55 protein-coding genes and 3 pseudogenes (1 of these 58 cut by a window edge) are annotated in these 56,920 nt (G+C 55.5%); 30 read left to right on the forward strand and 28 right to left on the reverse strand.

Going from position 1 to position 56,920, the window contains the following annotated elements; translation table 11 throughout:
* Nucleotides 1-527, forward strand: a 527-nt coding sequence (locus ABLW18_RS10695) for a YeeE/YedE thiosulfate transporter family protein (protein WP_347824799.1), incomplete at its 5' end; no start/stop codon positions are given.
* A 48-nt stretch (nt 528-575) separates the two neighbouring features.
* Here the strand turns inward: ABLW18_RS10695 and ABLW18_RS10700 are convergent.
* From ABLW18_RS10700 to ABLW18_RS10720, 5 genes and pseudogenes are all read right to left on the reverse strand, one after another.
* Nucleotides 576-1,445: an NAD(P)-dependent oxidoreductase gene (locus ABLW18_RS10700; RefSeq protein WP_347824800.1), complete on the reverse strand. Its 870-nt coding sequence runs from the start codon at nt 1,443-1,445 to the stop codon at nt 576-578.
* A 17-nt stretch (nt 1,446-1,462) separates the two neighbouring features.
* Nucleotides 1,463-1,717: pseudogene (locus tag ABLW18_RS10705) on the reverse strand (NAD(P)-dependent oxidoreductase); the annotation flags it as partial.
* 62 nt (nt 1,718-1,779) lie between these two features.
* Nucleotides 1,780-3,255, reverse strand: a complete 1,476-nt coding sequence (glpK, locus tag ABLW18_RS10710; RefSeq protein WP_347824801.1) for a glycerol kinase GlpK — start codon at nt 3,253-3,255, stop codon at nt 1,780-1,782.
* A 72-nt stretch (nt 3,256-3,327) separates the two neighbouring features.
* Nucleotides 3,328-4,038 (reverse strand): RlmE family RNA methyltransferase, encoded by a 711-nt coding sequence (locus ABLW18_RS10715; RefSeq protein WP_347824802.1) that lies wholly within the window; start codon nt 4,036-4,038, stop codon nt 3,328-3,330.
* A gap of 6 nt (nt 4,039-4,044) precedes the next feature.
* Nucleotides 4,045-5,160 carry a Ppx/GppA phosphatase family protein gene (locus tag ABLW18_RS10720; protein WP_347824803.1) on the reverse strand — a complete coding sequence of 372 codons (1,116 nt, stop codon included), beginning with the start codon at nt 5,158-5,160 and terminating at the stop codon, nt 4,045-4,047.
* 228 nt (nt 5,161-5,388) lie between these two features.
* On the opposite strand from ABLW18_RS10720, the gene ABLW18_RS10725 reads away from it, so the two are divergent.
* From ABLW18_RS10725 to ABLW18_RS10735, 3 genes and pseudogenes are all read left to right on the forward strand, one after another.
* Complete coding sequence (locus ABLW18_RS10725) at nt 5,389-5,694, forward strand: virulence factor (protein ID WP_347824804.1); 306 nt, start codon at nt 5,389-5,391, stop codon at nt 5,692-5,694.
* A 36-nt stretch (nt 5,695-5,730) separates the two neighbouring features.
* A pseudogene (locus ABLW18_RS10730) lies at nt 5,731-6,658 on the forward strand (methylenetetrahydrofolate reductase).
* Nucleotides 6,659-6,670: 12 nt separating this feature from the next.
* Entirely contained in the window at nt 6,671-7,735 is a 1,065-nt protein-coding gene (locus ABLW18_RS10735) for a methyltetrahydrofolate cobalamin methyltransferase (protein ID WP_347824805.1), read from the forward strand.
* Nucleotides 7,736-7,777: 42 nt separating this feature from the next.
* On the opposite strand, the gene ABLW18_RS10740 is transcribed toward ABLW18_RS10735, so the two are convergent.
* Nucleotides 7,778-8,548: an HpcH/HpaI aldolase/citrate lyase family protein gene (locus ABLW18_RS10740; RefSeq protein ID WP_271539353.1), complete on the reverse strand. Its 771-nt coding sequence runs from the start codon at nt 8,546-8,548 to the stop codon at nt 7,778-7,780.
* 197 nt (nt 8,549-8,745) lie between these two features.
* Here ABLW18_RS10740 and ABLW18_RS10745 point away from each other — a divergent pair, with 197 nt between their 5' ends.
* Both ABLW18_RS10745 and ABLW18_RS10750 read left to right on the forward strand, forming a co-directional pair.
* A complete protein-coding gene (locus ABLW18_RS10745) occupies nt 8,746-9,705 on the forward strand; it encodes a glucokinase (protein ID WP_347824806.1) in 960 nt (319 codons plus the stop codon).
* Nucleotides 9,692-10,885 carry a crosslink repair DNA glycosylase YcaQ family protein gene (locus ABLW18_RS10750; protein ID WP_347824807.1) on the forward strand — a complete coding sequence of 398 codons (1,194 nt, stop codon included), beginning with the start codon at nt 9,692-9,694 and terminating at the stop codon, nt 10,883-10,885. The genes ABLW18_RS10745 and ABLW18_RS10750 overlap by 14 nt, the downstream gene beginning before the upstream one ends.
* Nucleotides 10,886-10,899: 14 nt before the next feature.
* On the opposite strand, the gene ABLW18_RS10755 is transcribed toward ABLW18_RS10750, so the two are convergent.
* From ABLW18_RS10755 to ABLW18_RS10765, 3 genes are all read right to left on the reverse strand, one after another.
* Nucleotides 10,900-14,100: a reductive dehalogenase domain-containing protein gene (locus tag ABLW18_RS10755; RefSeq protein WP_347824808.1), complete on the reverse strand. Its 3,201-nt coding sequence runs from the start codon at nt 14,098-14,100 to the stop codon at nt 10,900-10,902.
* Nucleotides 14,093-15,067, reverse strand: a complete 975-nt coding sequence (locus ABLW18_RS10760) for an XdhC family protein (RefSeq protein ID WP_347824809.1) — start codon at nt 15,065-15,067, stop codon at nt 14,093-14,095. The genes ABLW18_RS10755 and ABLW18_RS10760 overlap by 8 nt, the downstream gene beginning before the upstream one ends.
* 113 nt (nt 15,068-15,180) lie before the next feature.
* Entirely contained in the window at nt 15,181-16,071 is an 891-nt protein-coding gene (locus ABLW18_RS10765) for an NAD(P)-dependent oxidoreductase (RefSeq protein ID WP_347824810.1), read from the reverse strand.
* A 237-nt stretch (nt 16,072-16,308) separates the two neighbouring features.
* Between ABLW18_RS10765 and ABLW18_RS10770 the strand changes: the two genes are divergently transcribed.
* From ABLW18_RS10770 to ABLW18_RS10785, 4 genes and pseudogenes are all read left to right on the forward strand, one after another.
* A complete protein-coding gene (locus ABLW18_RS10770; protein ID WP_347824811.1) occupies nt 16,309-17,049 on the forward strand; it encodes an SDR family oxidoreductase in 741 nt (246 codons plus the stop codon).
* A 41-nt stretch (nt 17,050-17,090) separates the two neighbouring features.
* A complete protein-coding gene (locus ABLW18_RS10775; RefSeq protein WP_347824812.1) occupies nt 17,091-18,878 on the forward strand; it encodes an IlvD/Edd family dehydratase in 1,788 nt (595 codons plus the stop codon).
* A 10-nt stretch (nt 18,879-18,888) separates the two neighbouring features.
* Nucleotides 18,889-19,737: a fumarylacetoacetate hydrolase family protein gene (locus ABLW18_RS10780; protein ID WP_347824813.1), complete on the forward strand. Its 849-nt coding sequence runs from the start codon at nt 18,889-18,891 to the stop codon at nt 19,735-19,737.
* Nucleotides 19,738-19,802: 65 nt separating this feature from the next.
* A pseudogene (locus ABLW18_RS10785) lies at nt 19,803-20,128 on the forward strand (TfoX/Sxy family protein).
* Nucleotides 20,129-20,177: 49 nt separating this feature from the next.
* Here the strand turns inward: ABLW18_RS10785 and ndk are convergent.
* Nucleotides 20,178-20,600 (reverse strand): nucleoside-diphosphate kinase, encoded by a 423-nt coding sequence (ndk, locus tag ABLW18_RS10790; RefSeq protein ID WP_347824814.1) that lies wholly within the window; start codon nt 20,598-20,600, stop codon nt 20,178-20,180.
* 162 nt (nt 20,601-20,762) lie between these two features.
* Between ndk and ABLW18_RS10795 the strand changes: the two genes are divergently transcribed.
* The 5 genes from ABLW18_RS10795 (at nt 20,763) to ABLW18_RS10815 (ending at nt 25,685) form a co-directional block, all read left to right on the forward strand.
* Nucleotides 20,763-21,803 (forward strand): hypothetical protein, encoded by a 1,041-nt coding sequence (locus ABLW18_RS10795; RefSeq protein ID WP_347824815.1) that lies wholly within the window; start codon nt 20,763-20,765, stop codon nt 21,801-21,803.
* Nucleotides 21,800-22,423 (forward strand): hypothetical protein, encoded by a 624-nt coding sequence (locus ABLW18_RS10800; protein ID WP_347824816.1) that lies wholly within the window; start codon nt 21,800-21,802, stop codon nt 22,421-22,423. Before ABLW18_RS10795 ends, ABLW18_RS10800 begins: the two co-directional genes overlap by 4 nt.
* Nucleotides 22,424-22,595: 172 nt before the next feature.
* Nucleotides 22,596-24,437, forward strand: coding sequence for an ABC-F family ATP-binding cassette domain-containing protein (locus tag ABLW18_RS10805; RefSeq protein WP_347824817.1), 1,842 nt, complete (start codon nt 22,596-22,598; stop codon nt 24,435-24,437).
* A gap of 1 nt (nt 24,438) precedes the next feature.
* Nucleotides 24,439-25,071 carry a MarC family protein gene (locus ABLW18_RS10810; RefSeq protein ID WP_347824880.1) on the forward strand — a complete coding sequence of 211 codons (633 nt, stop codon included), beginning with the start codon at nt 24,439-24,441 and terminating at the stop codon, nt 25,069-25,071.
* A 29-nt stretch (nt 25,072-25,100) separates the two neighbouring features.
* Nucleotides 25,101-25,685 carry a TIGR02281 family clan AA aspartic protease gene (locus tag ABLW18_RS10815; RefSeq protein ID WP_347824818.1) on the forward strand — a complete coding sequence of 195 codons (585 nt, stop codon included), beginning with the start codon at nt 25,101-25,103 and terminating at the stop codon, nt 25,683-25,685.
* A 32-nt stretch (nt 25,686-25,717) separates the two neighbouring features.
* Here ABLW18_RS10815 and ABLW18_RS10820 read toward each other — a convergent pair whose 3' ends face one another.
* Together ABLW18_RS10820 and ABLW18_RS10825 are read right to left on the reverse strand one after the other, a co-directional pair.
* A complete protein-coding gene (locus ABLW18_RS10820; protein ID WP_347824819.1) occupies nt 25,718-26,188 on the reverse strand; it encodes a DNA polymerase III subunit chi in 471 nt (156 codons plus the stop codon).
* Entirely contained in the window at nt 26,181-27,671 is a 1,491-nt protein-coding gene (locus ABLW18_RS10825; RefSeq protein WP_347824820.1) for a leucyl aminopeptidase, read from the reverse strand. The genes ABLW18_RS10820 and ABLW18_RS10825 overlap by 8 nt, the downstream gene beginning before the upstream one ends.
* Nucleotides 27,672-27,793: 122 nt before the next feature.
* Here ABLW18_RS10825 and ABLW18_RS10830 point away from each other — a divergent pair, with 122 nt between their 5' ends.
* From ABLW18_RS10830 to rsmA, 7 genes are all read left to right on the forward strand, one after another.
* The gene (locus ABLW18_RS10830) at nt 27,794-28,912 is read left to right on the forward strand and encodes an LptF/LptG family permease (RefSeq protein WP_347824821.1); all 1,119 of its coding nucleotides are present in this window, start codon (nt 27,794-27,796) and stop codon (nt 28,910-28,912) included.
* Nucleotides 28,909-30,006: an LPS export ABC transporter permease LptG gene (lptG, locus tag ABLW18_RS10835; RefSeq protein WP_347824881.1), complete on the forward strand. Its 1,098-nt coding sequence runs from the start codon at nt 28,909-28,911 to the stop codon at nt 30,004-30,006. Before ABLW18_RS10830 ends, lptG begins: the two co-directional genes overlap by 4 nt.
* Nucleotides 30,007-32,142, forward strand: a complete 2,136-nt coding sequence (gene lptD / locus ABLW18_RS10840; RefSeq protein WP_347824822.1) for an LPS assembly protein LptD — start codon at nt 30,007-30,009, stop codon at nt 32,140-32,142.
* Nucleotides 32,143-32,154: 12 nt separating this feature from the next.
* Nucleotides 32,155-32,994, forward strand: coding sequence for a peptidylprolyl isomerase (locus ABLW18_RS10845; RefSeq protein ID WP_347824823.1), 840 nt, complete (start codon nt 32,155-32,157; stop codon nt 32,992-32,994).
* A gap of 17 nt (nt 32,995-33,011) precedes the next feature.
* On the forward strand, nt 33,012-33,353 hold the full coding sequence (locus tag ABLW18_RS10850; protein WP_347824824.1) for a hypothetical protein: 342 nt from the start codon (nt 33,012-33,014) through the stop codon (nt 33,351-33,353).
* 68 nt (nt 33,354-33,421) lie between these two features.
* Nucleotides 33,422-34,435: a 4-hydroxythreonine-4-phosphate dehydrogenase PdxA gene (gene pdxA, locus ABLW18_RS10855; RefSeq protein WP_347824825.1), complete on the forward strand. Its 1,014-nt coding sequence runs from the start codon at nt 33,422-33,424 to the stop codon at nt 34,433-34,435.
* On the forward strand, nt 34,425-35,261 hold the full coding sequence (gene rsmA / locus ABLW18_RS10860; RefSeq protein ID WP_347824826.1) for a 16S rRNA (adenine(1518)-N(6)/adenine(1519)-N(6))-dimethyltransferase RsmA: 837 nt from the start codon (nt 34,425-34,427) through the stop codon (nt 35,259-35,261). The genes pdxA and rsmA overlap by 11 nt, the downstream gene beginning before the upstream one ends.
* A gap of 140 nt (nt 35,262-35,401) precedes the next feature.
* On the opposite strand, the gene ABLW18_RS10865 is transcribed toward rsmA, so the two are convergent.
* The 7 genes from ABLW18_RS10865 to ABLW18_RS10895 all read right to left on the reverse strand — a co-directional run bounded on the left by ABLW18_RS10865 (nt 35,402) and on the right by ABLW18_RS10895 (nt 41,880).
* Complete coding sequence (locus ABLW18_RS10865; protein ID WP_347824827.1) at nt 35,402-36,061, reverse strand: DUF4167 domain-containing protein; 660 nt, start codon at nt 36,059-36,061, stop codon at nt 35,402-35,404.
* 100 nt (nt 36,062-36,161) lie between these two features.
* On the reverse strand, nt 36,162-37,013 hold the full coding sequence (gene prmC, locus ABLW18_RS10870) for a peptide chain release factor N(5)-glutamine methyltransferase (RefSeq protein ID WP_347824828.1): 852 nt from the start codon (nt 37,011-37,013) through the stop codon (nt 36,162-36,164).
* Nucleotides 37,010-38,059, reverse strand: coding sequence for a peptide chain release factor 1 (prfA, locus tag ABLW18_RS10875; RefSeq protein ID WP_347824829.1), 1,050 nt, complete (start codon nt 38,057-38,059; stop codon nt 37,010-37,012). Before prfA ends, prmC begins: the two co-directional genes overlap by 4 nt.
* A gap of 60 nt (nt 38,060-38,119) precedes the next feature.
* On the reverse strand, nt 38,120-38,506 hold the full coding sequence (locus tag ABLW18_RS10880; protein ID WP_347824830.1) for a DUF1499 domain-containing protein: 387 nt from the start codon (nt 38,504-38,506) through the stop codon (nt 38,120-38,122).
* Between the two features lie 11 nt (nt 38,507-38,517).
* Complete coding sequence (speB, locus tag ABLW18_RS10885) at nt 38,518-39,459, reverse strand: agmatinase (RefSeq protein WP_347824831.1); 942 nt, start codon at nt 39,457-39,459, stop codon at nt 38,518-38,520.
* A gap of 282 nt (nt 39,460-39,741) precedes the next feature.
* Nucleotides 39,742-40,713 (reverse strand): agmatinase, encoded by a 972-nt coding sequence (gene speB / locus ABLW18_RS10890; protein WP_347824832.1) that lies wholly within the window; start codon nt 40,711-40,713, stop codon nt 39,742-39,744.
* Nucleotides 40,714-41,880, reverse strand: a complete 1,167-nt coding sequence (locus tag ABLW18_RS10895; RefSeq protein ID WP_347824833.1) for a M20 aminoacylase family protein — start codon at nt 41,878-41,880, stop codon at nt 40,714-40,716.
* 49 nt (nt 41,881-41,929) lie between these two features.
* Here ABLW18_RS10895 and mazG point away from each other — a divergent pair, with 49 nt between their 5' ends.
* Nucleotides 41,930-42,742 carry a nucleoside triphosphate pyrophosphohydrolase gene (gene mazG / locus ABLW18_RS10900; protein WP_347824834.1) on the forward strand — a complete coding sequence of 271 codons (813 nt, stop codon included), beginning with the start codon at nt 41,930-41,932 and terminating at the stop codon, nt 42,740-42,742.
* Between the two features lie 66 nt (nt 42,743-42,808).
* Nucleotides 42,809-43,819, forward strand: coding sequence for a Fe(3+) ABC transporter substrate-binding protein (locus ABLW18_RS10905; protein WP_347824835.1), 1,011 nt, complete (start codon nt 42,809-42,811; stop codon nt 43,817-43,819).
* A 73-nt stretch (nt 43,820-43,892) separates the two neighbouring features.
* On the opposite strand, the gene ABLW18_RS10910 is transcribed toward ABLW18_RS10905, so the two are convergent.
* Nucleotides 43,893-44,441, reverse strand: coding sequence for a peptidylprolyl isomerase (locus tag ABLW18_RS10910; protein WP_347824836.1), 549 nt, complete (start codon nt 44,439-44,441; stop codon nt 43,893-43,895).
* Nucleotides 44,434-44,946, reverse strand: coding sequence for a peptidylprolyl isomerase (locus ABLW18_RS10915; protein ID WP_347824837.1), 513 nt, complete (start codon nt 44,944-44,946; stop codon nt 44,434-44,436). The genes ABLW18_RS10910 and ABLW18_RS10915 overlap by 8 nt, the downstream gene beginning before the upstream one ends.
* 120 nt (nt 44,947-45,066) lie before the next feature.
* Here ABLW18_RS10915 and ABLW18_RS10920 point away from each other — a divergent pair, with 120 nt between their 5' ends.
* From ABLW18_RS10920 to ABLW18_RS10945, 6 genes are all read left to right on the forward strand, one after another.
* Nucleotides 45,067-46,245: a phosphoglycerate kinase gene (locus tag ABLW18_RS10920; RefSeq protein WP_347824838.1), complete on the forward strand. Its 1,179-nt coding sequence runs from the start codon at nt 45,067-45,069 to the stop codon at nt 46,243-46,245.
* Nucleotides 46,246-46,354: 109 nt separating this feature from the next.
* Nucleotides 46,355-47,248: a fructose bisphosphate aldolase gene (locus ABLW18_RS10925; RefSeq protein ID WP_347824839.1), complete on the forward strand. Its 894-nt coding sequence runs from the start codon at nt 46,355-46,357 to the stop codon at nt 47,246-47,248.
* 88 nt (nt 47,249-47,336) lie between these two features.
* Nucleotides 47,337-47,636, forward strand: a complete 300-nt coding sequence (locus tag ABLW18_RS10930; protein WP_347824840.1) for a septum formation initiator family protein — start codon at nt 47,337-47,339, stop codon at nt 47,634-47,636.
* Nucleotides 47,637-47,741: 105 nt separating this feature from the next.
* The gene (pdhA, locus tag ABLW18_RS10935; protein WP_347824841.1) at nt 47,742-48,740 is read left to right on the forward strand and encodes a pyruvate dehydrogenase (acetyl-transferring) E1 component subunit alpha; all 999 of its coding nucleotides are present in this window, start codon (nt 47,742-47,744) and stop codon (nt 48,738-48,740) included.
* A 3-nt stretch (nt 48,741-48,743) separates the two neighbouring features.
* Nucleotides 48,744-50,117, forward strand: coding sequence for a pyruvate dehydrogenase complex E1 component subunit beta (locus tag ABLW18_RS10940; protein WP_347824842.1), 1,374 nt, complete (start codon nt 48,744-48,746; stop codon nt 50,115-50,117).
* A gap of 10 nt (nt 50,118-50,127) precedes the next feature.
* Nucleotides 50,128-51,444 (forward strand): pyruvate dehydrogenase complex dihydrolipoamide acetyltransferase, encoded by a 1,317-nt coding sequence (locus ABLW18_RS10945; protein WP_347824843.1) that lies wholly within the window; start codon nt 50,128-50,130, stop codon nt 51,442-51,444.
* Nucleotides 51,445-51,527: 83 nt separating this feature from the next.
* Here the strand turns inward: ABLW18_RS10945 and cysE are convergent, their stop codons facing one another.
* The 7 genes from cysE to fabD form a co-directional block, all read right to left on the reverse strand.
* Nucleotides 51,528-52,325, reverse strand: coding sequence for a serine O-acetyltransferase (gene cysE / locus ABLW18_RS10950; RefSeq protein WP_347824844.1), 798 nt, complete (start codon nt 52,323-52,325; stop codon nt 51,528-51,530).
* Nucleotides 52,326-52,530: 205 nt separating this feature from the next.
* Nucleotides 52,531-52,707 carry a hypothetical protein gene (locus ABLW18_RS10955; protein ID WP_347824845.1) on the reverse strand — a complete coding sequence of 59 codons (177 nt, stop codon included), beginning with the start codon at nt 52,705-52,707 and terminating at the stop codon, nt 52,531-52,533.
* 91 nt (nt 52,708-52,798) lie between these two features.
* Nucleotides 52,799-53,944: an endolytic transglycosylase MltG gene (gene mltG, locus ABLW18_RS10960; protein ID WP_347824846.1), complete on the reverse strand. Its 1,146-nt coding sequence runs from the start codon at nt 53,942-53,944 to the stop codon at nt 52,799-52,801.
* A 1-nt stretch (nt 53,945) separates the two neighbouring features.
* A complete protein-coding gene (fabF, locus tag ABLW18_RS10965; protein WP_347824847.1) occupies nt 53,946-55,205 on the reverse strand; it encodes a beta-ketoacyl-ACP synthase II in 1,260 nt (419 codons plus the stop codon).
* 142 nt (nt 55,206-55,347) lie between these two features.
* Nucleotides 55,348-55,581, reverse strand: a complete 234-nt coding sequence (locus ABLW18_RS10970; protein WP_347824848.1) for an acyl carrier protein — start codon at nt 55,579-55,581, stop codon at nt 55,348-55,350.
* A gap of 219 nt (nt 55,582-55,800) precedes the next feature.
* Entirely contained in the window at nt 55,801-56,538 is a 738-nt protein-coding gene (gene fabG, locus ABLW18_RS10975) for a 3-oxoacyl-[acyl-carrier-protein] reductase (protein ID WP_347824849.1), read from the reverse strand.
* 57 nt (nt 56,539-56,595) lie between these two features.
* On the reverse strand, nt 56,596-56,920 hold the end of the coding sequence (gene fabD / locus ABLW18_RS10980) for an ACP S-malonyltransferase (protein WP_347824850.1). Its footprint extends 614 nt past the window's final position; only the last 325 of its 939 coding nucleotides appear in the window; its start codon lies beyond the right edge, outside the window; its stop codon occupies nt 56,596-56,598.

Raw genomic sequence — 56,920 nt, forward strand, 5'->3', positions numbered from 1 at the left:
TTCTTCTAGCGGTGATCTGCTTTGCCTTCGCCGCCCGCTCCGGCGTATCTTGGAGCAAAGCGATCTGGGCCGGTTTTCTAGGCCTCCTGGTCCCCGCCGGATGGCTTGGCACAGGCTTTATATTGCAAGATGAGTTTGATCCCATTGTCATGCAATCTTTGTCATTCACGGCTCCGGCGGCAGATTTGCTCTTTTGGACCGTGGCCTCCTCTGCCATTCCAGCCGGATTTGGGGTTGGATTGATCCTTGGCGTCGTGCTCGGGGCTGCAGCCTCCGCCCTCGGCAAAAAAGAATTTAACTGGCAATCTTTCGAGACACCCAAACAAACCGGCCGTTATTTCTTGGGCGCGACACTCATGGGGGTGGGCGGCGTTTTGGCAGGTGGCTGTACGGTCGGAGCAGGTCTGGCGGGAATCGCAAGCCTCAGTATCGCAGCGATCATTGCGCTCGCCTCAATCGCCCTCGGTGGATGGGCAATGCAAGCGCTGCTGGCCGAAAAACAGAGCGCGGCTGTTGGCGTCCATTAGCACATAGAATTTCAAGGGCGGGCGATACCGCCCTTGAGCGCCGCGTGGTTACAACGCTTGCAAGCGTTTGAACAATGACGATGTGTCCCAACGACCGCCGCCCATTTTCTGCACGTCTTTATAGAATTGATCGACCAAAGCCGTCACGGGCAGACTCGCGCCATTCTCATCGGCCGTCGCCAAGCATATTCCCAGATCCTTGCGCATCCAATCGACAGCAAAGCCGTGCTCAAAATGATCGTCCAACATCGTCTCATAGCGGTTGGACATTTGCCAGCTGCCAGCGGCGCCTTGGCTAATGACTTCCACCACCGAGGCGCCATCCAGACCAGCTTTGGCGGCAAAATGTAACGCTTCCGACAGGCCTTGAACCAAACCGGCAATAGCGATCTGGTTGCACATCTTGGTCATTTGCCCCGCGCCACTCTCGCCGATCCGGCGGCAAAGCTTTGAATATACGGCCATCACCGGCTCCGCCCGATCAAAATCGGCCTGATCGCCACCGCACATGATCGACAGTTGACCATTTTCAGCGCCCGCCTGGCCACCAGAAACAGGCGCATCAACAAATGCGATGCCTTTGACACGCGCTGCCTCATAGAGCTCGCGGGTGACCGCGGCAGATACTGTGGTATGGTCTACGAAAATGCTGCCTTCTGCCATGGTCGCGAACGCGCCATCTGGTCCCAAACATACAGACCGCAAATCATCATCATTGCCCACGCAAGCCATGACCATTTCCGCACCCTGAGCGGCGGCCGCCGGGGTTGCGCCAGTTGCGCCGCCATGCTCCGACGTCCAAGCGGAGGCCTTTGCAGCAGTGCGGTTATATACAGTGACCTCATGCCCCGCGCCCGCCAAATGCCCCGCCATAGGGTAGCCCATGACACCCAAGCCCAAGAATGTAATTTTTGTCATTGTCTTTTCCATATCAGTTAAAGCCGATCGCCGGGCGTGTTACCGGCGAAAAAAGCATCCAAATTGTCCAAAGCGCGAAAGCCCATTGCATCGCGGGTCTGGCGCGTTGCGCTGCCAATATGAGGAAGCGTGAAAATGTTATCAAAGCGACTGAAGTCAGGGTTTCCACCCGGCTCAACTTGAAAACAATCCAAACCCGCAGCCAAAAGCTGGCCGCTCTCTAAAGCGGCCAGCAAAGCCGCCTCATCCACCAAGGCGCCGCGCGCTTTATCGGCCTCTTTGTCATCGGTGGCCTGATAACATCCGCTTCAGGGATAGATTGCCCCTGCAGCATTTAGACCAAGGTTCGGCGCACAGCATCTTGCCATCCTGCATATAGTCTCTCGCGATCCTGGCTGGTCATATGTGGCTCAAAGCGACAATCGCGGGCCCAGCTGTCCGCGAACCCCTGTTGGTCAGGATAAACGCCGGCGCGTGATCCGGCCAGCCATGCCGCTCCCAGAGCCGTGGTTTCCAAAACATTGGGTCGATCCACCGGCGCGCCGATAATATCGGCAAGAAACTGCATCGTCCAATCGGACGCCGTCATGCCCCCATCCACGCGCAAAACAGCCTCTCCAGGCGTGCCCATGTCATCCTGCATTGCCACCAGCAGATCACGGGTCTGATAGCCTACGCTTTGCAGCGCCGCTTTCGCAAACTCCTTGGGACCGGAATTGCGGGTTAATCCAAAAATCGCGCCGCGACTCTCAGCATTCCAATAGGGCGCGCCGAGCCCGGTGAACGCCGGCACCAAGTACAACGATTGATTGGGATCAGCGGCCGCGGCCATGTCTGCGGTTTCATGCGCTTCAGAAATAAGCCCCAGCCCGTCGCGTAGCCATTGCACCACCGCGCCTGCGATAAAAATCGAACCTTCCAACGCATAGGTTGGCTTGCCGTCAAATTGATAAGCGATCGTGCCAAGCAACCGGTTCTTCGATGCCACAAGAGTGTCACCGGTGTTGAGCAGCGCAAAACAGCCCGTGCCAAATGTCGATTTCAACATCCCCGGCGCGAAGCATGCCTGTCCAATGGTCGCGGCTTGTTGGTCGCCTGCCACGCCCAAAATAGGTATATCTGCGCCAAACATATCAGTGGTCCCGAACTCTGAAGCACAGTCACGCACCTCAGGCAGCATCGCCTGCGGCACCTGCAACAGCGCGCAGATCTGCGCATCCCAGCAACCGCGGCGAATGTCGTAGAGCATGGTTCGGGCCGCATTGGTCGCATCGGTGACATGGGCGCGGCCTTCGGTCAGCTTCCAAATCAAATAGCTGTCCATGGTCCCAAAGAGCAATTCACCCCGCGCCGCACGCGCGGCCGCCCCCTCCACATTGCTCAGCAGCCAATGCAGCTTAGTGGCAGAAAAATAGGGATCCAGCAAAAGGCCGGTCTTTTGCGTGATCTCCGTCTCATGCCCTTCCGCACGCAGACGATCACAAAACGCAGACGTGCGCCGATCCTGCCAAACAATCGCCTTATGAATAGGCGCGCCGGTTTTGCGATCCCAGATCAAGGTCGTTTCGCGCTGATTGGTGATGCCGATGGCGGCGATCTCTTTGGCTGTGCAGCCCGCTTGCGCCATCACACCGCCAACAACCGCTTGCACCGAGGCCCAAATCTCCTCTGCATCATGTTCAACCCATCCCGATTGTGGGAAATATTGTTGAAATTCTTGCTGGCACGACTGGACCGGATGCATGTCTTGATCGAAGAGAATAGCACGGCTTGAAGTGGTGCCTTGATCAATAGCCAGAATATAGGTCATGAAAACTCCCGCCAGTTAAGGATATTTCGAATTCAAAATGTGCCGCGACTGCTGGGGCGATGTAAAGAGGATTTAACCGCGAAATCCAGTCGCCACGACGAATTTTTCTGACGAACTCGAACGTGAGGCCGGTGGTTTCATATTGATGACTTTGGTGAATTTTTGTTTCAGCAACGCTTGCAGCTCGCCTTCTGCGCCGCCGGCCAAGACCTTGGCCACGAAAGTGCCACCGGGTGTCAGCACGTCAAAGGCAAAATAGGCCGCCGCTTCGCATAATGCGATGATGCGCAGGTGGTCCGTCTGTTTGTGACCAGAGGAGGCCGCCGCCATATCCGACATAACGACATCCGCGGGCCCATTGAGCCAGACTTTCACCTTGGCATCCGCATCATCCTCCATAAAATCCAACACGTGAATTTCCGCGCCGGGAATGCTTTCCACCTCTTGCAGATCCACGCCCAAAATCGTCCCGACCTTTTTGCCCTGCCGCGTGCCCAATGCATTGATACGCTTAACCGCCACTTGACACCATCCGCCCGGTGCGCAGCCTAGATCGACAACCCGCGCCCCAGGCACCAAAAACCGAAACTTATCATCAAGTTCTAGTATTTTATAGGCCGCGCGCCCACGATACCCATCCGCCTGGGCCCGCTTGACATAGGGGTCATTCAGCTGCCGCTCCAGCCAAAGCGTTGAGGACAGTTTCCGCCCCCGCGCCGTTTTCACTTTGACGCGCAGATCCCGCTGGCCGCGACCACTGTTACTACCTGGATTTTTCGCCATATCGCCTCAGCTCTTTTGTTCACGCAAAACACCATCTGCGCTCATTTGCGCATAGAGTAAACCCTCACGCAGGCCTCTATCGGCCACCGACAGTTTATGGGTGGGCCAGCAGCGCAGCAATGCTTGTAAAATTGCGGCTCCAGACATGATAAGCGCCTGGCGATCCTTGCCAATGCGCGGATCATTTTGGCGCCCGACCGGACCCAAACGCAGGTAATCATGGATCACCTTGTCAATTTCGATCGAAGACATTGCCAGCCCATCGACTTTGTTACGATCATAGCGACGCAATCCCAGGTGGCTGGCCGCAACGGTTGTCACCGTACCGCTCGTTCCGATGATTTGGAAATGCTCTATTTCATAAGCCCGGTCATAGGGGATGAATTTTTCTAACTTTTCTTCGAATAGGAGGCTCATCAAAGCAAAACGGCCCGCGTCATTTTCCACGTCGGTGAATAAATCGCGCAGGGTCGCAACACCGAGCGGCACAGAAATCCAATCCACCACCTTGGCCCCGTATTTATTCGGACGCTCGCCCGAACGAAACCCACGGTGCATATGCATAATCGCGCGGCTGCGCGAATTGGGTTGCACATCCGCCAGATCGATCCAAACCAACTCGGTAGATCCCCCGCCGATATCGACGACCAATAGCTGATCTGTGTCGTGAGTGACCAAAGGCGCACAGGACAGAACCGCCAGCTGCGCTTCCTCCTCCGCCTTGATAATTTCCAAAGTCAGCCCCGTTGTCTTGCGGATTTGCTGCATGAGCTTGGGGCCATTGGCCGCGCGCCGACAGGCCTCCGTGGCCACCAGACGCATCTTTTTCACGCGATATTGCCGCAATTTTTGGCTGCATACCCGCAAAGCCTGCAAGGTACGATCCATGGAGACGCGGCTTAGTCGCCCAGTTTCTTCCAAACCGTGCCCAAGCTGGACGGATTTGGAAAAGCTGTCCACAATTTTGAATTGCGCACCATCGGGTTGCGCAATCAGCATGCGGCACGAATTTGTACCGAGATCCAAAGCCGCATAGAGCTGAGGAATCTGGGCCTGGAGGCCTGCGGCTGGCTCAACCGCATTGGTAATCGCATCCGCAGACCGAGGACGCTGTGGCGCCATACTTACACGCCTTTCGAGTTTCGAGTTGCCCCCAACCTAAGCTCTTCGATGGCACCTTGCAATCGCTCATAAAGTTATTGCCAATTTTTCCGAATAATACGCCTTTTCAATGTCCAGAGGTTTTGGCAGGACAGGAAAGTCGCTCCTACCGGTTCAATTGTCGAAATTCGACCCTGTTTTTAGATCAGTTGCACCTAGTTATCCGTGACACAGATGTGAGGAATCATTATGGCAGATGTAATTGTGGTGTATTGGCGTGATATCCCGGCCCAAGTCATTGTCGGCAAAGGGCGCAAAGCGTCAAAAGTGCAATTGCCAGAGCGTTTTGAACAGGCCATTGACCGCGCCGCCATGAAGGTCGGTGCCGAAGACACTGATGCCTATCTCGCTGAATGGCGCAAGGCCGAGCCCTATGTGGTTGATGGCGATCAGGCCGAAATGGCGCAAGCAGAAGCCGCACGCCTCGACGCCGAATATGATCAAGAAAAAATCAAGCAGCTCATCGCCAATGATGGCTGGGCCATACAGGCCTAGTCCCCCAAGTTGCCAGTTGAAAAGAAGGAGCGGCCCATGGCCCTACTCAATTTTGGATCGAAAGACACTGCAGGTGTTGAGATCAACCCGCAAGTAGAAAGCTTTTTGAAGGATTACTCTATTGAGGTAATGCCACGCACGGCGGAGAAAATTGAAGATTTCCGCGAGCTTCTCCCGGCCGCAACGCGCGTGTACATCGCGCAGATTGAAGGCACGCCCATTGAAGACATGGTGGCCACCGCGAAGCGTATCGCATGCGAGGGTTTTACCGTCATGCCGCATTTTCCCCGCGCGGATCATCAAAGACGAAGCCACGCTGCGCAATTGGATCGCCATGTACCAGGGCGAAGCTGGCGTCGAACAGGCCTTGCTTCTCGCGGGCGGTGTGACGCAGCCCCACGGAGATTACGAAAGCTCCATGCAATTGCTCGAAAGCGGAGCGTTTGGCGAAGCGGGTTTCAAGCGCCTGCATGTGGCCGGGCATCCTGAAGGCAATAAGGACATTGATCCCGATGGATCCATGACAAATGTCGATTCGGCTCTGCGCTGGAAGCAGGCATTTTCCGACACATCCGACGCAGATATGGCCATTGCGACACAGTTTTGTTTTGAGGCTGCCCCCGTGATTGACTGGGCCGATGCTCTGGCGGAACGGGGCATCACTCTGCCGATACATATCGGCGTGGCCGGCCCGGCAAAACTGCAAACCTTGATCAAATTTTCAATCGCCTGTGGTGTCGGCGCCTCCCTGCGGGTGCTGCAGCGGCGGGCCAAAGATTTGACCAAATTGCTTTTGCCCTTCACCCCCGATGAGTTCTTGAGCGATCTTGCGGCCTATAAAGTCGCAAATCCGGATTTTGGCATTTCACATGTCCATTTCTTCCCACTTGGCGGGATTAAAACCAATGCCAATTGGGCCATCGAAAACGGCGGCACCTCCGCCACTCCAGCTTCTCAATCCTAAGGATTTCCAAATATGACACGCACTGTTGTAGAGTCAAAAACCAAGACAGCCATCATCGGCTTTGATGAGCCCTTCTGCGTGATTGGTGAGCGCATCAATCCAACAGGCCGCAAGATCTTAAATGCAGAGCTGGAAGCGGGAGATTATTCTCGTGTGGAAGCCGATGCCATTGCCCAAACGGCTGCCGGTGCCACGATCTTGGACATCAACTCCGGTGCCGTCTTCTCAAACAAAATGGCCGAAGATCCACGCTATGCGGATAATAACTTTGTCGAGCCAACCTTGATGCGCGCCTTGATCGAACGAGTGCAAGCTGTGGTTGACACACCCCTGTGCATCGACAGCTCGGTGCCAGGCGCTTTGGAAAATGGCCTGGCCGCCGCCGAAGGCCGCCCACTTCTCAACTCGGTTACAGGAGAAGAAGAGCGGATGGAAATGGTGCTGCCATTGGTGAAAAAATACAATGTGCCTGTGGTCGCCATTTCCAATGATGACACCGGCATCTCCGAAGACCCTGACGTACGCTTTGCCGTTGCAAAAAAAATCGTTGAGCGCGCCGCTGACTTTGGCATTCCGGCCCATGACATCGTTGTTGATCCGCTGGTGATGCCCGTAGGCGCAATGGGATCTGCTGGCTTGCAAGTCTTCACTCTGGTCCGGCGTTTGCGTGAGGAATTGGGTGTGAACACCACCTGCGGAGCATCGAATATCTCCTTCGGCCTGCCCAATCGTCACGGCATCAACAATGCCTTCCTGCCGATGGCCATGGCCGCGGGCATGACCTCAGCCATCATGAATCCGGTCGCCTTGCCGGTCAATCAAACCAAGATTGCCGAAAAGAAAGCCGAGATTGCCGCGGCGGGCATCATCTTGCCAGAGGGTATAGATGATGAAACTTTCGTCACCCTCTTTGGCATGGGATCCATGTCGAGCAAACCCGGCAAAGAAATGGAAGCCATCCGGGCCGCCAATTTCTTGATGGATTGCGACCCAAGCGGGGCCGCTTGGATCAATTTCAACAAAATTCCTGGCAGTCATGCGGGTGGTCGCGGTGGCCGCAAGCGCCGTCGGGGTTAAGGCTGCAACATCCCTGCCCGGCCTTTGGCCGGGCAGCGCCCCTTAAAGCTGGCGCGCTTGGGCGACATTTTGCGCCAGCGCCGATTGCAACGTCACCACATCAGCGGCAACCCCAAGAAAACACCCGCCCTGTGCGATAAAGCGCTGCTGATCTTCTGGATCGAAACAAATCGTGCCGGCGCAGAGCCCCGCCGCTTTGATATCCTTCATCCCCTGCGCGATAACCTCCAAGACCTCCGGGTGGTTCAAGTCACCCAAATGCCCCATATCCGCGCTTAAATCCGCCGGGCCTATAAAGATGCAGTCAATGCCTGGCACTTGGGCGATTTGCGCAATATTGGCCATAGCGGCGCGCGTTTCGACCTGCACCATGACGCAAATCTGATCATTGGCTGTTTTGGCGTAATCTGGAATGGCATTGTAGCCACTGGCCCGCGCCAGGGCATAGCCCACCCCGCGCCGCCCCTCGGGTGCATATTTACAGGCCTCCACCACTTGCTGCGCTTGCTCTGCGGTTTCCACCATAGGCACCAATACGCTTTGCGCCCCTATATCCAAAACCTGTTTTAAAATCCAATCTTCGCCCTGCGGCACACGCACCACAGCACTGGCCCCGCGCCCTTCCAATGCGCGCAGTTGCGCCGCCATCAAAGGCAAGTCATTCGGCCCATGTTCCCCATCAATCAAACACCAATCATAGCCGGCCGCCCCAGCCATCTCCGCCACCGCCGGATTGCACAGGCCCAGCCAAATGCCAATTTGCAACTCTCGGCGCGCGAGGGCGGCTTTCAATTTGTTTTTGGGTGCAGGCATGATCTGATCCTTTAATTACAGAACTAAAAGCATCTCTACGATTGCCGAAAAAGGCAAGCGCTGAGTTGTTATGCGGGCAAAATCCGCTCCTCCTGATTTTGGCTCGCTTTACCAACTATCGGGCCTAACGCCCTTGCACGGATTGGGCGAAATAAAGTATGCAGCTGCCTGAGTGGTATGGAAGTTGGAAAAAGAACATGGGACAGCATTATTTGGTCGCAGACGTGGGCGGCACCAATACCCGCGTAGCTCTGGCCAATGATGGAAAGCTGCAAACCCAAACAATTCACCGCTACCGCAACACGGACCAATCCGGCGTTGTCGAAATTTTGCAAAAATATCTTGCTGAGCAGGCCCCAGAGGCGCGGCCTGACGCCGTCTGTATTGATGTAGCCGGGCCTGTCGGCACTGACGAGGGTCAATTGACCAATCTCGATTGGACGGTCACCAGTGCTGAGCTCTGCGCTGCCACAGGCGCGACATTTGGCGCCATCCTGAACGATATGCAGGCCCAAGGCATGGCCTTGTCGCATCTACCCAGCACCGCCTTTCACAGCATTTTGAAAGGCACAGCCCAGAGTGGCAACCGCATGGTTGTCAATATTGGCACCGGGTTCAATTCGGCGGTGGTCTTGGGCGAAGGGCCAAAACTCACCGTGCCGGGAAGTGAAACAGGTCATGTCAATTTACCCGTGCCGAGCCCTAAGATCTATGAGCTGCATCAATTCCTAACCGAACGCTTCGGGTTCGCCTCGGCCGAAGAAGTGCTCTCCGGCCGCGGGCTTGGGCATATTTACGGCTTTCTTGCCGGGCTTGATCCGCGCCAGCCCTTCCCCAGCTCCCACCATATCATGTCTAATTTGCAAAGCGATCCACATGCGCGCAAATCGGTTGATATCATGCTGGAGGTTTTGGGCTGCGTCTGTGGCAACCTCGCCCTGACACATTTGCCCTTTGGTGGCATTTACCTTGTCGGCGGCATGGCGCAGGTCTTAGCAGACTATTATCACGACAGCGCATTTCACCGCGCCTTTGTCGCCAAAGGAAGATTTGCGGAATTTATGGACCAATTCTCCGTACATTTGGTGCAAGACGATCACGCGCCCCTTGTCGGATGCATTGCACATCTGCAACATCACGGGCATGACAAGCTCTGACATTCTTCCAAACGCCCAGGTCCGCCAGCACTTCTTAGACCGTCACCAGCTGCGAAAACCACCGCTCGGCACGCGGCTGGATCAGACCTTGCGTGCGCTGAATTTTGTGCAGGTCGACAGCATCAACACCCTTGCCCGGGCACATGATTTGATTCTTTGGTCGCGGCAACAAAGCTATCGCCCGCCCGCATTGCGCAAGATGGTAGATCATAGCCGAGAGGCGTTTGAAGCTTGGACTCATGATGCCTCGATCTTGCCGATTGCAGCCTTTCCCCATTGGCGCCACAAATTCATCCGCGACGCAGAGCAGGTTCAAAAGCGATGGAAAGCCTGGCACCGTGGGGATTTTTTGGCGCAGACCGAAACAGTCTTAGAACAGATCGCCCGGCATGGACCCTTAGGATCGGGGGAAGTCGGCGCGAATGAACAGCGCGGGACCGGTGGTTGGTGGGATTGGCACCCCTCGAAAACTGCCCTCGAATATCTGTGGCGCACGGGCCGCATCACCGTGAGCCGGCGCGAGGGGGTTCGCAAGCTCTATGATTTGACGGAAAATGTCATTCCACAAGACATACGCAACGCCCATCCCTCGCTTGATGAAAGTCGAGATTGGGCCTGCCAAGGGGCACTGCGCGCCCTGGGATTTGCCACTGCGAAAGAAGTGAGTGATTTTTATGACTTTGTGACCGTTGCCGAGGCCCGGGCCTGGATCACGCGCGGGCTTAAATCGGGCGCACTGCGCGAAATCAAGACCGAAGCCGCCAACGGCCAACTGCGCGACCGGGTAGTGTTCACGCAAGACTGGCCCAGCCTACAAGAGCCTTTGGCCACCTCCAACCGCCTGCGCATTCTCAGCCCGTTCGATCCAGCGCTGCGCAATCGTGCACGCGCGGAAGAGATTTTTAGCTTTTCCTATCGCATCGAGGTTTTCGTTCGAGCTGCGCAACGCCAATATGGGTATTATGTCTTTCCAATATTAGAAGGCAGCGCCCTTATTTCCCGCATAGAGATCAAGGCCAATAGAAAGAAAAATGCAATTGAAATTATAGGTTTTTGGCCTGAAGCTGATGTGAAATTCAGTCCCGCGCGCATAGAAAGGCTCATGGCAGAGCTCAAACGCATCTGCCTGCTGGCTGACTGCCGCGACATCTCTGGCCTGGAGGTTTTGCGGAGTATTTAAGGCAAAAATTTCGGTCAAATATCCAGCTTCAGCACCCCGCCCGCCTCGGCTGCTCGGCTTTGGCACAGGATGACAGTGGTTTCGCGCTGCGCCGCCGAGAGCACAAAGTCACGGTGCTCCACCTCACCGGATAGCACCGTGCATTTGCACACACCGCAGAGCCCGTCCGCACATTTCACATCCACCGGTATCCCTGCGGCGATCAGCGCATCACTGGCCGATTGCGTGGCAGTGACTGGAATTTTTTGCCCATTCGCCCGCTCAATCTCAAAGGGATGGTTTTCCCACTCCGGCAGCTCCGGCACGGTAAAGAACTCAGCATGCAGCGCCGCATCCGGGTAACCAATAGAGCGGGCATGGTTTAAAATGGCGCTCATATAAGCATCTGGCCCACATACATAAATATGCGTCCCGGCTTCATAGGTCGGCACTTCTCTGGCAATATCAAGGCGCGTGCCCTGATCGGAGTAATGCCGGCTGACCCGATCGGCCCAAGCCAAACCGTCAAATGCGCCATCAAAGGCAGCCTTTGGCTTTTGACTGGCTGAATACATCAGACGAAACCGTCCCCCTTTGCGATGAAGCTCATGGGCAAAGGCCAGCATCGGCGTCACACCGATACCGCCGCCAAAGAGTAAGGACAGCTTGGCCGAAGGTTCCAATTCAAAATGATTGATAGGTTTGGAAACAAAAACACGCCGGCCGGGCTCAAAAATTCGGTGCATCAATTGCGAGCCACCCCGCCCCTCGGGCTCCTGCAGCACTGCGATTTCATAACAGCTGCGATCGGCAGGATCGCCGCACATGGAATATTGCCGCAAAAATTCGGGCGCGACAACAATGTCCAAATGCGCCCCCGCCGTCCATCGGGGCAAATCCGCGCCATCCATCGCCACAAGCCTATATTTCTTAACCGCACCCGGCCAATCTTCCACCTCAGCGACAGACATTTGAATGACCGGCGCTTCGTTATCGTTTTGGTAAAGATGCAAGTGATCTCGCGCACCTGTGGCAGATTTTTCTTGATAGACCTCTGCTGTGATCATGGCTTGATAGGCCTCAATTCCAGCTTCGCGGTCCATCAGGGCCGGATATGGGAACGGATGGGGTGCCAAGGGCGCGGGATACACCGCCAAAGTCTGGTCTTCGTACTTCAAATCCAAATCTTTTTGCAAAGATCGAGCATTGATCGGATGGGCTGTGGGGCGATATCCCCCCTCCTCGGTCAATTCCAAATCCCACCACCATTTTTTGACCGGGTTCAGCTCGCCATGACCGGCCATATCATCCATTTTTGCCAAAACTGGCGCCATCTGTGGCACGTTCATTGCCGCCCAGCGGAAAGGCGCTTCGGCAAACAACCCCTCAAGGTTCCAAGGGCAGGTTTTCATGCAGCGTCCACACATAGCGCCGCCCGGGGTGCTGATGCGATAGCTGGCACATTTTTGACTGTCAGATTTCCAAATTTCATAGCCGTTGAACATTAATTTTGGCCCAGCCGTGATTGCCCCTGAGGGACATTCACGCGCGCATTTATTGCAGCTTTGGCAAAAGCGCTGCAGGCCAAAATCTATCGGCTTGTCATGGGACAGCGGCAGGCTCGTGGTCACCACACCCGATTTCAAACGTGGACCCAGAAAGGGGTTAAGGATCACCTCGCCGATACGGCTGACCTCCCCCAAACCAGAGAGCAAAAGCAAGGGCGGTTGCAACACCTCACCATCCAACACCGTATGCGCCTTCGCCATATAGCCCAAGTTTCGGATATGTTGCGCAATGATGCCGCCCAAAAGGGAAAACCGCAGATAGGCCCGCATGGATTGCGCCACGGAGATCCAATCGTCACCCGAAGCGCCTTCCATCGTTTCAAACCCTTGATCAACAATCATGCTGATGGCCTGATCATGGGGCGGCAGGATGGGCGCGCCGCGGGCGTCATGGGAATACCACGACCATTCGGGGCAGCGCGACAGGCCGGTGGCATCAATGCCCAGAAAATAACTGGCCCCTTTGATGTTATCGGCTGCCACCTCGGGCGCAATCTGTTGCGCATGGGCGGCCGGCTCCCCGTCCTGCAAAAGCACAAAGGCACCGAGCAACCGGCGTTGCGCAGAGCTGGGCGCAGCCTTGCGCGCGTAGTGACCCGCCGTGGCGCCCTTTTGCAGCGCCGGTCCCATATCGCCAAATTGCGCGCGGGCGAACATATCCGTGCGTTTGGGCACCCGTGCCACATTCGGCTCATCAATATAGGTCGTGGGGGTCTCAACGCGCTTTAGGGTTTCAAACGGATGGGCACCCTGGGCGTATTCTCGCCGCGCATAGGGATCATGAGAGCGGCGGCTCGCGCCGCCATGGCGGCCCAAAGTCCAATCCAGCCCCATAAGGGCGGATTGGGGTTGATCAGCGGCCAAAGGCAAATCCGTTGCCAGCGCCATATCGGTGGTGACGGCAGCCAAACCAAATCTTTGACCCAACCAAGGATGGGTGATTTCATCACCCGCCACCTGCGCCAAGCCAGCCTTCACCGCCAAGCGGGCCAAGTCCACATCACAGGTGGTGGCCGAATGCGCCCGCGCACTGTACCCCAAAATTCGAATATAATTGGCCAAAACCGTGGCGGTTTCTGTCCCCAGAACGGCCGCGCGTTCGGCCTGCGCGTCTTGCACCCAATCGCAGCCGATCTCCCCACGTCTCGGATCCCGCCGATAGGCCACCAAAAAGACCAAAGCATATGTATGGTGATCCATTGGCTGGGGCTTGGCCGTCATGCTTTCTCTCAAATCCGCCATGATCATATCAATGCCAGCGGCCAAAGTCTTGGTTTGGCGGGTTTGCAGAGCATGGGACAGGCGATCAATTTGCGGATTGCGCCGCGCAGCTGCCAACCTGTCCATCTGGCCCAAAGGCGCTATGCCAACCATGGAGATATCATTAAAATAAGCGAAGGATTTGAGGTGACGGGAGCGCTCTTGCAGGTCCTCGGGAATTTCCGAGGGCGCTTGATTTTGCGGGCCATCGCGCACCGCATCCATCATGGCTTGAAATTCCGCCATCGCGGGCACCAAGCTGGCACTGCCTGCGGGCCGCTGAAAGGACAGATCCGGCGATGGGGCAAGCCCATCAAGATCGGGCATATGCGCGCTACGTTTCAAAATTTCCGTAGGAAAGCGCCCCATATGCACTGGGCGATTGCGATCTGAAAACAGCTTAGCCATGGGCGCGTCCTCTAAGTTTTGCTGTCATTGCCGCCAAAATGGACAGGGCAATCTCTGCCGGTGTGCGGCTGCCGATGTCGAGCCCCACCGGCCCTTGAATTCGGGCAAACTGCGCCGCGCTCACCCCCAGCTCCAGCATGGACTGGCGACGCTTGGCATGGGTCCGGGTGGATCCCAATGCCCCGATATAGAATGCATCGCTTGCAACCGCGTGTTGCAACGCGGGCGTGTCCATTTTGGGATCATGCGTCAGAGTCACAAACGCTGTGCGCCCATCGAGCACCAGTCTGGCCAAAGCCTCCTCTGGCCAGTCGACAATCACCTCATGCCCATCAAAACGGGCCGGGCTTGCGAAACTGTCGCGTGGATCAATGATGGTCACGAGATAGCCCGCCATCTGCGCCATTGGGGCCAAATATTGCGCAATATGCACCGCGCCAATGATCACCAAGCGCAGGGGCACGGTTTGGACATAGGTGAAGACATCCCCCGCAAGCCCGCCACCTGACTCAAAAACGGTAAGGTCGGTTTGCGCCAAAATCAATTCGCGCTGCCAGCTGGACAAGTCCAACCTCACTGCAATGGGCTGTCGGGCAGATTGCGCTTCAACAAGACGCTCCAGCATGGCCGTATCCACACCCTGACCCTGCCCCACGGGCTCGACCACCAGTTCAATCTCACCGCCACAGGCCAGCCCGATCGCGAAAGCATCCGCATCCGCAACCCCGTAGCGCAGGCGTCGACACTGCCCCGCCTCCAATGCCTCCAGCGCCTCCAAGACCACCGCGCCTTCAACGCAGCCGCCTGAAACAGACCCGTGAAAGCTGCCATCTGCGCAAATCAACATCTGAGCGCCAACGGGCCGAGGCGCAGATCCCCATGTGGCCATAACCGTCGCCAGCGCCACAGGCTGTCCCTGCCGGTGCAGCCGCAAGGCCATTGCTGTCATCTCTTCTGCGACTGCCATTTCAACGGCCCCATTGTTTTCCAAATAGCACATAAGTTGCCAAGGCAGACTACGGGCAATCGCAGCGGCCTGTCCAGCTGCGCCTCACATCTTCTGCGGTCTTGCCCAGCGCATCACTCTGCAGCTAAGCCATTGCGGGCCAAGAGCTCAAGATAGAGCGCCGCATGATCCAGTCCTGCACCATCCATCTCGTAAACTAAGTGATCAAAACGGTCGCGGGTATTTTGCAAAGTGGGCAAGCTAAGCCCAAAATTTTCTGCCTCGGCCAAAGCATTGTTGAGGTCTTTAAGCTGCAAGGCGCAGAGGCCACCGGGGGTGAAATCCATTGTCGTCATACGTGCACCGTGCAATTGCAAAATCGTGCTGTCAGCAAATCCGCCTTTTAAAGCCGCGCGCACAGCTGCAGGATCAGCGCCGCCTTTTTGCAGCATCAACATCGCTTCCGCCACAGCCCCAATGGTGATTCCAACGATGGCTTGATTGGCCAATTTTGCCAATTGCCCCGCGCCAATCGGCCCAACATGCACCGGTCGCCCCATGGCGCTCAGCGCGGGCGCAACAGTCTCGAAGTTCTCTGGCGCGCCACCGGCCATAATCGCCAGACTGGCCTCCTCGGCGCCCTTGGTCCCCCCGGACACCGGCGCATCCACATAAGACACACCGAGCTGCGCCAAATCGTCAGCTGCGGCCCGGGCCTCTTCAGGTTTGATTGATCCCATCTCTACCCAGACAGTGCCAGGCCGGACGGCTTCGCGCAGCGCCGGGTCAGATTGCACCAACACCCCGGTCGGCCCATCTGACAGCATGGAGATGATGATATCTGCCTCAGCGACCGCAGCGGCCGCATGGTCCGCCACAACAGCTCCAAAGGCGCTCAACGCCATGGCCTTCGCAGCCGTACGGTTCCAGATCCGTGTCGAAAACCCTGCTTGGCACAGGTTCCGCGCCATAGGCGCACCCATAAGCCCTGTTCCCAAGACTGCGATCTTCTGATGGTTTGACATAACTTGACCCTTTGTAAGCAATGCGGGCCAGCCGCCCTTGGCGCATTTGTGCGGCTGGTTTTGGCAAATTGCAACAGCATAAGTCACCTCAGAGGTTCAGGCAGCCCCCCATGCCGCCCAGCCTATGGCAACAAAGCGCCATGGCTATAAAATTACAGATTTGTTCCAAAACCTTATTGCCTAATGGCGGAGAGCCATGCACATTCACCATCTCAAAATACAAGACAGGAGGTCCAAATGGGACGACTTTCAGGAAAACGCGCTTTGGTAACCGCCGCAGGACAAGGCATTGGCAGAGCCACCGCTTTGGCCATGGCCGCTGAAGGCGCCAAAGTCTTTGCCACAGACATAAATCCTGAGACTTTGGCTGAGGTGCAAAGTGCCAGCACCGGGCAAATGGAAACCTATGTGCTCGACGTGCTTGACGCGACCTCAACCCGTGAGGGCATCGACCGCGCGCAGCCAGATATTTTGTTTAATGGCGCGGGGTTTGTGCATCACGGGACCATAAGCAATGCCACGGAAGATGAATGGGAGTTTGCATTCAACCTCAATGTCCGCTCGATGATGCGCACCATCCAAGCTGCGCTACCGGGCATGCTGGAACGTGGTGGCGGCTCGATTATCAATATGTCCTCTGCCTGTTCCTCTATTATTGGCGCTCCCAATCGCTTTATCTACGGCACAACCAAAGCGGCCGTGATCGGCCTGACCAAATCCGTGGCCATTGATTACATCAAACAGGGGATTCGCTGTAATGCAATTTGTCCCGGCACAGTTGAAAGCCCCTCTCTACATGACCGCCTGCGGTCCACTGGAGATGAGGTGCAAGCCATGCAAGACTTTGTCGCCCGCCAACCCATGGGCCGCATTGGCACAGCCGAAGAAATAGCAGCCCTTGCAGTTTACCTAGGATCGGATGAAAGTGCCTTCACGACCGCCACAACACAGGTCATTGATGGCGGCTGGTCAAACTAATCACTGGCGACCAAAACTTTAACTTAACGAGGACGATCCGCGTGTCAGATATCAAACCGAAATTGCGATCCCAACAGTGGTTCAACAATCCCGACAATCAAGAGATGACAGCGCTCTATCTCGAACGCTATCTCAACTACGGTCTGACACGCCACGAGCTGCAATCGGGCAAGCCTATCATTGGCATTGCCCAGACCGGCAGCGACCTTAGCCCCTGCAATCGCCACCATATTGAACTGTCCAAACGGGTGCGTGATGGGGTCATTGCCGCCGGCGGCACGGTGATTGAAATTCCAGTGCATCCCATTCAGGAAACCGGCAAACGCCCAACGGCCATGTTGGACAGAAACCTGGCCTATCTGTCTTTGGTGGAAACCCTATTTGGTTATCCGATTGATGGGGTTGTGCTGAATATCGGCTGTGACAAAACCACCCCGGCTTTGTTGATGGCGGCCGCGACCGTCAATATTCCTGCCATTGCCCTATCCGTTGGCCCAATGCTCAACGGGTGGTTCGGCGGCAAGCGCACTGGCTCCGGCACGATCGTCTGGAAGGCCCGCGAGATGCAGGCCGCAGGTGAAATCGATGATGACGGCTTTATGGATATGGTGGCCTCCTCAACGCCTTCTGTTGGCTATTGCAACTCCATGGGCACCGCCACGACGATGAACTCCCTGGCCGAGGGGCTTGGTATGCAATTGCCCGGCTCTGCCGCCATCCCAGCGCCCTATCGAGAGCGCGGGCAGATCAGCTATGAAACCGGGCTGCGGATTGTCGATATGGTGCATGAAGATCTGCGACCTGACCGCATCATGACCCGCGAAGCCTTTGAGAACGCCATCGTGATCAATTCAGCCATCGGCGGCTCTACCAATGCGCCAATTCACCTAAACGGCATTGCCAAACATCTTGGTGTGGCCTTGAACAATGATGATTGGCAAAAGCTCGGCCATAAGGTGCCGCTTTTGGTCAACCTGCAACCAGCGGGCGAATATCTTGGCGAAGATTACCACCGGGCCGGTGGCGTGCCGGCGGTGGTCGGCGAATTGCTCGCCGCAGGGCTGCTGCCGCACCCGAATATCCTAACTGCCAATGGCAAAACCATTGCTGAGAATTGCCAAGATTGCCGCAGCACCAATACCAATGTGATCAAGCAGGTCACAGCGCCACTGGTTGATGCTGCCGGCTTTATCAATCTGAAAGGCAATCTGTTCGACAGCGCGATCATGAAAACTTCAGTGATCTCACAAGAGTTTCGCAGACGCTACCTGTCTGATCCGGCCAACCCAAATTGCTTTGACGGGCGTGCCATCGTCTTCGACGGGCCGGAAGACTTCCACCGTGGCATTGATGATCCAAGCCTTAACATCGATGAGACCTGCGTCTTAATCATGCGCGGCGCCGGACCAATTGGCTATCCCGGCGGGGCGGAGGTCGTAAATATGCGCCCGCCGTCCTATCTTTTGACCAAGGGCATCACCTCTCTGCCCTGTTTGGGCGATGGGCGGCAATCGGGCACCTCTGGATCACCTTCAATCCTAAACGCCTCACCGGAAGCGGCGGATGGTGGCGGCTTGGGTCTGGTGCAAACTGGCGATATGATCCGTATTAATCTGAATGCATGCACCGCCGATATGCTGGTTGAACCGGCCGAGCTTGAGCGCCGCAGGGCCGCTCTTGGCACGCGTCCCTTCACCCCTGACAGCCAAACCCCTTGGCAAGAATTGTTCCGCGAAAAAGTCAGACCCTTCTCAGAAGGCATGACTCTAGACGGGGCGCATGAATATCAAGACATCGCGCGCAAACATATGCCGCGTGACAACCACTAGGAGTTTTTTTATGAAATTAGTCCGCTATGGCGACATTGGCGCAGAGCGCCCCGGTTTGATCGATCGCGAAGGCATGCTGCGCGACCTTTCAGATCATGTGACAGATATCAACGGAAGCGTGCTCGGCGATGCGGCCTTGGCCCGCCTACGGGCGCTGGATCCAAGCGCCTTGCCTGCGGTTACCGGGTCACCGCGCCTAGGCCCAGTTGTGGGCGATATCGGCAAGTTTCTCTGCATCGGTTTGAATTATTCCGACCACGCGGCAGAAACCGGAGCCGCCATCCCTGAACATCCCATTTTGTTTTTCAAAGCCAATTCCGCCATCGTCGGCGCCAATGATGATGTGGTAATGCCCCGCGGCTCGACCCATACCGATTGGGAAGTAGAACTTGGCGTGGTAATTGGCACAGCGGCAAAATATGTCAGCGAAGACGAGGCTTTGAACCATGTGGCCGGCTATTGCATCGTGAACGATGTGTCAGAGCGGCACTTTCAAACGCAGCTGACCGGGCAATGGACCAAGGGCAAAAGCTGTGACACCTTCGGCCCCACCGGCCCCTATCTCGTCACGCGCGATGAAATTGCCAATCCGCAGGCTCTCAACATGTCACTGGATGTGAACGGCAAACGCATGCAAACCGGCAATACGGCGACCATGATCTTCACGGTCGCGCAAATTATCAGCCACCTGTCTCACCTCATGACGCTCCACCCCGGAGATGTCATCACCACCGGAACCCCTCCGGGCGTGGGGATGGGCATGAAACCGGAGCCGGTCTACCTCAAGCCCGGCGATGTGATGGAGCTTGAAATCTCTGGCCTGGGCAAGCAGCGCCAAACCGTGCGCCAAGACGCATAAAACACGCCCCACCTGTGAGGCCGCTCATGGGTGGGGAGATCCAAATGTGACCCCTCTGCCCTCCCATGACTGCCATTTCCACCATACGCAATCTTGGACCGGCCATGGAAGCCCAGTTAAATGCGGCCAGTATCCCGACCGCGGAGGCCTTACAGGCCTGCGGCGCAGATGAGGCCTACCGCCGATTGCTCCGCTCCGGCGCGCGGCCGCATTTCATCGCCTATTATGTGCTGCATATGCCGCTTCAAAGCCGCCCATGGAACGATTGCAAAGGTGCGGAAAAGCTTCCCTGCGCGGAAATTTCGACGCGCTGGTCGCCGAGCACCGGGGCCTCAACGAACACGGCATTGAAAAAATCCTAGATCGCATCGGCACAGGCCCGCGGCGATAAAAAAGGCCACACCCCGAAGGATGCAGCCCTGAAACCCGAGGGGTTTTAGTTAGCCAACCAGTTCAAGACCCGAAAAGAAATAGGCAATCTCTTGTGCGGCAGTCTCGGGCGCATCTGAACCATGCACGGAGTTTTCACCAACGGATTCAGCAAATTCTGCGCGGATGGTGCCGGGGGCGGCATCTGCGGGATTGGTTGCGCCCATGACTTCACGGTTCTTGGCAATGGCGGCTTCGCCTTCCAAAACCTGCGCTACGATCGGAGCGGAGGCCATAAATTCGCACAGCTCACCGTAAAACGGGCGCTCTTTATGCACCGCATAGAATTCACCGGCCTGAGCCATGGTCAAGTGAATACGTTTTTGCGCCACAATGCGCAGGCCAGCCTCTTCAAATTTGGCATTGATCTTGCCAGTAAGGTTACGGCGGGTTGCATCGGGTTTGATGATTGAGAATGTGCGTTCCAGAGCCATGTTCAAGGGCCTTTCTGTTGCGGATTGATATTGACCGGCGCGTTAGCATGCGGCGGAGAGATTGGAAAGCCTTGATTGCGCCGCAGGCAGCCGCGGCGGGGCAAGATTGCGCAGGCCGCCGCTCTGGGCTATCAAGGGGCATATTTAGACAAGTTTATTTAAATGCCGTTAAAAGATTACGACAAACCCGCTGAAAAAGCATTGATCGCATTCTGCCGCGCGGGGCTAGGTCTGCAAATCAGTAACGTACGACCAACAAAGGGCAATGACGAAAACACCATCCGCGCCGGGTTGATCCGGGAGCTGTTGCTGGGCACCGAAGATTGCAAACTCCCGGCCCAAGGGCTGCACATTTGGGGCGCATGGATCGATGAACATCTGTCCCTTACAGGCGAGGCCGTGCCGGTGCCGCTGGGGCTGCTCAACTGCACCCTGAAAAAAGATGTAATTCTGCAGGATTGCACCCTGTCCGGGCTCTATCTGACCGGCACGCGGCTGCCGGCAATGCTTGCCCAACGACTGCGGTGCAGCAGCAGCCTGCATCTGAGGGATGGATTTGAAGCAAGTGGCCCAGTCGATCTGGGCGGCGCGAAGATTGCCGGGGATCTGGACTGTAACGGCGATAAGTTTTTGGCAAAAGATGTGGCGCTGCGCTTTGACACCATAACAGTCGGGGCCAGTATGCTTTTGCGTAACGATTTTGAGGCCAAAGGAAAGGTTGATCGCAGCGGCGCGAATATCACCGGGCAGCTGGATTGTGCGCGCAGCAAATTTACAACAAAACCTGTGGCGCTGCACTGTGACACCATAACCGTCGGGGCCAATGTGTGTTTGTCAGACGGATTTGCGGTCCAAGGAGAAGTTAATCTGGCCGGCGCGAAGATTGGCGGGCAGCTGGCCTGTAGGGATGGCAAGTTTTGGGCCGAACCTGAGGCGCTGACATGTTATGCTACCACAGTCGGGGTCGATGCGGTTTTGTCAGGCGGATTTGAGGCCCGAGGCAAGGTCAAATTAACCCGAGCAGAGATTGCTGGGAATTTGGATATGTCCGGCGCCAAACTCGCCAAAGGGTTAATTGCCTCTGGGATGCGGGTGCGGGACGGGTTTTTCTGGCGGGGTGTACAGGGGGACGGGATCACAGTTGAATTGATCGACGTCCAGGTTGGCACCCTCATGATCCGTCGGGGTCGTGGGATCCTGTGAAGAAACTGTGCCTGTCCTCTTTTCGCTATGACCGCATTGACAGCGACATGGATGTGCAAGAGCGCCTGGACTGGCTGGCCAAACATGGCGATACTGTCAGCCGCTTAACCCCGGCGCCCTATGTACAGCTGGCCAATGTCTTGCGCCAGCAGGGGTTTGCTAGGGAAGCCGCTCAGGTATTGATCCTGCGCGAAGACAAGCAGCGCGCGGTCGAATGGGACGCAGCGATCACCGGCATGGACGGCACGTTGCGGCGAGAATGGGCGGGCTATGCTCACGTGTTTCTGCATTTCTTAAGCTGGGTTTTCAAATGGATATTCGGATATGGTCACCAGCCCACGCGGGTCTTGCCCTGGATCGCCATAATCTTTGCGGTCACCTTCTGCTTTGCCGAGCAAACCCACCGCCGCGGGCAATTCGCACCGACCTCCGCTGTCGTGCTCAAGTCGCCAGAATGGCTGCGCAGCTTCCCAAACACGCCCCTCCCAGCCGACTCGCCGCTCTGGCGTGCGCAATTGGATGCTTGGGTCAAGACCGAACCCGGGCGCGACTATGAAAGCTTTAGCGCATGGCTCTATGCGCTGGATCTGTTTATCCCGCTGGATGCTTTGGGGCAGTAGAAAAATTGGGCCCCCTCGGCATCCCGCAGCGCATGGGGGAAATGGGGTCACTGGCTGCGCTGGCTGGTGCAAATGGCCGGCTGGGTGATTACGGCCATGGGCGCGGCGGTGGTTGCCGGGTTGATCGGTCGGCGGGATTGACCTTTGCTGCGCTTCGCGTCATGGGAGGGCCATGCTGAAAATCCAAGACATCACCTATGCCGTCGATGGCCGCCGCTTGTTTGAGGGCGCCAGTGCGACCATTCCCACCGGCCATAAAGTGGGCTTTGTCGGCCCCAATGGCACCGGAAAAACCACGCTTTTTCGCATTATCCGCGGGGAATTGGCACTGGAAAGCGGCTCTATTGAACTACCGCGTCGGGCCAAGATTGGCGGCGTGGCGCAAGAGGCCCCGGCCAATGACCTGTCGCTGCTCGATACGGTCTTGGCCGCAGATGTCGAGCGGGCGGCGCTTTTGGCCGATACCAGCGAAGATCCCAACAGAATAGCCGAGGTGCAAACCCGTCTGACCGATATTGATGCCTGGTCCGCCGAAGGGCGCGCCTCTGCCATTCTCAAAGGATTGGGCTTTGATGAAGCCGCGCAAAAACGCCCCTGCGCTGATTTTTCGGGCGGTTGGCGCATGCGGGTGGCCCTGGCGGCGGTTTTGTTTTCCGCGCCAGATCTTTTGCTGCTGGATGAGCCGACCAACTATCTCGATCTTGAGGGCACCATCTGGCTCGAGGCCTTTCTGGCGCGCTATCCGCATACTGTGGTGGTGATCAGCCACGACCGCGACCTGCTCAATCGCGCGGTGGGCGGGATCTTGCATCTCGAGAACAAGCAATTGACCTTCTACCAAGGCAATTACGACACATTTGCCAAAACCCGCGCCGCGAAACGCGCCGTGCAAGCGGCTGCCGCGAAAAAGCAATCGGCGCAGCGCGAACATTTGCAAAGTTTTGTCGATCGCTTCAAAGCCAAGGCCTCCAAAGCCAAACAAGCGCAATCGCGCGTGAAAGCGCTCGAGCGGATGGAGCTTATCACGCCGCCTGAGGAAGTGGCAAAGCGGGTCTTCACCTTCCCGCAGCCCGAAGAGCTTTCACCGCCAATTGTTGCCATTGAGAATGGGGCCGTGGGCTATGGCGGCCCAGATATTCTGTCTCAGCTGGAGCTACGGATTGATCAAGACGATCGTATCGCGCTTCTGGGCAAGAATGGTGAGGGGAAATCCACCCTTTCGAAATTGATCTCCGGTCGGCTCAAGACCTCTGCTGGGCGGTTAGTAACCCACAATAAATTGCGCATTGGCTATTTCGCACAGCATCAGGTCGATGAGCTGAAACTGGACGAAACACCGCTGCAACATCTGCAATCGGAACGCCCCGATCACAGCCCGGCCCGCCTGCGCGCCATGCTCTCAGGCTTTGGCCTGGGGCCCGATCAGGTCGATACCGTGGTTGCGCGCTTGTCAGGTGGGCAAAAGGCGCGCCTGTCGCTCTTACTGGCCACATTGGATGCGCCGCATATGCTGATTTTGGATGAGCCAACAAACCATCTGGATATCGAAAGCCGCGAGGCATTGGTGCAAGCGCTGACAACATATTCTGGCGCGGTGATCTTGGTCAGCCATGACATGCATCTTCTATCGCTCGTCGCCGACCGATTGTGGTTGGTCTCAAGCGGGCGGGTCACACCTTTTGACCAAGATCTTTCGGCCTATCGCGATTTTCTTCTCGGCGGCGCGGCGCCTAAGAAATCCTCTGAAAAGCCGAAAGTCAAAAAGCCTGGACGCGAGCATCGGATTGCGGCGCGCAGCGAGCTAAAGCGCGCCGAGGAGCGTATCGAGAAAATCACTGTGATGCATGAAAAGTTACAAGAAAAGCTCGCAGATCCAAAGCTCTATGAAGATCACAATGCCACCGACCTTGCGGTTTGGCAAAAAAAGTTTCATGAAGTTGAAACGGCCCTATTGCGGGCCGAAAAGCTATGGCTGAGCGCCAGTGAAACTTTAGAGAAATTAGACAATGGTTAATATGATTGAGACCCTGCCGCTGATTTGGGCCTTTGCGACGTTATTCGTCGTGATGGATCCCATCGGTTTGGCACCGATATTCGTGGCCCTGACTCAAGGTATCGAGCCAACAAAGCGCAAGGCGATTGGGCTGCGAGCCTGTGTGATCGCCTTTGTTATTCTGGCGCTCTTTGGCTTTTTTGGCGATGCGGTATTGGGCTTTGCAGGCATCTCTATGCCAGCCTTTCAAATTGCCGGGGGAGCCCTATTGTTCTTAACCGCAATGGAAATGCTATTTGAGCTGCGCGCCAAGCGGCGCAGCACCAAAGGAGATGAGCTGGACGATGATGACCGCGATCCATCAGTCTTTCCCCTGGCCACGCCCTTGATTGCCGGGCCCGGGGCGATTGCGTCGATCATTTTGTTGATCAATGAGGCACAGGGCAATCTTTTGCAGCAAATAAGCGTGATCGTTGTGATGGGCGCGGTGGTCCTCGCGACCTTTGTCCTCTTCATGCTCGCAGGATTTATGGAGCGCGCTTTGGGGCAAACAGGAATTTTGGTGGTCAGCCGGGTCTTGGGCATGCTATTGGCGGCGCTGGCGGTGCAATTTATCTTAAACGGATTGCTGGGCTTTAGCGCGACCTTTGGCTAAGGGCTCGCGCGCGCGATCTGGAGGCGGACATGAGCGGCGAGTCACTTGCAAGTCTTGGATATTTAGCCCTGCTGCTGGTGGCTTTGGGCGGCGCCTATTTGGCGAGCCACCGCCAATCGGTCGGCAAATCGCTGCAAATGGCTCTTGTCTGGGGGATGATTTTCCTGGGCTGCATGGCCGTTTACGGGCTCTGGGGCGATATCAGTCGTGATTATGGCCGCAACAGCTTGCCCATCACCCAGCAGGACGGCACCATTGCCCTGCCCCGTGCGCCCGATGGGCATTACTATGTGACAGCTGAGGTGAACGGTGCTGCAATTGATTTTCTGGTCGATACCGGGGCCAGTGATATCGTCTTATCGCGCGCAGATGCCGCCCGCATTGGGTTTGATTTGGAGAAACTGGCGTTTTTGGGCAGTGCGCGCACGGCAAATGGCATTGTGCCCATCGCCTATAGCCGCCTCAAAACCATTCAGCTTGGTCCCTATTTGGACCAAGGAGTCTCGGTCGCAATCAATGGCGGAGAGATGGAAAAGAGCCTGTTGGGTATGAGCTACCTGGGGCTTTTCGGGCGCATTGAAATTGCCCAGGATCAACTGATCCTGCGCCGCTGAACCAGCTTACTTAGAGATGTTTTGGCCGGCCGCTAGGCCGTGCTGGCGGCTTTTTCCGCCTGAAGTTCCCAATTGCCTTGGGCTTGGCTCCAATATTTCGCCGCGAGCCCTGCCTCTGTTAGGGACCTCCATTGCGACCGCGCCGTTTGCATGTGCAGCCCATTGTCATCTTGAAACAGGATACACACGCGCTTGCTGGCTAAGACCTCATCGGCGGTAACGGCGCTGCCACCGACACAAATCAAACAGTCGTGCTGTGCCTTATGCCCCTCCAGCGCAAGCAGTACAGGTTGATCGGCCTCCTGGGCTGCGCCGGCGAGCCCATGGGTCAGGAACTCTTCAGCGGGGCCTTGCCACAGTGCATCGTCGAGCTGACGAATCTCTGCCTCCTCGCGGCCACGGATCAACACCCGCCAGCCATTGGCGAGACATTTGCCCAAAAGTGGGCGCAGGGCCTGATCGACCCTCTGGCGCGTGAGATGGTAAAAGTAGACCTCACTCACCCAGCGCGCCCTCGCCCTTATTCTCGTAATGATCCGCAATCAAACGGTTTAGGGCCCGCACACCCCATCCGGTCGCGCCTTTGGGCGCATAGGCACTTTCTGAGGCAATAGAGGCGACGCCAGCGATATCCAGATGCGCCCAAGGCATGTCGTCTTTCACAAACCGCTGCAAAAACTGCGCGGCTGTGATCGAGCCGGCTGCCCGGGTGCCCACATTTTTCATATCAGCAATGCGCGACTTGAGCATTTTGTCATAGGCCGGCGCCAAAGGCATACGCCAAGCGCCTTCGCCTTCGGCCTTCGCCGCAGTAATAAAATCCTGAGACAATTTGTCATTATTGGAAAATACACCGGCCATTTCATGGCCCAAACCGATGATGATCGCGCCGGTCAAAGTTGCCAGGTTGATCATGCCACTGGGCGCAAAACGTTCTTGCGTGTACCAAAGAATATCGGCCAGAACCAAACGCCCTTCAGCATCCGTATTGATGACTTCGACCGTGTCGCCTTTCATGGATGTGATAACATCGCCGGGGCGCACAGCATTGCCAGAGGGCATATTCTCCACCAGCCCTACAACGCCGACCACATTGGCCTTAGCCCCGCGCTGCGCCAAGGCTTTCATCACCCCCGCAACAACGCCTGCGCCGCCCATATCCATAGTCATATCTTCCATGCCGCCCGCCGGCTTCAAGGAGATGCCGCCGGTGTCAAAGACAACCCCCTTGCCGACCAGGGCAAATGGTACCTCGCCGCCGCCGCCGTTCCAGTGCATGACCACAACCTTGGAGGGGCTGTCAGATCCCTGGCCCACACACAAAAGAGTGCGCATACCAAGTTTTTCCAGCTCCGCTTCCTCCAACACGTCCACCTTGATCCCCAAATCGCTTAAAGCCGCAAGCTGCTCGGCAAAATGGCTCGTTGTCAGCACATTGGCCGGCGCATTGGTCAGGTCACGGGTGAAAAACACCCCTTCCAACACCGCCAATTTTGCCTCAATCTCAGCCTTCTGTTCCAGCGCATCTGCCCCCATCACCTCCACATCAAAGGGAGTTGGTGTCGCATCGCTTTTTTGATCCAAATAGTCATAATTGCGCAGCGCCATGCCTTCGATTAAATCGCTGATCCGCTTGAACTTGCTGAACGCGATGACGAAGCGCTCCGTGACGCTGGCCTTGGCGAGCGCCACGCCGCAGCTGCGGGCCTCAGCTTGGGTGGAATTGCGGTTGATTTTAGCCACGCTCACCGCACAGGCCATCAAGCCAGCCGGATAAGAAAGCGTCATAACTTTACCGCCCCCCAAGTCTTGAAACGCTTTGGAGTCTAAAAATCGTGCCAACGCGCCCTTGGTTGCCTTATTGATCCGCCGCCCCACCACATCCATGCGGCCGTCTTCTTGAACCAAAAGCACGATTTGCCCCTCATAGTCCTGCAAGCGATCTAATTCCAACTCAGAGATGGTAAACTTTGGCAGCGGTGTCATGGGCGTTCCTTTAAAAAAATTATGGGCGAAGCCTAGCTTGTCGCATTGATTTTGACCAGATTCATGTTTCTGTTCTGTGCAATTTCCTTTAGCAGTAAACACAAGATCACTGCGGAGGCCATATGGGGCGGATCAACACATATATTCTAAAGCAATTGCTCACAATGTTTGGGTTTTTTGCATTGGTATTGGTGTTGATTTATTGGATCAACCGCGCAGTGCGCTTATTTGATCGGCTGATTGCCGATGGTCAATCAGCATTGGTCTTTTTGGAGTTCACCTCCCTCACCCTGCCTTGGATGATATTTGCAATCGCCCCAATCGCCGGATTTGCTGCGGTGATCTATGTGGTCCATCGCCTGGTGACAGACCGCGAGTTGGTGGTTATGCAGACCGCGGGTCTGTCGGTGGCGCAGATTGCCAAACCCGTCTGGGGCTTTGCGGTGAGCCTTGCGGTCTTAACCCTCGTGCTCAGCAGCATCCTGGTGCCGATTAGCCAAGCGCAACTGCATCTAAGGCAGATGGAAGTTGCTGAAAACCTCACCGCAAGGCTGTTGACCGAGGGCAAGTTCCTAACACCGAGTGCCACCATTACCTTTTACCTACGCCATATCACCGCGGAAGGTCAGCTCGAAGGCGTTTTCCTCAATGATGCCTCCAGCCCCGGCAAAAATATCACATACTCAGCGGCCAAAGCCTTTTTGGTGCGTTCAGAGGTTGGGCCGCGCTTGGTGTTGATTGACGGTGTGATCCAGAACCTCGATCTGAGCAGCGAAAAACTCGCGGTCACCCAGTTTAATGATTTCGTCATAAATATTGGTCAAATCGTCAGCCCAGGCGGCACAGCCCCCAAGGGCGCAGAGCATTTCACCAGCCTGGAGCTGATCCAAAAACTCGTGAGCGCGCCGGATATGACGCAAAGCGCCCGCTTTGACATGCTCTATACGCTGCATCAGCGATTGGCAGGACCGTTATTGTCAATATGCCTGGTGCTGATTGGTTTTGCGGTGATGGTCACGGCCCGTTACAGCCGCTTTGGCCACTGGCGTCCAATCTTGATGGCGGTTATATATCTGATTTTGATTAAATTTATTGAAGGTCTTTGTTTAGACTACAGCCGCCAAAATCACGCGGCGCTTTGGGTTTTATACCTGCCCTCTCTCTTTGGCGCGGTGCTGTCTTACAGCATCATCTTCAAGGCCGATCAAATATGGGTCTCGCAAAAGGTGCCGGGCGTATGATTTTGCATTTGTATTTCGCCCGCCGCTTTGCCGTAGCATTTGCCTATGTTTTGGGTGGGTTCTTGGTATTGGTCGTCTTATTGGATTTCATCGAACAATTGCGCCGATTTCGCGGAATGGAGATCACGCTCAGCCAAAAAACGCATTTGGTGGTGCTCAATGTGCCGGCCACGCTCTACCAAATGCTCCCATTAGTCACAGTGCTCTGCTCGATCATGTTGTTTTTGAACCTGGCGCGCAGCAGTGAATTGGTGGTGACGCGGGCCGCTGGGCGTTCTGCCTTGCGCGCCCTATATGGTCCGATCCTCACATCACTGCTTATCGGGCTTATTGCGGTCGCCATTATCAACCCAATCGTCGCCGGTACACAAAAAAAATATGAGCAGCTTTTGTCGAGTTTTTTTTCATCAAGGGTAAGCGCCGTCTCCGTTTCAAGCACCGGGCTTTGGTTGCGCCAAGGCGACGACCAGGCGCAAACGGTCATCCATGCCAAGCGCAGCAATTTGGATGGCACACGCTTGTTTGACGTGGCGCTTTACGAATTCGACCTGAGCGGCCAGGCCACACGTCGTATTGCAGCCACAACGGCGACTTTAGGAGACGGGTTTTGGAACCTTATTAATGCGAAAGAATGGCAACTGGAACTTAGGGGCAATCCAGAGGCTGAGGCAGATACAAAAAGACAGTATAAAATTCCAACCGAATTGACCAAAGATCATATTCAGGACAGCTTTGGCAGCCCATCTTCAATACCGATCTGGCAATTGCCCGCCTTCATCAACCAGCTCGAAAAAGCTGGCTTTTCCGCCAGGCGCCATCGGGTTTGGTTTCATATGGAGATGGCACTGCCGTTATTTCTCGCCTCGGTCGTCATGATCGGTGCTGGGTTTACGATGCGACACGGCCGGCAAAGTCGGACGGGCATACGCGTGCTTATGACCCTGCTGTTTGGCTTTGGTCTGTATTTTCTGCGCAATTTCGCCCAAATTCTCGGTGAAAATGGCCAATTGCCAGAAATTTGGGCGGCATGGATACCGCCCATTGCCGCCATTGGCTTGTCCCTGGCGTTTCTTTTGCACACAGAGGACGGTTAGATGAGATGGCTTCTTCTTACAGTCCTATGGTTGACTGGAGCGCCGGCACTTTGGGCACAGGACGCGGCCCATTTGATTGCCGACCGCATTGAAATTTCACCCGAAGGCACCCTGCGTGCCAGCGGGTCCGTGACTGTGTGGCATGGCGGCGTTCAGATCACCGCCCGGACCATCACCTATAATAGCCGCGAGGGACGCTTGTCGCTGTCAGGTCCCATCAAGCTGCAAGACGGCAGCGGAACAGTCATATTGGCCGATCAAGCCGATCTGTCCTCCGATCTCTCGGCGGGGATCATCACCAGTGCCCGGATCATCCTAAGCCAGCAAGTGCAAATTGCAGCGGCGCAGATTTCCCGCGTGACTGCAACCTATAGTCAAGCCTCGCATGTCTCTGCGACCTCTTGTTTTGTCTGCGCCGGTCAGACGCCACTTTGGCAAATCCGTGCCAAGCGTATCGTACATGACAGCGCAGAAAAGCAAATTTATTTTGATCAGGCACAATTGCGGATAATGGACGTGCCCGTGTTTTTCTTTCCCTATTTGCGGCTGCCCGACCCCAGCTTGAAGCGCGCCACCGGGTTTTTGGTTCCAGAACTGACCACCTCTACGACTTTAGGGACCGCAATTCGCGTGCCATATTTCATTGAAATCGGCGATCATCGCGACCTCACTCTTTCGCCAATGGTGTCTTCGCGCACCAAGACCCTGGGCCTGAGATATCGCCAAGCCTTTCACACAGGGACCATCGCGCTTGAGGGCGCTTATTCGCGCGACACGCTTCTTGCGGGCCAGGATCGCGGTTATATCTTCGGCACGGCCAATTTTGCCTTAGACACTGGCTATGCATTCAGCGGACAGCTGCAAAGCACCAATGATCCGGCCTATTTATTTGAATATGACGTCAAAGAAATTGATAGGTTGGAAAACAAAGTCACGCTTGTGCGCACCCAAAAAAGCCGCAACATAGAGCTGCGGTTTTCCAACTATCATTCCTTGCGTGACAGCGAGAGCAATGCCACCCAACCAACTTTAGTCACCGAAGCCATCACACAATATCGAAATTATCCCAATGATTTAGGAGGTGTTTTTGATCTGAAAGCCAGCCTATTGACCAGCTACCGCTCCTCCACATCCCCGGTTGACGGACCAGACAGGGGCGATGAGGTTGACGGCTATGACACGCTGCGCCTGTCATCGCTGGCCAAATATCACCGCGATTGGGTGCTGCCCAAGGGGTTAGTTGTAGATGTCGCCACTGAGCTGGAAGCATCCCATTACCTTGTGCGCCAGCACCAAGATATCGCACCTGTCGTCACCCGGATCAGCAGCGGCGGCGCACTTGGCCTGCGCTGGCCCCTCGCCCGGAGGTTTGCCGGTGGTGCCGTGCAGCGGCTCGAACAGCGCATCCAATTGGCCGGGGTGATCGCGGATTCGGATACTATTCCCAATCAGGACAGCACTCAGGTCGAGTTTGACGAGGGTAATCTGTTCCGCTTCAATCGCGCGCCAGGATTCGATCTGATTGAAACTGGCCTTCGCCTAAATATCGGGCTGGCGGGCGGCATTGAGTATCCAAATCAAACCAAGATTGGCTGGGAGATTGGCCGAATCTATCGAACAGACAGCACCAACAGTTTTACCAAGACCTCGGGCCTAAGCGGCCACGTGAGCGATTGGCTGCTCGCCGCCCAAGTCCAAACCTCCCATGGCATGGAATTGGTTGCGCGCAGCTTGCTAGAAGATTTCGGTCGGCTCAAAAAATCTGAAATCCGTGCCAGTTGGCACACGGGCAATCATCGGCTGGACACAACCTATGTTGGATTAACCGCCGATGAGGCGGAAAATCGCCAGGTGGCGTTAAGCTCGCTTGCATTGAAATGGAACTACCAATTTTTGCCCGATTGGCTCTCGACCTCGGAATTTCAATTTGACACCTCAGTCGGTGAGGCGTCCAAATTCGAATTCGGGTTAGAATATGAAAATGAATGCGTTATCTTGGATTTTTCGGCCTCGCGTCGGTTTGCAACATCCACCACGTTGACAGATAAAACTGAATTTGGTCTGAGTGTAGAACTGGCTGGATTTTCTACTGGCGTCAGAAACATAAAGAAAAGCCGTCAATGCGGCGAATCGTAAATGAGGTTTGAAATGATCAAGATCACCCGGCGCATCGGTCTAGCAGCTCTTGTTTTGATCGGCTCGCTCCAAAGCGCCTCTCAGGCGCAAGGGCTGTTTGATCCGGTGATTTCCGTAAACAGGGCCGCTATCACAGCCTATGAGTTAGAGCAACGCGAGCTGTTTTTGGAAATTTTACAGCGCTCCTCTGGTATGGCGCAGCGCGCGCGCGACAGTTTGATTGAAGATCGTTTGAAAATGGCCGCCGCTGATCGGGCTGGAATTAAGCTCAGCGGTGCACAGCTGCTTAGTGCCATGGAAGATTTTGCCGCCAATGCCAATCTCGACCTCGATCAATTGCTCGAAACCCTGGCGCAAAGCGGCGTTGATGAGCAAACTTACCGCGATTTCATCATGGTTGGTGTGACCTGGCGCGAACTTATTCGCGCCCGCTTTGCGGCCCGCAGCGCACCAAGTGAAACAGAAATTGACCGGGCACTTGCCTCTGCTGGGGCTCAGGGCGGGGTCAAAGTGCTCTTGACTGAAATTGTTTTACCAGCCGGCTCTGCGGAAGATCTGAACATCGCACGTCAAACTGTGGAACGCTTAGGGCGCATCAGTTCAACCGCTGAATTCTCTGAACAAGCCCGCCTACTCTCGGTTGCGCAATCGCGCGTGAATGGTGGTCGGCTGGAATGGGCCAATCTGAGCGACCTGCCCGATGGTCTGCGTCCTATTATTTCCGGTTTGCGCCCAGGTCAGATCACCAACCCGCTTGAGGTGCCAAATGCCGTCGTATTGTTTCAACTGCGTGATGTGGCAGAGACCACATCGCAATCGCCAAAGATTTCCACCATTGAATACGCGCATTAAAGGGACCGGCGGATGCTGTGAAAGCCGCCACGCAGATGGCCGATACCTGTGATGATTTTTACGGCGCGGCCAAAGACGATCCATCGCTCACCTTGACAATTCGATCTGAAAGCCCCAATCGAATGTCCCAAGCCTTATCTCTGCGGCTGATGGGGCTGGATAAGAATGAATTTGATGACATGCCGGCAGCGGCAGGGGATCATCCTGAAATTGTCATGCTCTGCGCGCGGGTCTATGCAGCGCTAGAAGATGTTTCGATGGGACAAGTTGCAGATAACCTGCGCTCTGCTCGTATCTCAAGCCTGGCCGACGGCTTTCTCGCCGAGCTGCGCGCCAGCGCAGATGTCGTCTATCATTAACGCCCGACTGCGGTGATGGTTTTACAAAGTTTCAAATCCAGAAGAATTGGCTCCTGGCGCTTTGAAATTTGATTTTTGGTACAGGTGCTTTGGTGATTACAGATAAGACCATACGCGCGCCCCTTGCCGTCCCCTGCGGCGATCCCGCTGGCATTGGGCTTGAAATATTTAGAACTGCGCAGAAAGAGATTGGCACAGAGATCCCTATGGTCCTTTTTGGCGATCAGCGGCATTTGCCGCGGGACGTTCCATTCACGCTGTTTCAGCCCAATACGGCACCGCCACCCCCAGATCACATTTGGCTGCATCAAATCGATTTCGCCCAACCCGCGCATCCTGGCCTCCCAGATCCGCGCAATGCAGTCGGGGTCATCGCGGCCATTGAAAAGGCAGTACGGCTCACCCAGGCCGGACAGATGGCCGGTCTATGCACTGCGCCCATTCATAAGGCGATTTTGCAAGACGGGGCTGGATTTCAGTTTCCCGGACATACGGAATTTCTGGCGCATCTCTGCGATGTTCAGCAGGTTGTGATGATGCTGACTTGCCCGACGCTTTCGGTCGTACCGCTCACCATTCATATCCCGATCAGCGATGTGCCTCAGGCGATCACCAAAGAGTTGTTTCACAGCACCGCTCACATCCTGCATGAGGCCCTGCGCCATGATTTTGGCATCGCAGCACCGCGCATCAGCGTCGCCGGGCTCAATCCACATGCCAGCGAAGGCGGTAAGATTGGCCAGGAGGATATTGACCAAATCACCCCCTGGGTGGCTGAGCTGCAAAACGCCGGGCTGGCCATCACCGGACCCCATTCCGCAGATACGCTATTTCACCCAAAAGCGCGCGCCAGCTATGACGCAGCTCTGTGCATGTACCATGATCAAGCCTTGATCCCAATTAAGACCTTGGATTTTTCCGGCGGCGTGAATGTCACCTTGGGGCTGCCCATCGTGCGGACCTCTCCCGACCATGGCACCGCCTTTGATATTGCCGGTAAAGGCCTTGCGGACGCCTCCTCAATGGTTCAAGCCATACGCTGTGCAGATCGCATGATAAGGGCGCGCCAGAATGCAAATTGACGATCTTCCACCACTGCGCGACGTGATTGCCTCCCATGGATTGGAAGCAAAAAAATCTTTGGGACAGAACTTTCTACTGGATCTCAACATTACATCAAAAATTGCCAGGCTGGCCGGAGATATAAGTGGCCATGATGTCTTAGAAGTGGGGCCCGGACCGGGCGGTTTGACGCGCGGGCTTTTGGCTGCTGGCGCGCGCCGGGTCGTGGCCTTGGAGAAAGATCCGCGCTGCATGGGGGCTCTGGCCCAGATTGCTGCGGCCTATCCGGGCCGTTTGGATGTGTTCAACGCCGATGCTTTGGATTTTGACATCCGCGGCCAACTCACCGGACCGGTCCGCGTGGTGGCCAACTTGCCCTATAACGTGGGCACCGAGCTTTTGGTCCGCTGGCTGACACCGAAAGACTGGCCAGCATTTTGGAGCAGTTTGACTTTGATGTTTCAAAAAGAGGTGGCTGAGCGGATTATCGCAAAGCCAGGCACAAAGGCCTATGGGCGCCTTGGTATTTTGGCGCAATGGAAGAGCAGTCCCTCTGTGGTCATGGAACTGCCACCTGAAGCCTTTACCCCGCCACCGAAAGTCCATTCGGCCGTCGTGCATCTCGAAGCCTTGGCAGAACCACGATTTCCAGCGCCAGCGGGGCTTTTGTCGTCCACAGTGGCTATGGCGTTCAATCAACGCCGCAAGATGCTCCGTTCGAGCCTGAAGTCTGCCGCTCCAGATATTGAAACCGCACTGCGAGATGCGGGACTCGAGCCCACCGCGCGGGCCGAAGAAATATCTCTTGAAGGATTCTGCGCCTTGGCGCGCCGACTGGCGAAATAAATCTAAAAAACACCCGATCAAACAAAGGCTGAGGGTTAAGACCTCTACATAATCCAACCAACAATCCATAACATTTTGCCCGATGGCAACACCGGGCTGCGCGCGGGGCTGAGACCTATTGAGAGCCAAAGAGTCCTGATTTAATCTTCTAAAACAGGCGCAGGCGTGGCGGCAGCGTCAGCCTCCGGTGCCGGGTCACTGACCGGTTTGGCGGGCCGACGGCGCACACGCGGTTTGGCAGGCTCGGCACTGTTGCTCGGCTCTCTCGGTGGAGTTTGCGCCAAATCGGCCGGGTTCAAAGGTGCTAAATCCGGCTGCGGCGCATCTGAAAAATCAGCCACGTCCAAGGCTGAGGGCATTTTGGCATGTTCATCATCGCCGCTATTGCGCCGCGGTTCCGCGCGATCGCTGCGTTCACCCCGTTCCTGATCCCGCTGAGCTTGTTTCTCACGATTCTCACGATCTTGCTGATCCCGGCGCGCCTCGATTTCTCGCTGAGCATCTGCCAAGAGCCGCATGTAATGTTCAGCGTGCTGCTGGAAGTTTTCAGCTGCCACACGGTCACCTGACAATTGTGCATCACGGGTGAGCAGTTGGTATTTTTCAATAATTTGCTGCGGCGTGCCACGAACTTTGCCTTCGGGCCCTGAACTATCAAACACGCGGTTCATGATGTTCGCGCCGGAGCGATTATGATTATTACGATTATTCTTCGAGCGAGGGCGCGTTTTTGAAGATCTCATGTTTTGAAAAAGCCTATTTGGCGACGGACCGATTAAGTAATAACTGCAATTGGTCATGATTGAGTTTCATGTCGTACATGCCTGCGCATGGTCTCGACGCTTTTTACAAAACATGTTTGGCCCAAATCAGCAAGCAAAAAATCGTTATTTGTTCCGATTATTCCATTTTTTCCACCCGAGCCTGGCAAGAGACAACACGCGGTCTGTGGTCCAAATCTTCCAAAATGGCGATGTCGCGGTAGCCTTCTTTGCGCAGTATCTGAGCCACCGCAGCCCCTTGGTCATAGCCAATTTCAAACAGCAACCGGCCCTCTGGCGCTAAAAACCCATGCGCTTGATGGGCAATTGTCGCGTAATGGCTCAACCCATCTATATTGTCGGTCAGCGCAGATATGGGCTCGTGATGCACTTCCGGTGATAGGCCTTTCAGTGCAGCCGGGTGAATATAGGGCGGATTGGAGACAATAAGATCAAATTGCTCGGCGGAAAGCTCCTGACACCAGTCAGATCGGCAAAACCTAAGGCGATCGGTTAAGCGCAAATTTTCAGCGTTGCGGCGCGCCACCTCAAGCGCCTGTGCCGATTGATCCACGGCCAGTCCGCGCGCCGATGAATTTTCAGCCAAGAGCGACAGAATGATACAGCCCGACCCTGTCCCAAGATCCAGGACATTTTCAAACGGGGCCGATAGCGCGCGCGCCACCAGCTCTTCGGTTTCCGGTCGCGGATCCAAAACATCGGGGGTGACGATAAAACGATGTTCATAGAAGTCGCGGTAGCACAAAATATGCGACATCGGCACACGCGCCACCCGAGACCTCAGAGCAGCCTCTAGCTTGGCAGATTGTTCGACATTAAGCGTTTCTTCGAGCCGCATAGAGACTTGCAGCGGGTCTAAACCCACCACAAAGGCCAATAAAATGCGCGCCTCGCGTCGAAACTCCTTAATACCGGCGCCCGAAAGCCTTTGCCCGGCATGTGTCAAGGCCGTCTGGAAACTTTGGCTCATCCGTTCATTTCCGCCAGCAAGGCCGCTTGCGCCTCTGAGGTCAACGCATCAATGATTTCGTCCAAATCACCCTGTAAGATTTGCTCAAGCCGGTAGAGCGTGAGACCGATGCGATGATCGGTCATCCGACCCTGTGGGAAATTATAGGTACGGATCCGTTCTGAGCGATCGCCAGATCCTACTTGCGATTTGCGGTTGGCAGAGCGCTCCCCATCCACCCGCTCGCGTTCCAGATCATAGAGCCGGGTTTTGAGAACCTGCATGGCAATTTCGCGGTTGCGATGCTGTGATTTTTCAGCGCTGACCACAATCAATCCGGTGGGCAAATGGGTGATGCGCACCGCGGAATCGGTGGTGTTCACATGCTGCCCCCCGGCCCCGCTGGCTCGCATGGTATCAATGCGAATATCGTTTGGATCAATGTGAATATCCACATCCTCCGCTTCAGGCAATACCGCCACTGTGGCCGCTGAGGTGTGAACGCGCCCGCCGCTTTCTGTGCTAGGCACGCGCTGCACCCGATGCACGCCGCTTTCATACTTCAGCTTGGCAAAAACCCCTTCACCTTTGATATGGGCGACAAACTCTTTCACACCGCCCAGCTCTGTGGCTTGATGTTCAATAACATCAAAACCCCAGCCTTTGGCCTCAACATAGCGCTGATACATGCGGATCAAATCGGCGGCAAAAAGCGCAGCTTCATCACCGCCTGTTCCAGGACGAATTTCCAAAATCGCCGGACGCGCATCTGCCTCATCTTTCGGCAAAAGCGTCAGCTGCAAATCATGCTCGGCCTTGGGCAATGCCGCGCGGAGCACGGGCAGCTCTTCTGCCGCCAGCTCGCGCATATCTGGATCATCCATCATCATTTCCGCATCAGATATATCGCGCAGCAAAGTCTGATAGGCCCGCACTTCTTCGACCACTGGCCGTAAATCAGAATATTCCTTGGCCAATTTGGCAATATCGCCGGCACCTTCTCCCATTTGAGCTTCGATGAACTCAAACCTTTGGATGATTTGCTGTAATGTATCTTCTGCTATCATGCCTTCAGCTCGCCTATGTCGCCTGCGGCGTCAAGAGGGGCCGAAGCGTTGCAGGCGATTTTAACGGGCAATCCAGGCCTCAATCCGTTTTTTATTGCTGCCCCAGTCAAATCCGCCGAAACTAGAGTGACCACGCAGATGCGTGCCATTCTCATCGCGCCACAGCTCGGCAATGTCTTTAAAACCCCAGACGCGGGATCGCAGGAGCACTTTGAGCCGAGGTTCCAACGTCAGTATCTCGTGGCGCGGATTGGCCAAAATGCGGCTTTTGATCTGCGCAAAATCGAGATCATCACGGCGTAAATACAAGCCGCTGAGATGCGTTTGCACGCTTTTCCCGGCCGCCATAGGCCCGCCCGGCCAGTCGGAATGCACAATCGGCCAGAAGCGTGCCACAACTTGCAAGCCAGCAAAAAGCGCCAGCGCCACCACCAGAATTTTTATCAAAAGTTAGCCCCTCAACGATAAGCAACACCGGGCAGGATGCTCAAGATTTCAAACATCAAATTCGCCGCCGTTAGGGCCGTGTTGCCCGAAGTGTCATACATAGGGCTCACTTCAACCATATCAAACCCAACGATATTCAATCCACGTAGGGCGCGGATCAGTTCCATAGCCTGCGGCGTGGTCAGCCCGCCAATCTCTGGCGTGCCGGTGCCCGGGGCATAGGCCGGATCTAGGCTGTCGATATCATAGGTCAGATAACAGGGGTGATCCCCGATGGCTTGGCGAATCTCTTGGCCCAGGGGGGTCAGAGATTTGTGCCAAATTTCTGGCGCCGTGATCATATTGAAGCCCCAATCGGCGGCCTCGGAAAAATCTTCAGCCGTATAGCCGGTGCCGCGCAAGCCTATTTGATAGACCAACTCCGGCACAAGCAGCCCTTCCTCAAAAGCGCGGCGGAATACCGTCCCATGGGTTTCACGCTCTCCAAACATCTCATCGTTCACATCCGCATGTGCGTCGACATGCACCAAGGCCACAGGCCCGTGCTTTTTGCCAATCGAACGCAGGATCGGCAGGGTTAAAGAATGATCCCCGCCCAGCGTAGCCGGCACCACAGGGTAGTCGTGCAAACCGTCGTAGGTCCTCTCAATAATGCTCAAACTCTCAGCCAGGCTAAAGGTATTGATTGCAACATCGCCCATATCTGCCACTTGCAGGCTGTCAAAAGGTGCCGCGCCTGTCTGTAAGTTATACGGCCGGATCATCGCGCTTTCTTGGCGAATTTGCTTGGGGCCAAACCGCGTACCGGACCGCCAAGAGGTGCCAATATCCATGGGGATGCCCAGCACAACGACATCCAATCCCTCTGGACTTTGTGCCTCTGGCAGGCGCATAAAGGTTTGCTGCCCGGCAAAACGGGCCAAATCATTGCCGGAAATTGGTTGGTTGGGCATGCGCATATCCTTTGTCTTTGCCCAGAGTTTGCGGGGGATGCCGCGCTGTGGCAATGGAAAACTTAGCCACTGAGCTTGAAGACTGGGGAAATTTAGAGATCACAGGCGCCCTATGGGCGGCGAAACTGATACAGAGCTCTGCATGGCCCCGGCCGCCACGCCATAAGGTTTTGCCCGGTGGCAAGACCGGGCTGCGCCTTCTCATCTTATGTTGACCTGCCGTTTTGCAGCGGCCTTTGCAACTGTTCTAGGACACAAGCCCATAGACAGGTTTGATAGGGCTTAAGCGCGGCCTGCGCGCAGGTTCCAACAGTAAAGGCACATCAACTCCATACCCACATGCGCCCCCGCAATCGCCGTGGCGCCGGTGGTATCAAAGGGTGGTGAGACTTCAACCACATCGCCACCTTTCATATTGATCCCGCGCAAGCCGCGCAAAATGGCAGCGGCCTGCGCCGACGACAGGCCGCCCCACACCGGCGTGCCCGTGCCCGGTGCGAAAGCCGGGTCAAGGCAATCAATATCAAAGGTCAGATAGGTTGGGTGATCGCCAACAATCTGCTTTATCTGCGCCACACTGGCCGCCCAGCCCTGCTCATGCACGCGCGGCGCATCAATGACATGCACCCCAGCGTCGTAATCATTCTGGGTGCGAATGCCGATTTGAACCGAGCGTTTCACATCCACGATCCCCTCTTTCACAGCCTTATAAAACATCGTGCCGTGATCCACTCGAGCCGGATCATCATCTGGCCAAGTGTCGGAATGGGCATCAAACTGGATCAAAGCCAGGGGGCCAAATTTTTCCGCATAGGCCCGCAGAATTGGAAAGGTGATGTAATGATCCCCGCCAAGGGTCAAAGTGCCTGGCCCTTTTGCAAGAATGCCGGAAATATGCGCCTTGAGAGCTGCTGGAAAGGCGGGGATATTGGCGTAATCGAAGGCCAGATCTCCATAATCACATATGTTATACTCCGCCAAGGGGTTGATATCCCAGCCATAGGGCGGATCACAGGGCTGCAAGCTGCTCGCCTCCCGGATTGCCCGCGGACCCAGCCTTGTGCCGGGGCGGTTGGTCACCGCCTGATCAAACGGCACGCCCGTGACCGCAAGATCTACGCCCGCCAGATCTTTTGAATAGCGACGACGCATAAAAGATAAGGCACCACCGAAGGCATTTTCAAAAGACATGCCTTTGTAGCCCTCGCCCGTAATCGCATTATCCACGTCATTTGCTGCGTCTTTCAGTGCCATTTATTGCTCCAAAGGTTGCGCGCGTTCTACCAAACGCGCAAAAAATGAGGCCCCGACCGGGGATACTTCATCATTGAAATCAAAGGCCGCATTGTGCCAAGCGGCCCCCTCTCCCTGCCCCAAAAACAAATAACACCCCGGCCTTTTTTCCAGTAGATAGGAAAAATCCTCCGCCCCCATCTCGCGAGTCCGGTCTGTCTCAAGAAGAGCCGTCCCGCAAACCTCTTCGGCCACCTGGCTGGCAAAGGCAGTGTGTTCGGGCATATTGACCGTGGCGGGATAGCCGCGGCTATAGGTGCATGTCACATCGACCGCAAAGGCCGCCGCGTGACCTGCGCAAATTTCACGCATCCGCCGCTCGACCATATCCTGCACCGGACGGGCAAAACTGCGCACCGTGCCACCGATGAAGGCGCTGTCATTGATGACATTATCTATTGTGCCTGCGTGAATTTGCGTCACGCTCACCACCAAATCCTCGACCGCATTGTGATTGCGGCTCACGATGGTTTGAAACGCCTGGGTAATCGACACAGCGGCCGGAATGGCATCAACGGCCAAATGCGGCATGGCCCCATGACCGCCCTGCCCGGTAATCTGCACTTCAAATGTGTCCACCGCTGCCATGATCGGACCGGGCGTCGTGCTCAACTGCCCAACTGGGGCATCTGGCTCGCAATGCAGCGCGTAGACACTGTCAATTGCAAAACGCTCAATAAGCCCCTCTTGCACCATAACCTCACCGCCGCCGCCATTCTCCTCGGCCGGCTGAAAGATCAAGGCCACAGTGCCGGCAAAATTACGCGTTTCCGCCAAATAGCGCGCCGCGCCCAGCAACATGGTGGTATGCCCGTCATGGCCACAGGCATGCATCTTGCCTGGAACCTGACTGGCATAAGCCACCCCGGTTGCCTCCTCAATTGGCAGCGCATCCATATCGGCGCGCAGGCCAATCACTGGGCCGGGGGCGCGGCCATGTATCAAAGCCACGAGCCCAGATTGCGCAATGCCACTGTGAATTTCGGTGATGCCAAACTCTTGCAAACGCTCCACCACGAATGCGGCGGTTTCATGGCAGTCAAACCCAAGCTCTGGATTTTGATGCAAATGACGTCGCCAGGCTTTCATGTCCTCAGCAAATTCAGCGATACGGTTGACGATTGGCATGGGCTGGCTCCTTATGGGCCAAGAAAAGCGGAATTGAGGGAGCAAGGCAATGGAGAATAATGATCTGCTACACGCAAAAAATGGGGGTATTGAACGTCTGCTTTATATCATGCGTCGCCTGCGCGACCCTGACACGGGCTGCCCTTGGGATATTGAGCAAAGTTTCAGCTCCATTGCCCCCTATACGATCGAAGAGGCCTATGAGGTCGCCGATGCCATTGCGCGCGGAGATATGGCCGATTTGAAAGGAGAGCTGGGCGATCTGCTGCTGCAAACGGTCTATCACACCGCTATTGGAGAGGAGGAGGGACTTTTCACCTTTCACACGGTCGCCGATGCGATCAGCGATAAAATGGTTGCCCGTCATCCGCATGTATTTGGCGATCAGTCGCGCGATAAAACCGCAGAGCAGCAGACCATAGACTGGGAAACCATCAAGGCCGCAGAACGCGCTCGAGCCGATCAAACCCGAACTTTGGACGGGGTTGCTCTGGGTTTGCCCGCATTGACGCGGGCGGTCAAATTGCAAAAGCGCGCGGCGCGGGTCGGCTTTGATTGGCCAGATATCGAGCAGGTGCTCGACAAGATACGCGAAGAAATTGATGAGCTTACGGCGGCCGAGAGCGCCGCGCATCGCCATGAGGAATTTGGTGACGTAATGTTCGTTATGGCCAATTTAGCTCGGCATTTGAACATTGATCCAGAGCAGGCTTTGCGAGATGCAAATCAAAAATTTACGCTCAGATTCAATTGTATTGAAGATAAACTTCAACAAGAGGGCCGGACGCCTTCACAGTCGGATCTCGCCGAGATGGACGCGCTTTGGAACGCGGTGAAACAGGAGGAGCCAAAACCTTATTAAAATAATCAGGTATTGACCTGACAAAAATACTCGGATATAAGCTCCCCAGCAACCTTGGAGAAAGCTATGCCTAATTTTCACGTCACCACCCTTGCCCTTTGCGCGTTTGCCATTGCCACCCCACTGGCCGCAAAGGAGGTCAATGTCTATTCCTACCGAGAACCCGCCTTGATCAAACCTTTGATGGATGGCTTTACCGAAAAGACCGGAATTGCGGTCAATGTTGCCTTTCTAAAGAAAGGTATGATTGAGCGTTTGCGGGCTGAGGGCAAACGCTCGCCCGCGGATTTGGTGTTCACCACTGATATTTCACGGCTTCATAACGTGGTCTCTGCCGGGCTTACGCAGCCGGTGATTGATGCCAGCCTGACAGAAAATATCCCAGCAGCATATCGCGATCCCGAAAATCAATGGTTTGGCCTGACCACACGGGCCCGGATCATCTATGCCTCAAAAGAGCGGGTCACCAAAGGCGAGGTTACCAGCTATGAAGAGCTTGCAGATCCGAAATGGCAGGGACGTATTTGCACGCGCTCCGGCACACATTCTTATATGCTCGCCCTTACCGCCGCCTATTTGCATCACCATGGTGAAGCTCAGACATTGACTTGGCTCAAAGCGGTGAAAGCCAATCTGGCCCGCAAACCGCAGGGCAACGACCGGGCGCAAGTCAAAGCGATATGGGCGGGGGAATGTGATATTTCCATTGGAAACACATATTATATGGGCAAAATGCTCGCCGATCCCGAACAGCAAGCCTGGGCCGGCAGCGTTTCAATTGAATTTCCAGTGTTTGAAGGCGCGGGCACGCATGTGAATGTATCTGGCATGGCAATGACCAAATCTGCGCCCAATCGGGACGAGGCACTGGCCCTGATGACCTATCTTGCCTCACCGGCCGCGCAAGAGATTTACTCGTCCGACAATTACGAATACCCGATCGCACCGGGCACCCAAGCCGATCCTTTGGTGCAAAGCTGGGGCAGCTTTAAGGCTGATCCGGTCAACCTCACCACCATCGCCAAACTCCGCTCAGAGGCGCTGCGCCTCACCGAATTGGCAAATTTTGACGGCTAGGCATGAAAAAGGCGCGGGGCATCTGCACCGCGCCTTTGGCCGTTGACGGCCAGGAGGTCTAAAACACCCCTCATTAATCCACCGCAGTCACCCGATGCATCACATCAGGCTGGCCGGTAATCGCTCCCGATTGCGGATGCCCGCGTTTCAAGCGATCCACCACATCCATCCCCGAGGTCACACGACCGACAACCGTATATTGCCCATTGAGGAAATAGCCCGGCTCGAACATGATGAAAAACTGGCTATTGGCGCTATTTGGGTTTTGCGAGCGGGCCATGCCGACCACGCCGCGGTCAAAGGGCACGTCAGAAAATTCTGCTAGGATATTGCCCAGGTCTGACCCGCCCATGCCAGCGCGCGACATATCTTCGGGATTTTTTCCAAAGCGTACATCACCGGTCTGCGCCATAAAGCCCTCAATGACCCGATGAAACACCACCCCATCATAAGCGCCCTGCTCTGCCAGTGCCAAAATCTGCGCTGAATGCAACGGCGCCACATCCTCGAGCAGATCAATTTGAACCGTGCCAGTCACAGTCTCGCCAAGGACCTCAATTTCAAGACCACCGGCCAAAGCAGGCCCGGCGATACATGCAAAAACTGCGGCGAGCCTAAGCATCGGCAGCCACCTTCATAGAAATCATGCGATCTGGATTGGGCGCCGGTTCACCGCGGGTGATGGCATCCACATGTTCCATACCAGAGGTTACGCGGCCATAGACTGTGTACTGACCGTTCAGAAAGTGATTGTCAGAAAAGTTGATGAAGAATTGGCTGTTGGCCGAATCTGGGTTTTGTGACCGAGCCGCACCGATGGTGCCGCGGTCATGGGGCAGTTTGGAGAACTCAGCCTGGAGATTTGGCAGTTTCGACCCGCCAGTGCCGGCCGCGCGCAGGTTGAAGTTATCTTCCATATTGCCGTGCTCCACATCGCCGGTTTGCGCCATAAAGCCATCAATTACGCGGTGAAACGCCACATTATCGTATTGCCCGGTCCGCACCAAATCTTTCATCCGCTCACAATGTAGCGGCGCCACATCTGGCAAAAGCTCGATGGTGACTGTCCCATCTTTCAATTCCATCAAGATTGTATTTTCGAGGTCTTTGGTCTGCGTATCGGCCATTGGGGCGCTCCTTTTGATTTGGTCGGCAACCTAATGAAAATTCCAGCGAAGGAAAAGACCCAACCGGTTGACCTTCGCCCGATATCGGGTGTTAACAGAGCCTCAGTTAAGGAGACCGAGATGAGCTGGAAAACTTTGGATCACATGCAACTCCTGGGCAAGCGCGTGCTCACCCGTGTTGACATCAATGTGCCAGTCGAAAATGGCCGCGTCACTGATACCACGCGGATTGATCGGATCGTGCCCACGGTGCAGCATATTTTGAAATCCGGTGGGACGCCCATCCTCATTGCCCATTTCGGGCGGCCAAAAGGACGGGCCGTAGATGAGCTCTCCTTAAAAGTCACCGTGCCGGCCCTTGAGCGGGCCCTGGGAGTTGCGGTGAAATTCACCAGCCTAGATCAGGCGCGCGAGACCATCGCTTTTGCCAAAAACCAAGTGGTTTTGATCGAGAATATTCGATTCGAACCGGGCGAAGAGCCCAATGATCCGCAATTGGCTCAACGCTTGGCAGATCTGGGAGATATTTATTGCAATGATGCCTTCTCCGCCGCCCATCGCGCCCATGCCTCGACCGAAGCTCTGGCCCGGTTGCGGCCAGCCTGTGCCGGCAGGTTGATGGCAGAAGAACTCAAGGCGCTTGAGGCAGCATTGGGCAGGCCCGAACGCCCGGTAGTGGCAGTCGTTGGTGGTGCTAAGGTCTCCTCAAAATTGGATCTGTTAAGCAATTTGGTGGGGCAAGTAGATCACCTCGTCATTGGTGGCGGCATGGCGAATACGTTTCTGGCCGCGCAGGGATATGCAGTGGGCAAAAGCCTCTGCGAGCATGATCTGGCCGAGACGGCACGGCGCATTTTAGAGCGGGCGCAAACCACGGGTTGCGAGATTATTTTACCCTCGGATATCGTTGTTGCCCGAGAATTTTCTGCCCATGCACCGCATCAAACTGTCGATGCCCAGGCCTGTCCAGAGGATGCAATGATCCTGGATGCCGGGGCTGAAACTGTCGCGCGCATTGGCGCATGTTTGGCCGGTGCCCGCACTTTGATTTGGAATGGACCACTCGGCGCTTTTGAACTGCAGCCCTTTGACCGCGCCACCAATGCCGCAGCGCAATCAGCCGCAACCCTGACCAAAATGGGCAAGCTGATCTCGGTGGCCGGAGGTGGCGATACGGTGGCTGCGCTCAACCAAGCCGGCGCGGCCGATGGCTTTAGCTATATCTCCACCGCGGGCGGTGCATTTTTGGAATGGATGGAGGGCAAAGATTTGCCGGGCGTCGCTGCGCTGACCGCCTAAGATCGTCAAGCGCGCCCTAATTTCAGACCGTTAGCGCCACCAATATTGAAGCTTTGCGCCAAGCCGCCTAAACCGTTTTCATAGCTTCAACTTTGAGTCGGTAGTCAGCATGTCACATCAAGAACAACGAGACTTAATTCAGGCCGGCCAAGGCTTTATTGCCGCTTTGGATCAAAGCGGTGGGTCGACCCCCAAAGCTCTGGCTGCCTATGGGGTTGATGCGAAAGCCTTCTCCAGTGATGCAGAAATGTTTGATATGATCCACGCGATGCGCAGCCGGATTGTGCGCTCTTCTGACTTCACAGGCAGCAAAGTGGTCGGCGCGATTCTCTTCGAAGATACGATGGATCGGGATTTCGATGGGCAACCGGCGCCGCAATATTTGTGGCAGCAACGTGGCGTTGTGCCATTTTTGAAGGTCGACAAGGGCCTGCAAGACACAGCCGAAGACGTGCAATTGCTCAAACCGATGCCGGATCTGGACAGTGTTTTGCAGCGCGCCGCAGCATTGGGCATTTTTGGCACAAAGATGCGCTCTGTTATTCATGGTGCCAACCGCGAGGGCATCTCGCAAATTGTTGCGGAGCAATTTGAGATTGGCGCGCAGATCATCGCCCAGGGTCTGACACCTATTCTGGAGCCAGAAATTTCAATCACAATTGCGGATAAGCCAGACGCAGAAAATATTTTGCGCGATACGCTCTTGAGCCATCTCGATGCTCTGCCCGCCGATCAAACGGTGATGCTCAAACTCACACTGCCCGAAACGGCCAATCTTTACAGCAGCCTTTGCCAACACCCGCGCGTTCTGTCGGTTGTCGCGCTGTCAGGTGGCTATAGCCGCGCAGAGGCCAATGCGCGCCTGTCCAAAAACAGCAAGATGATTGCCAGCTTCTCCCGCGCCCTCACCGAAGGGCTATCTGCAGACCAAACAGATGCGGAGTTTGATCGAACCCTGGGGCAAACCATAGATGAGATCTACCGCGCCTCAATCGCAGGATAAAATTTAAAAGAAAAACGAATCAGGGGATTCACAAGGATCGCCTGACGTGTCATACTGCTTAAAAGCCCGTGAGAGGCATAGGCAATACATGAGACAGCGCAGCATCCCTTCAGTTGGCCCTCTGGCCGTGACATTTGTGTCGCTGACATTGGCCGCCTATTTCATATTTTCCGCCATTCAAGGCGATTACGGCATTTTGCGCCGCGCAGCCTACCAAGCAGAAGCCGATGAGTTGCAGCAAAAATTGAGCACAGTGCAACGTTCAATTTCTCAACTGGAAAACAAAACTCTGCGCCTGTCAGATCACTATTTAGATCTTGATCTCTTGGACCAACAGGCTCGTGATGTTCTAGGCTTCATTCGCCCCGATGAAATCGTCATCCAGTAAATCAATCTAATTACCTCAATTAATTATATAAAATAAATTGTTCACATTGGCAATCAACCTGTGATAAAGAATAGTTTAACGCTAAACTATTTTTACGAGGTCCCGATGGCGGCTAAAAAAACAAGCAAGACAAATGTCTCGAAGGACGATTTGCTGCATTACTACCGCGAAATGCTGCTGATCCGGCGATTTGAAGAGAAGGCCGGCCAGCTCTATGGCATGGGTTTGATTGGTGGCTTTTGTCATCTCTACATCGGTCAAGAAGCAGTTGTGGTGGGACTCGAAGCGGCAGCAGAGGAAGGCGACAAGCGCGTGACATCCTACCGCGATCACGGCCATATGCTGGCCTGTGGCATGGAAGCCAACGGCGTTATGGCCGAGCTGACCGGTCGCAGCGGCGGATATTCCAAAGGCAAAGGCGGCTCGATGCATATGTTCTCGAAAGAGAAGCATTTCTACGGCGGTCACGGCATTGTGGGAGCGCAGGTGCCCATCGGTGCAGGCCTGGCATTTGCCGATAAATATCTCGGCAATGGCCGGGTAACCTTTGCATATTTCGGAGATGGCGCAGCCAATCAGGGCCAGGTTTACGAAACGTTCAACATGGCAGCGCTTTGGGATCTTCCAGTGGTTTTTGTGATTGAAAACAACCAATACGCCATGGGCACATCACAGCAACGCTCCACTTCATCCGCAGAAATCTACGAACGTGGCCGCGCCTTTGGCATTCCGGGCGAAGCGATTGATGGCATGGATGTTTTGGCGGTAAAAGCCGCTGGCGAGACGGCCGTTGCGCATTGCCGCTCTGGCAAGGGCCCCTATATACTTGAGATCAAAACCTACCGCTACCGCGGCCACTCAATGTCCGATCCCGCCAAATACCGGACACGCGAAGAGGTCCAGAAAATTCGTGAAGAAAAAGACGCCATTGAACATGTGCGCGATCTGCTCCTGACCAGTAAACATTGCAGCGAAGAGGATCTCAAGGCGATCGATAAGGACATCAAAGCCGTGGTCAACGAAAGCGCGGAATTTGCAAAACAAAGCCCAGAACCGGCTTTGGATGAACTTTGGACAGATATTTATGCACAGGCGGAGGCTTAACCCATGGCGATTGAAATTTTGATGCCCGCACTGTCCCCTACAATGGAAGAAGGCACCCTGGCCAAATGGCTGGTTGCTGAAGGTGATAAGGTCAGTTCAGGCGATATCCTGGCTGAAATTGAAACCGACAAAGCAACAATGGAATTCGAAGCGGTTGATGAGGGAGTAATTGGCAAACTGTTGATTGCGGAAGGAACGGCCAATGTGGCTGTCAACTCTGCCATTGCCGTTTTGCTTGACGAGGGCGAGAGCCTATCTGATGCCGCCTCCCCGGCCCAGACGGCCGCCCCAGCAGCCAGCGCTGCTGCGCAAACGCCGGCAGCGCCAACCAGCGCATCTGCGCAAGCCCCCGTTGCTGTGCAGGTCGTCGAACATGATGTGCCGGCCGGCACGTCATTTAAAAGCCTGACCGTGCGCGAAGCCATTCGCGAAGCCATGTCCGAGGAGATGCGCTCTGATGAGACGGTCTACCTCATGGGTGAAGAGGTGGCAGAATATCAAGGCGCTTATAAGATCTCGCAAGGTATGCTCGATGAGTTCGGATCCAAACGCGTGATTGATACGCCAATTACCGAGCATGGGTTTGCCGGCATTGCTGTCGGTGCCGCCTTTGGTGGGCTAAAGCCTGTTGTCGAATTTATGACCTTCAACTTCGCCATGCAGGCGATGGATCATATCATCAACTCTGCGGCCAAAACCCTCTATATGTCCGGTGGTCAGATGGGCGCGCCGATGGTATTCCGTGGCCCCAATGGGGCAGCGGCCCGCGTCGGAGCGCAGCATAGCCAAGACTATGCGGCCTGGTATGCCCATATCCCTGGGCTGAAAGTCGTGATGCCATATTCGGCAGATGATGCCAAAGGTCTGCTCAAATCAGCCATTCGCGATCCCAACCCGGTGATCTTTTTGGAGAATGAAATTCTCTATGGCCAGAGCTTCCAAGTCCCAGACTTGCCCGATTACACCGTGCCTCTTGGCAAGGCGCGCATCTGGCGCGAGGGCAATGACATCACATTGGTCAGCTTCGGCATTGGGATGAAATATGCGCTGGAAGCCGCAGATCAACTGGCTGAGATGGGCGTCAGTGCGGAAGTTATTGACCTACGCTGTTTACGTCCTTTGGACACCGCCACGGTGGTGAACTCTGTGAAAAAGACCAATCGCTGCGTCACCATCGAAGAAGGGTTCCCGGTCTGCTCTATTGGCAGCCATATCTCCTCTGTTCTGATGCAGGAGGCTTTTGATTATCTCGATGCCCCCGTTATAACCTGCACAGGCAAAGACGTTCCCATGCCCTATGCGGCCAATCTTGAGAAACTTGCCCTGGTCACCACGGATGAAGTGATGACGGCGGCCAAATCTGTCCTCTACCGTTAAGGAGCGCCCCATGGCACTTGAAATTCTTATGCCGGCCCTATCGCCCACGATGGAAGAGGGAACCCTGGCCAAATGGTTGGTTGCTGAAGGGGATCGGGTTCAATCTGGCGATCTTTTGGCTGAAATTGAAACCGACAAAGCGACAATGGAGTTTGAAGCCGTTGATGAGGGCGTCATCGGCAAACTCTTGGTGGCCGAAGGCACTGCGAATGTGAAGGTCAATTCGGCCATCGCCATTTTGCTCGAAGAGGGTGATGCGGCGGATGCAACCGCCTCGCCGCCAGCTCAAAGTACCGCAGCCGCTGCTCCTGTGGCCGCAGAGGAGAGCACAGCTCATGCGCCAGCTCCAAGCGCGCCACCCAGTGCCGCGCCTGCCGCCATGAGCTCGAATGACGGCACACGCATTTTCGCCTCCCCCCTGGCGCGGCGCATTGCTGCCGATCAAGGGTTGGATCTGACGCAGATCAGCGGATCTGGGCCCAAAGGGCGAATTGTCAAAGCCGATGTGAGTGGCGTCCCTGCCGCAGCCGCAGCCTCCTCTGCCGCCGCAGCGCCCCTCGCCGGCGCTCCCGGCCCCGCAGCCTCACTGCCCAGCTCCGCAAGTGCCGCCAGCGTGGAGGCACTTTATCAGGGTCGCAGCTATAAAACCGTATCTTTGGATGGGATGCGCAGGGTGATTGCCGACCGGTTGACCGAAGCCAAGCAAACCGTCCCGCATTTCTACCTCCGCCGTGACATTCAGCTCGACAATCTGCTCAAGCTGCGCAGTGAGGTGAACGCGGGGCTTGCAGCTCGAGGTGTGAAGCTCTCGGTGAATGATTTTATCATCAAAGCCTGCGCCATGGCGCTGCAAAGCGTTCCGGCGGCCAATGCAGTTTGGGCCGGTGACCGCGTTTTGCAGATGGAAGCGTCAGATATCTCTGTCGCCGTTGCCATTCAGGGGGGATTGTTCACTCCGGTCCTGCTGGACGCTGACAGCAAATCTTTGTCAAAATTAGCGGTTGAGATGAAAGATCTCGCCGCCCGCGCCCGCAGCCGCAAATTGGCGCCCCATGAATATCAGGGTGGCAGTTTCTCGATCTCAAATCTCGGCATGATGGGCATTGATAACTTTGATGCGGTGATCAACCCGCCGCAAGGGGCCATTCTCGCGGTCGGAGCTGGCAAAAAACGCCCAGTTGTGGACGCAGATGGCACGCTGAGCGTGGCAACTGTCATGTCCGTGACCATGTCCGTGGATCACCGGGTGATTGACGGGGCTTTAGGCGCCGAATTGCTCGATGCGATTGTTCACAATCTGGAGCATCCCCTGTCTATGCTGGCGTAAGCGCTGGCTCATAATCACCAAAAAACCCGGCCCAGCCAATGCTGCGTCGGGTTTTTTTATGACACTGCGTGCCCTTGGGCCGCTCAACCTAGGAGTTGATCCATGGTGATGGAAGGTTGCTCACAACCAGCCTCTCCGACAATCTTTGCAGGAACCCCAGCAACTGTTTTGCAAGGCGGCACCTCATGGAGCACCACAGAGCCAGCGGCAATCCGGCTGCAATGGCCAACTTTGATATTGCCCAAAACCTTTGCCCCCGCCCCAATCAAAACACCATTGCCGATCTTTGGGTGACGTTCATCATCTTGCTTGCCCGTGCCGCCCAAAGTTACCGAGTGCAGCATTGATACATTATCTCCCACCACAGCCGTCTCACCGATCACGATCGAATGCGCGTGATCAATCATAAGCCCGCGTCCGATAACGGCTGCGGGATGAATATCAATGCCAAAGACTTCTGAAATTCGAGATTGGAAAAAATACGCCAGATCTTTGCGCCCGTCGCACCAGAGGGCATGGCCAACGCGATAGGCTTGAATAGCTTGGAAGCCCTTGAAAAACAACAAAGGCTGAGTCAAATTATGGCAGGCTGGATCACGTTCACGTACCGCCATGAGATCGGCGCGCGAATAGGCCCCCAGACCCTCAGATTGGATGGTGTGATCAGCAATTTCGCGCAGCATTTGCTCTGGCATTTCTGCTGACGCCAGCTTCAGCGCAATACGGTAGGACAGGGCTTGCTCCAAGCTGCTGTGATGCAGAATGCTGGAATGGATCATAGCGCCTAAGAGCGGCTCCTGCGCCAATGCGCTTTGCGCTTGCCGCAGCATTTTATCCCAAACCGGGTCTATGGTCTCCAATTGCGCTGCTGTTTGTGCCATGGGTCAATCCTCTGGTAGGGCTTTGTTTCCCATTACATAGGCAGATTACCAAACTTATCAACCTATCTGCCCAGATGTTTCACCTGACACAGGCGACCGGGGCCACTCGGAATTCTTGAAAAGACCTCGGCATCACCCGAGCCGCCCAGGCAGCCTCTGCCTTCCCTGCGTGCTGACCTGGCATGTTTTAGAGATCTTTGAGGCATTAAGCAGTGAACCGAAATTTGCGAAACAAGCCAGGACCAAAACTTTCAGAAAGCTGCGCCACTTGCAGCTCTAACACGCCATGCGCGCCATCGGCGGAGCGCATCGCAGCGCTGTAGCGCCATTGGGCTTGACTGACCTCTTCTTGGCGCAACAGCTGGGCACCGCATCGCGGCATCCGTGCTTTACAGTGGTATGCGAGGAGTTTGGCCCAAAGGTGTAAAACCTTTAAAACCTTTGCGAGCGGTCACATTGACAAAGCCTTACGGCTATCGGGATGCTTCAATTTTGCGCCAAGCGGCAACATTGCGATTGTGCTCTTTGAGAGTCACCGCAAAGGCATGGCCACCGGTACCGTCGGCTACGAAAAATATAAAATCCGTCTCGGCCGGTTTCAGCGCCGCTTGCAAGCTGGCCAAGCCCGGATTGGCAATAGGCGTTGGCGGCAGACCACGGTTTACATAGGTGTTCCAAGGGGTGTCTTTGCGCAGTTCGCTTTTGCGCAGACCCCGGCCCAAGGGTCCCTTGCCCAGGGTCACCCCATAAATAACAGTGGGATCCGTTTGCAGCGGCATGCCCTTTTCCAATCTATTGGCAAAAACCGAGGCCACTGTGAAACGTTCATCGGCCACACCAGTCTCTTTTTCTATGATGGACGCTAAGATCAGCAGCTCCTCCATCGTCTCAACGGGTGTGATATCACGGCGCTGCGCCCAAACCTCTGCCAGGCGGCGCTCTTGCGCCTGCAGCATCCGCGCGAGCAGGTCTTGGCGCAGATCGCCAGCTTTGATCTCGTAGCTGTCCGGTGCCAAGGTGCCCTCTGCGGGGATCTGTGCTATATCACCCGTCAAAATGTCGATGGCTTTGAGGGCTTCGACCACTTGCCAACTGGTTGTGCCCTCTGCGATTGCAAGCCGAATGCGCGTATCGCCTTGGTCAATCACCCGGAGATAGGCCTCCGGTGCTGTGTCCTCAGCGGGGGTAAAACGCGCAACTTCCGCATAGCTATTCAACACTGGATCCAATTCCCGCACCAAAACCGTGCTGCGTGTGACCCCCACGCGATAGACCACCTCCGTGCCACAGGTATTGCGGCCACTGGTAGTGATTTGGTCTGCAATTTCCGCCATAGACGCGCCCGCCGGGATCAAGAAACTACCAGCTTTGAGGCGGCCAGATCTATCGGTATAATCGGCTCCGATATTGAACAATTCTTTGCTTCGAACCGCGCCCTTATCCCGCAAATAAACGGAAATTTTCTGCATCGAGCTGCCGGGCTCGACTTTGAGGCAAATGGCCTCTGTCAAGGGGCCAGTTTTGTAATACTCCGCTTTGAGAAGCGTCATGACCCCGCCAATCAGGAAGAGACCGATAACAATCAAGGTTATTGCATTGGACGCAATATTTCGCCACATATTATGCAAATTTCCCGAAAATGACGCTGGCATTTGTGCCGCCAAAACCGAAAGAATTGGACAGAGCAACATTGATTTGGCGTTCTACCTTGGCATTTGGTGCCAGATCAATCGGTGTCTCCACCGCAGGGTTGTCCAGATTGATGGTCGGAGGGGCAACTTGATCGCGAATGGCCAGAATGCTGAAGATCGCCTCAATTGCGCCCGCCGCGCCCAGCAAATGGCCGGTGGATGATTTGGTGGATGACATGGTCACACCAGAGGCTGCATCGCCCAATAAACGCTCCACCGCGCTCAGTTCAATGGTATCGGCCATCGTCGATGTGCCATGCGCATTGATATAATCAATCGCCTGGGGCTCGAGGCCCGCATTTTTCAGGGCCGCTCGCATAGACCGCTCGCCGCCCTCACCGGTTTCGGATGGGGCGGTGATATGATAGGCGTCACCAGACATGCCATAGCCTAAAACCTCTGCGTAAATTTTCGCACCGCGCGCTTTGGCATGCTCCAGCTCTTCAAGGACAACCACACCGGCCCCCTCACCCATCACAAAGCCATCTCTGTCCGCATCATAGGGGCGGCTGGCCTTTGTTGGGTCCGTTTCTGACTTAGTCGACAGAGCTTTGCAGGCATTAAATCCAGCGATACCAATCTCACAGATTGAGCTTTCAGCGCCGCCTGCCACCATAACATCCGCATCACCAAACATGATCAAACGGCTGGCATCGCCAATGGCATGTGCACCGGTCGAGCAGGCCGTTACAACCGCATGATTCGGCCCCTTAAATCCATATTTGATGCTCACCTGTCCCGAGACCAGATTGATCAATGCCCCTGGAATAAAGAATGGCGAAACCCGCCGCGGACCTTTTTTGTCAATCAACAAAGCCGTATCTGCAATGGTTTGCAAACCGCCTATACCGGATCCGATCATCACGCCGGTACGGACACGATCCGTATCTGCCTGAGGCATCCATCCACTGTCCTGCACAGCTTGCTGGGCGGCGGCCATTCCGAAAAGAATGAAATCGTCAATTTTTCGCCGTTCTTTGGGCTCCAAATACGCATTGCCATTAAAGGTGCCATTCGTGCCATCGCCCAGTGGCACTTCGCAGGCGTATTTCGTAACCACATTCCTGGTATCAAATTTCTCAATCATCCCTGCACCGGAGGCTCCTGCGAGCAAACGCTCCCAGGTCGCTTCAACCCCATCCGCCAAAGGCGATACCATTCCAAGCCCAGTTACCACGACACGACGCATCTTGATCTCCAATTTTGATCTCGGGTCAATTATGATCTAAACCTGTCCATAGGTCAGCCCCCAATTTTGGAATAATTACCGGGGGTACAAATGAAAACGGCACCCAAAGAGGATGCCGCAATCGAAATTCAAGGTGCTGAAATTAAACGGCTTCAGAGATATGCTTGACAGCGTCACCGAATGTTTGGATTGTTTCCGCAGCATCATCGGGAATTTCAATTCCAAACTCTTCTTCGAAAGCCATAACCAGTTCAACTGTGTCCAGGCTATCTGCGCCGAGGTCATCGATGAAAGAAGCATTATCAACAACTTTATCTTCCTCAACACCCAGGTGTTCTACAACAATTTTTTTAACACGGTCAGCGACTTCGCTCATATCTCAGATCCTTATTCATTCCGGGGCTTGCGCCCGTTGTTCTCCGCACAACTTGCGGTCTTGATGTGCTTCAACATCGAAGCGGTAGATCCCCGGTTTGCCACAGGGGGCCGATGTGAACACGAAAAGGTGCAAATCACGTCGTTGCGCCGGCTATAGCACAGGATGGCCGGGGGGCAAATGTTTTGTCACCGGCAATTCGAAATCGGCAAAAAACCTCTAAACCATGGCCATACCGCCGTTGACATGTAACGTGGCCCCCGTCGTATAGCCCGCTTCATCACTTGCCAAATAAAGGGCCGCGGCCGCAATTTCGCCCGAACTGCCCATTCGGCCAGCCGGCACTTGAGATAAAATTCCCGCTTTTTGATCTTCTGTCAATTTATCGGTCATCGCGGTGGTGATAAAACCGGGCGCTATGCAATTGACAGTGATGCCCCGCGTGGCCACCTCATAGGCCAATGATTTCGACATGGCTACAACGCCGGCTTTAGAGGCGGCATAATTGGCCTGCCCTGGATTGCCTGTCGATCCAACGATGGATGATACATTGATGATCCGGCCCCAGCGGGCTTTCATCATGCCGCGCATCACGCCTTTACACAGGCGCATGGTGCTGGTCAGATTGATGTCGAGAACCGACGTCCATTCGTCATCCGACATGCGCATGAAGAGGTTGTCGCGGGTCACGCCGGCGTTATTGACCAAAATTTCTACGCTGCCCATGGCGTCAACAGCCTGTTTGGGCAGAGCCATCACCGCCTCGGCATCCGAAAGGTTGCACGGCAAGACATGTGAGCGCGACCCCAACTCATCTGCTAAAGCCTGTAGCGGTTCCACGCGAGTCCCCGAGAGGGCCACGCTCGCCCCTGCCGCATGCAGCGCCTTTGCAATTTCCCCGCCAATGCCGCCGGAGGCTCCGGTGATCAAAGCGTTTTTTCCATCCAAACGAAACATGTGATTCTCCTAAATTCGTCATTATTTCCAACCGGTGCACTGACCAAAATGTGATCCCTAGGCGCCGGCAGCACCTTGCAGCTTGGCGATATCCTCGGGGCTCCCAATCGCCTGGCACGCAATCGCCTGGTCGATGCGGCGGATCATGCCTGACAAAGCTTTACCTGCGCCAACTTCCCAAACCTCTGTCACACCCTCAGCAGCCAAATAAGACATAGATTCGCGCCAGCGCACCGAGCCGGTGACCTGCTCCACCAAAAGCGAACGGATCAATTCTGGATCTGAGACGGCGCTGGCCCGTACATTGGCGACCACAGGCACTGACGGCGCGCTGATCTCGACCTCTGCCAAGGCGTGCGCCATACGGTCCGCGGCTGGCTGC

The sequence above is a fragment of the uncultured Planktomarina sp. genome (genome assembly GCA_943788425.1).
Classification (GTDB): Bacteria; Pseudomonadota; Alphaproteobacteria; order Rhodobacterales; family Rhodobacteraceae; genus Planktomarina.

Excerpts from the sequence above, each read along its gene's own strand:
- ABLW18_RS10830 (WP_347824821.1), top strand. The coding sequence starts at position 27,794 with ATGGGGCGGATCAACACATATATTCTAAAGCAATTGCTCACAATGTTT.
- ABLW18_RS10805 (WP_347824817.1), top strand. The coding sequence starts at position 22,596 with ATGCTGAAAATCCAAGACATCACCTATGCCGTCGATGGCCGCCGCTTG.
- ABLW18_RS10720 (WP_347824803.1), bottom strand. The coding sequence starts at position 5,160 with ATGGCGCCACAGCGTCCTCGGTCTGCGGATGCGATTACCAATGCGGTT.
- ABLW18_RS10760 (WP_347824809.1), bottom strand. The coding sequence starts at position 15,067 with ATGGCAGTCGCAGAAGAGATGACAGCAATGGCCTTGCGGCTGCACCGG.
- speB (WP_347824831.1), bottom strand. The coding sequence starts at position 39,459 with ATGCCCAACCAACCAATTTCCGGCAATGATTTGGCCCGTTTTGCCGGG.
- ABLW18_RS10815 (WP_347824818.1), top strand. The coding sequence starts at position 25,101 with ATGAGCGGCGAGTCACTTGCAAGTCTTGGATATTTAGCCCTGCTGCTG.
- ABLW18_RS10725 (WP_347824804.1), top strand. The coding sequence starts at position 5,389 with ATGGCAGATGTAATTGTGGTGTATTGGCGTGATATCCCGGCCCAAGTC.
- ABLW18_RS10770 (WP_347824811.1), top strand. The coding sequence starts at position 16,309 with ATGGGACGACTTTCAGGAAAACGCGCTTTGGTAACCGCCGCAGGACAA.
- mazG (WP_347824834.1), top strand. The coding sequence starts at position 41,930 with ATGGAGAATAATGATCTGCTACACGCAAAAAATGGGGGTATTGAACGT.
- ABLW18_RS10910 (WP_347824836.1), bottom strand. The coding sequence starts at position 44,441 with ATGCTTAGGCTCGCCGCAGTTTTTGCATGTATCGCCGGGCCTGCTTTG.
- ABLW18_RS10905 (WP_347824835.1), top strand. The coding sequence starts at position 42,809 with ATGCCTAATTTTCACGTCACCACCCTTGCCCTTTGCGCGTTTGCCATT.
- ndk (WP_347824814.1), bottom strand. The coding sequence starts at position 20,600 with ATGGCTCTGGAACGCACATTCTCAATCATCAAACCCGATGCAACCCGC.
- lptD (WP_347824822.1), top strand. The coding sequence starts at position 30,007 with ATGAGATGGCTTCTTCTTACAGTCCTATGGTTGACTGGAGCGCCGGCA.
- pdhA (WP_347824841.1), top strand. The coding sequence starts at position 47,742 with ATGGCGGCTAAAAAAACAAGCAAGACAAATGTCTCGAAGGACGATTTG.
- ABLW18_RS10740 (WP_271539353.1), bottom strand. The coding sequence starts at position 8,548 with ATGCCTGCACCCAAAAACAAATTGAAAGCCGCCCTCGCGCGCCGAGAG.
- ABLW18_RS10715 (WP_347824802.1), bottom strand. The coding sequence starts at position 4,038 with ATGGCGAAAAATCCAGGTAGTAACAGTGGTCGCGGCCAGCGGGATCTG.
- ABLW18_RS10955 (WP_347824845.1), bottom strand. The coding sequence starts at position 52,707 with ATGCCGCGATGCGGTGCCCAGCTGTTGCGCCAAGAAGAGGTCAGTCAA.
- fabF (WP_347824847.1), bottom strand. The coding sequence starts at position 55,205 with ATGCGTCGTGTCGTGGTAACTGGGCTTGGAATGGTATCGCCTTTGGCG.
- ABLW18_RS10925 (WP_347824839.1), top strand. The coding sequence starts at position 46,355 with ATGTCACATCAAGAACAACGAGACTTAATTCAGGCCGGCCAAGGCTTT.
- ABLW18_RS10755 (WP_347824808.1), bottom strand. The coding sequence starts at position 14,100 with ATGGCTAAGCTGTTTTCAGATCGCAATCGCCCAGTGCATATGGGGCGC.
- ABLW18_RS10700 (WP_347824800.1), bottom strand. The coding sequence starts at position 1,445 with ATGACAAAAATTACATTCTTGGGCTTGGGTGTCATGGGCTACCCTATG.
- speB (WP_347824832.1), bottom strand. The coding sequence starts at position 40,713 with ATGGCACTGAAAGACGCAGCAAATGACGTGGATAATGCGATTACGGGC.
- ABLW18_RS10940 (WP_347824842.1), top strand. The coding sequence starts at position 48,744 with ATGGCGATTGAAATTTTGATGCCCGCACTGTCCCCTACAATGGAAGAA.
- ABLW18_RS10895 (WP_347824833.1), bottom strand. The coding sequence starts at position 41,880 with ATGCCAATCGTCAACCGTATCGCTGAATTTGCTGAGGACATGAAAGCC.
- ABLW18_RS10945 (WP_347824843.1), top strand. The coding sequence starts at position 50,128 with ATGGCACTTGAAATTCTTATGCCGGCCCTATCGCCCACGATGGAAGAG.
- ABLW18_RS10970 (WP_347824848.1), bottom strand. The coding sequence starts at position 55,581 with ATGAGCGAAGTCGCTGACCGTGTTAAAAAAATTGTTGTAGAACACCTG.
- mltG (WP_347824846.1), bottom strand. The coding sequence starts at position 53,944 with ATGTGGCGAAATATTGCGTCCAATGCAATAACCTTGATTGTTATCGGT.
- ABLW18_RS10765 (WP_347824810.1), bottom strand. The coding sequence starts at position 16,071 with ATGTCAAACCATCAGAAGATCGCAGTCTTGGGAACAGGGCTTATGGGT.
- prfA (WP_347824829.1), bottom strand. The coding sequence starts at position 38,059 with ATGATAGCAGAAGATACATTACAGCAAATCATCCAAAGGTTTGAGTTC.
- prmC (WP_347824828.1), bottom strand. The coding sequence starts at position 37,013 with ATGAGCCAAAGTTTCCAGACGGCCTTGACACATGCCGGGCAAAGGCTT.
- fabG (WP_347824849.1), bottom strand. The coding sequence starts at position 56,538 with ATGTTTCGTTTGGATGGAAAAAACGCTTTGATCACCGGAGCCTCCGGC.
- rsmA (WP_347824826.1), top strand. The coding sequence starts at position 34,425 with ATGCAAATTGACGATCTTCCACCACTGCGCGACGTGATTGCCTCCCAT.
- ABLW18_RS10845 (WP_347824823.1), top strand. The coding sequence starts at position 32,155 with ATGATCAAGATCACCCGGCGCATCGGTCTAGCAGCTCTTGTTTTGATC.
- ABLW18_RS10750 (WP_347824807.1), top strand. The coding sequence starts at position 9,692 with ATGACAAGCTCTGACATTCTTCCAAACGCCCAGGTCCGCCAGCACTTC.
- ABLW18_RS10735 (WP_347824805.1), top strand. The coding sequence starts at position 6,671 with ATGACACGCACTGTTGTAGAGTCAAAAACCAAGACAGCCATCATCGGC.
- ABLW18_RS10795 (WP_347824815.1), top strand. The coding sequence starts at position 20,763 with ATGCCGTTAAAAGATTACGACAAACCCGCTGAAAAAGCATTGATCGCA.
- ABLW18_RS10780 (WP_347824813.1), top strand. The coding sequence starts at position 18,889 with ATGAAATTAGTCCGCTATGGCGACATTGGCGCAGAGCGCCCCGGTTTG.
- glpK (WP_347824801.1), bottom strand. The coding sequence starts at position 3,255 with ATGACCTATATTCTGGCTATTGATCAAGGCACCACTTCAAGCCGTGCT.
- ABLW18_RS10920 (WP_347824838.1), top strand. The coding sequence starts at position 45,067 with ATGAGCTGGAAAACTTTGGATCACATGCAACTCCTGGGCAAGCGCGTG.
- ABLW18_RS10865 (WP_347824827.1), bottom strand. The coding sequence starts at position 36,061 with ATGACCAATTGCAGTTATTACTTAATCGGTCCGTCGCCAAATAGGCTT.
- ABLW18_RS10745 (WP_347824806.1), top strand. The coding sequence starts at position 8,746 with ATGGGACAGCATTATTTGGTCGCAGACGTGGGCGGCACCAATACCCGC.
- ABLW18_RS10810 (WP_347824880.1), top strand. The coding sequence starts at position 24,439 with ATGATTGAGACCCTGCCGCTGATTTGGGCCTTTGCGACGTTATTCGTC.
- lptG (WP_347824881.1), top strand. The coding sequence starts at position 28,909 with ATGATTTTGCATTTGTATTTCGCCCGCCGCTTTGCCGTAGCATTTGCC.
- ABLW18_RS10825 (WP_347824820.1), bottom strand. The coding sequence starts at position 27,671 with ATGACACCGCTGCCAAAGTTTACCATCTCTGAGTTGGAATTAGATCGC.
- ABLW18_RS10930 (WP_347824840.1), top strand. The coding sequence starts at position 47,337 with ATGAGACAGCGCAGCATCCCTTCAGTTGGCCCTCTGGCCGTGACATTT.
- ABLW18_RS10915 (WP_347824837.1), bottom strand. The coding sequence starts at position 44,946 with ATGGCCGATACGCAGACCAAAGACCTCGAAAATACAATCTTGATGGAA.
- cysE (WP_347824844.1), bottom strand. The coding sequence starts at position 52,325 with ATGGCACAAACAGCAGCGCAATTGGAGACCATAGACCCGGTTTGGGAT.